The 55,957-nt window shown below is 67.2% G+C and carries 52 protein-coding genes (2 of these 52 only partly in view); 24 read left to right on the top strand and 28 right to left on the bottom strand.

Annotated features, from left to right (window positions below):
- The 3 genes from KHO41_RS02520 to KHO41_RS02510 form a co-directional block, all read right to left on the bottom strand.
- A protein-coding gene (locus tag KHO41_RS02520; protein ID WP_211951734.1) for a GAF domain-containing protein crosses the window boundary here: on the bottom strand, positions 1–436 show its 5' portion. It extends 68 nt beyond the left edge of the window; only the first 436 of its 504 coding nucleotides appear in the window; its start codon is at positions 434–436; the stop codon falls past the left edge of the window.
- Complete coding sequence (locus tag KHO41_RS02515) at positions 433–1,404, bottom strand: Bug family tripartite tricarboxylate transporter substrate binding protein (RefSeq protein WP_211951733.1); 972 nt, start codon at positions 1,402–1,404, stop codon at positions 433–435. Before KHO41_RS02515 ends, KHO41_RS02520 begins: the two co-directional genes overlap by 4 nt.
- 75 nt (positions 1,405–1,479) lie before the next feature.
- Positions 1,480–3,309: a gamma-glutamyltransferase family protein gene (locus KHO41_RS02510; RefSeq protein ID WP_211951732.1), complete on the bottom strand. Its 1,830-nt coding sequence runs from the start codon at positions 3,307–3,309 to the stop codon at positions 1,480–1,482.
- A gap of 113 nt (positions 3,310–3,422) precedes the next feature.
- On the opposite strand from KHO41_RS02510, the gene KHO41_RS02505 reads away from it, so the two are divergent.
- Complete coding sequence (locus KHO41_RS02505; protein ID WP_211951731.1) at positions 3,423–4,370, top strand: LysR substrate-binding domain-containing protein; 948 nt, start codon at positions 3,423–3,425, stop codon at positions 4,368–4,370.
- A gap of 75 nt (positions 4,371–4,445) precedes the next feature.
- Here KHO41_RS02505 and KHO41_RS02500 read toward each other — a convergent pair whose 3' ends face one another.
- From KHO41_RS02500 to KHO41_RS02490, 3 genes are all read right to left on the bottom strand, one after another.
- Entirely contained in the window at positions 4,446–4,853 is a 408-nt protein-coding gene (locus KHO41_RS02500; protein WP_211951730.1) for a VOC family protein, read from the bottom strand.
- A gap of 107 nt (positions 4,854–4,960) precedes the next feature.
- Positions 4,961–6,406: a heavy metal sensor histidine kinase gene (locus KHO41_RS02495; protein WP_211951729.1), complete on the bottom strand. Its 1,446-nt coding sequence runs from the start codon at positions 6,404–6,406 to the stop codon at positions 4,961–4,963.
- Positions 6,403–7,092, bottom strand: a complete 690-nt coding sequence (locus tag KHO41_RS02490) for a heavy metal response regulator transcription factor (protein ID WP_211951728.1) — start codon at positions 7,090–7,092, stop codon at positions 6,403–6,405. Before KHO41_RS02490 ends, KHO41_RS02495 begins: the two co-directional genes overlap by 4 nt.
- Before the next feature lie 172 nt (positions 7,093–7,264).
- Between KHO41_RS02490 and KHO41_RS02485 the strand changes: the two genes are divergently transcribed.
- A complete protein-coding gene (locus tag KHO41_RS02485; RefSeq protein ID WP_211951727.1) occupies positions 7,265–7,669 on the top strand; it encodes a hypothetical protein in 405 nt (134 codons plus the stop codon).
- Positions 7,670–8,502: 833 nt separating this feature from the next.
- Here the strand turns inward: KHO41_RS02485 and KHO41_RS02480 are convergent.
- A complete protein-coding gene (locus tag KHO41_RS02480) occupies positions 8,503–8,829 on the bottom strand; it encodes an H-NS family nucleoid-associated regulatory protein (RefSeq protein WP_211951726.1) in 327 nt (108 codons plus the stop codon).
- A 258-nt stretch (positions 8,830–9,087) separates the two neighbouring features.
- On the opposite strand from KHO41_RS02480, the gene KHO41_RS02475 reads away from it, so the two are divergent.
- Entirely contained in the window at positions 9,088–9,327 is a 240-nt protein-coding gene (locus KHO41_RS02475; protein ID WP_211951725.1) for a hypothetical protein, read from the top strand.
- An 11-nt stretch (positions 9,328–9,338) separates the two neighbouring features.
- Here the strand turns inward: KHO41_RS02475 and KHO41_RS02470 are convergent, their stop codons facing one another.
- Complete coding sequence (locus KHO41_RS02470) at positions 9,339–10,199, bottom strand: BKACE family enzyme (RefSeq protein ID WP_211951724.1); 861 nt, start codon at positions 10,197–10,199, stop codon at positions 9,339–9,341.
- The gene (locus KHO41_RS02465; RefSeq protein WP_211951723.1) at positions 10,196–11,164 is read right to left on the bottom strand and encodes a 3-hydroxyacyl-CoA dehydrogenase family protein; all 969 of its coding nucleotides are present in this window, start codon (positions 11,162–11,164) and stop codon (positions 10,196–10,198) included. The genes KHO41_RS02470 and KHO41_RS02465 overlap by 4 nt, the downstream gene beginning before the upstream one ends.
- Positions 11,165–11,332: 168 nt before the next feature.
- Between KHO41_RS02465 and KHO41_RS02460 the strand changes: the two genes are divergently transcribed.
- Together KHO41_RS02460 and KHO41_RS02455 are read left to right on the top strand one after the other, a co-directional pair.
- Positions 11,333–12,274 carry a LysR family transcriptional regulator gene (locus KHO41_RS02460; protein ID WP_211951722.1) on the top strand — a complete coding sequence of 314 codons (942 nt, stop codon included), beginning with the start codon at positions 11,333–11,335 and terminating at the stop codon, positions 12,272–12,274.
- The gene (locus KHO41_RS02455) at positions 12,271–14,448 is read left to right on the top strand and encodes a cation:proton antiporter (RefSeq protein WP_211951721.1); all 2,178 of its coding nucleotides are present in this window, start codon (positions 12,271–12,273) and stop codon (positions 14,446–14,448) included. The genes KHO41_RS02460 and KHO41_RS02455 overlap by 4 nt, the downstream gene beginning before the upstream one ends.
- Positions 14,449–14,457: 9 nt before the next feature.
- Here KHO41_RS02455 and KHO41_RS02450 read toward each other — a convergent pair whose 3' ends face one another.
- Both KHO41_RS02450 and KHO41_RS02445 read right to left on the bottom strand, forming a co-directional pair.
- Positions 14,458–14,673 carry a hypothetical protein gene (locus tag KHO41_RS02450; RefSeq protein ID WP_211951720.1) on the bottom strand — a complete coding sequence of 72 codons (216 nt, stop codon included), beginning with the start codon at positions 14,671–14,673 and terminating at the stop codon, positions 14,458–14,460.
- A gap of 14 nt (positions 14,674–14,687) precedes the next feature.
- Complete coding sequence (locus KHO41_RS02445) at positions 14,688–15,920, bottom strand: MFS transporter (RefSeq protein ID WP_211951719.1); 1,233 nt, start codon at positions 15,918–15,920, stop codon at positions 14,688–14,690.
- A 205-nt stretch (positions 15,921–16,125) separates the two neighbouring features.
- On the opposite strand from KHO41_RS02445, the gene KHO41_RS02440 reads away from it, so the two are divergent.
- Positions 16,126–17,106, top strand: coding sequence for a GlxA family transcriptional regulator (locus KHO41_RS02440; protein WP_211951718.1), 981 nt, complete (start codon positions 16,126–16,128; stop codon positions 17,104–17,106).
- Positions 17,107–17,122: 16 nt separating this feature from the next.
- Here the strand turns inward: KHO41_RS02440 and KHO41_RS02435 are convergent, their stop codons facing one another.
- Both KHO41_RS02435 and KHO41_RS02430 read right to left on the bottom strand, forming a co-directional pair.
- Positions 17,123–17,803: a GntR family transcriptional regulator gene (locus KHO41_RS02435; protein ID WP_211951717.1), complete on the bottom strand. Its 681-nt coding sequence runs from the start codon at positions 17,801–17,803 to the stop codon at positions 17,123–17,125.
- Between the two features lie 3 nt (positions 17,804–17,806).
- Positions 17,807–19,570: an IlvD/Edd family dehydratase gene (locus KHO41_RS02430; protein ID WP_211951716.1), complete on the bottom strand. Its 1,764-nt coding sequence runs from the start codon at positions 19,568–19,570 to the stop codon at positions 17,807–17,809.
- A gap of 255 nt (positions 19,571–19,825) precedes the next feature.
- On the opposite strand from KHO41_RS02430, the gene KHO41_RS02425 reads away from it, so the two are divergent.
- The gene (locus tag KHO41_RS02425) at positions 19,826–20,845 is read left to right on the top strand and encodes a Bug family tripartite tricarboxylate transporter substrate binding protein (RefSeq protein WP_211951715.1); all 1,020 of its coding nucleotides are present in this window, start codon (positions 19,826–19,828) and stop codon (positions 20,843–20,845) included.
- A 48-nt stretch (positions 20,846–20,893) separates the two neighbouring features.
- Here the strand turns inward: KHO41_RS02425 and KHO41_RS02420 are convergent, their stop codons facing one another.
- The 3 genes from KHO41_RS02420 to KHO41_RS02410 form a co-directional block, all read right to left on the bottom strand.
- Positions 20,894–22,969 (bottom strand): putative bifunctional diguanylate cyclase/phosphodiesterase, encoded by a 2,076-nt coding sequence (locus KHO41_RS02420; protein ID WP_211951714.1) that lies wholly within the window; start codon positions 22,967–22,969, stop codon positions 20,894–20,896.
- Between the two features lie 128 nt (positions 22,970–23,097).
- Complete coding sequence (locus tag KHO41_RS02415) at positions 23,098–24,438, bottom strand: type II toxin-antitoxin system HipA family toxin (RefSeq protein ID WP_211951713.1); 1,341 nt, start codon at positions 24,436–24,438, stop codon at positions 23,098–23,100.
- 2 nt (positions 24,439–24,440) lie between these two features.
- Positions 24,441–24,686: a helix-turn-helix domain-containing protein gene (locus tag KHO41_RS02410; RefSeq protein ID WP_211951712.1), complete on the bottom strand. Its 246-nt coding sequence runs from the start codon at positions 24,684–24,686 to the stop codon at positions 24,441–24,443.
- Positions 24,687–24,953: 267 nt separating this feature from the next.
- Here KHO41_RS02410 and KHO41_RS02405 point away from each other — a divergent pair, with 267 nt between their 5' ends.
- Positions 24,954–26,042 (top strand): helix-turn-helix transcriptional regulator, encoded by a 1,089-nt coding sequence (locus KHO41_RS02405; RefSeq protein ID WP_211951711.1) that lies wholly within the window; start codon positions 24,954–24,956, stop codon positions 26,040–26,042.
- 11 nt (positions 26,043–26,053) lie between these two features.
- Here the strand turns inward: KHO41_RS02405 and KHO41_RS02400 are convergent, their stop codons facing one another.
- Positions 26,054–28,057 (bottom strand): S8 family peptidase, encoded by a 2,004-nt coding sequence (locus KHO41_RS02400; RefSeq protein ID WP_211951710.1) that lies wholly within the window; start codon positions 28,055–28,057, stop codon positions 26,054–26,056.
- Positions 28,058–28,220: 163 nt separating this feature from the next.
- Between KHO41_RS02400 and KHO41_RS02395 the strand changes: the two genes are divergently transcribed.
- The 6 genes from KHO41_RS02395 (at position 28,221) to KHO41_RS02370 (ending at position 34,314) form a co-directional block, all read left to right on the top strand.
- Positions 28,221–29,183 (top strand): NAD(P)-dependent oxidoreductase, encoded by a 963-nt coding sequence (locus KHO41_RS02395; RefSeq protein ID WP_376989606.1) that lies wholly within the window; start codon positions 28,221–28,223, stop codon positions 29,181–29,183.
- Between the two features lie 140 nt (positions 29,184–29,323).
- Entirely contained in the window at positions 29,324–29,500 is a 177-nt protein-coding gene (locus KHO41_RS02390) for a glycine zipper 2TM domain-containing protein (protein WP_211951708.1), read from the top strand.
- 225 nt (positions 29,501–29,725) lie between these two features.
- A complete protein-coding gene (locus KHO41_RS02385; protein WP_244873687.1) occupies positions 29,726–31,390 on the top strand; it encodes a L,D-transpeptidase family protein in 1,665 nt (554 codons plus the stop codon).
- Positions 31,387–31,950 carry a YcbK family protein gene (locus KHO41_RS02380; protein WP_211951707.1) on the top strand — a complete coding sequence of 188 codons (564 nt, stop codon included), beginning with the start codon at positions 31,387–31,389 and terminating at the stop codon, positions 31,948–31,950. Before KHO41_RS02385 ends, KHO41_RS02380 begins: the two co-directional genes overlap by 4 nt.
- Positions 31,951–32,081: 131 nt before the next feature.
- On the top strand, positions 32,082–33,788 hold the full coding sequence (locus KHO41_RS02375; protein WP_211951706.1) for a nitrite/sulfite reductase: 1,707 nt from the start codon (positions 32,082–32,084) through the stop codon (positions 33,786–33,788).
- Positions 33,781–34,314 (top strand): DUF934 domain-containing protein, encoded by a 534-nt coding sequence (locus KHO41_RS02370; RefSeq protein WP_211951705.1) that lies wholly within the window; start codon positions 33,781–33,783, stop codon positions 34,312–34,314. The genes KHO41_RS02375 and KHO41_RS02370 overlap by 8 nt, the downstream gene beginning before the upstream one ends.
- A 12-nt stretch (positions 34,315–34,326) precedes the next feature.
- Here the strand turns inward: KHO41_RS02370 and KHO41_RS02365 are convergent, their stop codons facing one another.
- Genes KHO41_RS02365 through KHO41_RS02345 form a run of 5 tightly spaced genes read right to left on the bottom strand, consistent with a single transcriptional unit; the run spans position 34,327 to position 38,366 of the window.
- Positions 34,327–34,905 (bottom strand): hypothetical protein, encoded by a 579-nt coding sequence (locus tag KHO41_RS02365; RefSeq protein WP_211951704.1) that lies wholly within the window; start codon positions 34,903–34,905, stop codon positions 34,327–34,329.
- Positions 34,892–35,518, bottom strand: a complete 627-nt coding sequence (locus KHO41_RS02360) for an SCO family protein (RefSeq protein ID WP_211951703.1) — start codon at positions 35,516–35,518, stop codon at positions 34,892–34,894. The genes KHO41_RS02365 and KHO41_RS02360 overlap by 14 nt, the downstream gene beginning before the upstream one ends.
- Positions 35,518–36,120 (bottom strand): c-type cytochrome, encoded by a 603-nt coding sequence (locus KHO41_RS02355; RefSeq protein WP_244873686.1) that lies wholly within the window; start codon positions 36,118–36,120, stop codon positions 35,518–35,520. The genes KHO41_RS02360 and KHO41_RS02355 overlap by 1 nt, the downstream gene beginning before the upstream one ends.
- Entirely contained in the window at positions 36,083–36,760 is a 678-nt protein-coding gene (locus tag KHO41_RS02350; protein ID WP_211951702.1) for a cbb3-type cytochrome c oxidase subunit II, read from the bottom strand. Before KHO41_RS02350 ends, KHO41_RS02355 begins: the two co-directional genes overlap by 38 nt.
- A gap of 13 nt (positions 36,761–36,773) precedes the next feature.
- Positions 36,774–38,366 carry a cbb3-type cytochrome c oxidase subunit I gene (locus KHO41_RS02345; protein WP_211951701.1) on the bottom strand — a complete coding sequence of 531 codons (1,593 nt, stop codon included), beginning with the start codon at positions 38,364–38,366 and terminating at the stop codon, positions 36,774–36,776.
- Positions 38,367–38,638: 272 nt separating this feature from the next.
- Here KHO41_RS02345 and KHO41_RS02340 point away from each other — a divergent pair, with 272 nt between their 5' ends.
- A complete protein-coding gene (locus tag KHO41_RS02340; protein WP_211951939.1) occupies positions 38,639–40,066 on the top strand; it encodes an aminotransferase-like domain-containing protein in 1,428 nt (475 codons plus the stop codon).
- 6 nt (positions 40,067–40,072) lie between these two features.
- Here KHO41_RS02340 and KHO41_RS02335 read toward each other — a convergent pair whose 3' ends face one another.
- The 4 genes from KHO41_RS02335 to KHO41_RS02320 form a co-directional block, all read right to left on the bottom strand.
- Positions 40,073–41,449 (bottom strand): MFS transporter, encoded by a 1,377-nt coding sequence (locus KHO41_RS02335; protein ID WP_211951700.1) that lies wholly within the window; start codon positions 41,447–41,449, stop codon positions 40,073–40,075.
- Between the two features lie 1,001 nt (positions 41,450–42,450).
- Positions 42,451–43,251, bottom strand: coding sequence for a glycosyltransferase family 2 protein (locus KHO41_RS02330; RefSeq protein ID WP_211951699.1), 801 nt, complete (start codon positions 43,249–43,251; stop codon positions 42,451–42,453).
- Between the two features lie 15 nt (positions 43,252–43,266).
- On the bottom strand, positions 43,267–44,016 hold the full coding sequence (gene fabG / locus KHO41_RS02325; protein ID WP_211951698.1) for a 3-oxoacyl-ACP reductase FabG: 750 nt from the start codon (positions 44,014–44,016) through the stop codon (positions 43,267–43,269).
- A gap of 52 nt (positions 44,017–44,068) precedes the next feature.
- Positions 44,069–44,344 carry a phosphopantetheine-binding protein gene (locus KHO41_RS02320; protein ID WP_211951697.1) on the bottom strand — a complete coding sequence of 92 codons (276 nt, stop codon included), beginning with the start codon at positions 44,342–44,344 and terminating at the stop codon, positions 44,069–44,071.
- A gap of 238 nt (positions 44,345–44,582) precedes the next feature.
- On the opposite strand from KHO41_RS02320, the gene KHO41_RS02315 reads away from it, so the two are divergent.
- From KHO41_RS02315 to KHO41_RS02275, 9 genes are all read left to right on the top strand, one after another.
- Positions 44,583–45,293, top strand: coding sequence for a COG4648 family protein (locus KHO41_RS02315; RefSeq protein ID WP_211951696.1), 711 nt, complete (start codon positions 44,583–44,585; stop codon positions 45,291–45,293).
- Between the two features lie 13 nt (positions 45,294–45,306).
- On the top strand, positions 45,307–47,025 hold the full coding sequence (locus tag KHO41_RS02310; RefSeq protein ID WP_211951695.1) for an AMP-binding protein: 1,719 nt from the start codon (positions 45,307–45,309) through the stop codon (positions 47,023–47,025).
- On the top strand, positions 47,019–47,990 hold the full coding sequence (locus KHO41_RS02305) for an LpxL/LpxP family acyltransferase (protein ID WP_211951694.1): 972 nt from the start codon (positions 47,019–47,021) through the stop codon (positions 47,988–47,990). Before KHO41_RS02310 ends, KHO41_RS02305 begins: the two co-directional genes overlap by 7 nt.
- Positions 47,991–47,993: 3 nt before the next feature.
- On the top strand, positions 47,994–48,602 hold the full coding sequence (locus tag KHO41_RS02300) for a LolA-related protein (RefSeq protein ID WP_211951693.1): 609 nt from the start codon (positions 47,994–47,996) through the stop codon (positions 48,600–48,602).
- On the top strand, positions 48,599–51,040 hold the full coding sequence (locus KHO41_RS02295; RefSeq protein WP_211951692.1) for an MMPL family transporter: 2,442 nt from the start codon (positions 48,599–48,601) through the stop codon (positions 51,038–51,040). Before KHO41_RS02300 ends, KHO41_RS02295 begins: the two co-directional genes overlap by 4 nt.
- A 1-nt stretch (position 51,041) precedes the next feature.
- Positions 51,042–51,896: a polysaccharide deacetylase family protein gene (locus KHO41_RS02290; RefSeq protein WP_211951691.1), complete on the top strand. Its 855-nt coding sequence runs from the start codon at positions 51,042–51,044 to the stop codon at positions 51,894–51,896.
- Positions 51,897–51,936: 40 nt separating this feature from the next.
- Positions 51,937–53,136 carry a beta-ketoacyl-[acyl-carrier-protein] synthase family protein gene (locus KHO41_RS02285; RefSeq protein WP_211951690.1) on the top strand — a complete coding sequence of 400 codons (1,200 nt, stop codon included), beginning with the start codon at positions 51,937–51,939 and terminating at the stop codon, positions 53,134–53,136.
- Entirely contained in the window at positions 53,133–53,960 is an 828-nt protein-coding gene (locus KHO41_RS02280; protein ID WP_211951689.1) for a beta-ketoacyl synthase chain length factor, read from the top strand. Before KHO41_RS02285 ends, KHO41_RS02280 begins: the two co-directional genes overlap by 4 nt.
- 67 nt (positions 53,961–54,027) lie before the next feature.
- Complete coding sequence (locus tag KHO41_RS02275) at positions 54,028–54,423, top strand: hotdog family protein (protein ID WP_244873696.1); 396 nt, start codon at positions 54,028–54,030, stop codon at positions 54,421–54,423.
- A 6-nt stretch (positions 54,424–54,429) separates the two neighbouring features.
- Here the strand turns inward: KHO41_RS02275 and fahA are convergent, their stop codons facing one another.
- Together fahA and hmgA are read right to left on the bottom strand one after the other, a co-directional pair.
- Entirely contained in the window at positions 54,430–55,698 is a 1,269-nt protein-coding gene (gene fahA, locus KHO41_RS02270; protein ID WP_211951687.1) for a fumarylacetoacetase, read from the bottom strand.
- A 78-nt stretch (positions 55,699–55,776) separates the two neighbouring features.
- On the bottom strand, positions 55,777–55,957 hold the end of the coding sequence (hmgA, locus tag KHO41_RS02265) for a homogentisate 1,2-dioxygenase (RefSeq protein WP_211951686.1). 1,139 nt of this gene lie beyond the right edge of the window; only the last 181 of its 1,320 coding nucleotides appear in the window; its start codon lies off the right edge, out of view; its stop codon occupies positions 55,777–55,779.

The following is a 55,957-nucleotide window of genomic DNA, read 5'->3' as shown; positions in this document are numbered from 1 at the left end:
AGGCGGCACGTTCGGACAGGTAATTGAACGTGCCGAAGACGCGCCCGGCCCTGCACAAGGGCACGTTGACGACAGCCGTGCAGCCGAGCGAGCGGATCAGCGCGACGTCATCGAAGACGGCGGCCAGCGCTGCATCGCCCTCACCTACGAACACTTCTCCGGCTTCGAGCAGTTGCCGCCGCCACGGGCTGTCCGGCTTGGACTTCTTTCCTCCCGGCGGATAGGCGGCGGGATTCGACGACCAGATCCGCTCGATCTCCGCCGTGCCCGCATGCCATGCATTGATCGTCAGCAGGCCCGGCCCCAGCAGCCGCAACGTCGCCTGGCCTACCGCATCCAGCGTTTCCAGCGGACTTGCCGCATGCTCCAAGGCATCGCACAGGCCATTGGCAGCGACAAGCACCGCCGCAGTGTGATCCAGCGCAGCGCTCATCATTCCGCCTGGATGCCGAGTTCGCGGATGAGCTTGCCGTAGCGGTCCGCATCCTTGCGCAGGATGGTGCCGAACTGCTGTGGCGTGGACGTGGCGGTTTCCACGCCGATCGCGTTCATCTTGCTCTTCACCTCGGGCAGCGACATCACCGCGTTGATTTCGCGGTTCAGGCGAGTAACCAGGTCGGCGGGCATGCCCTTGGGGCCGAACGCGCCATACCAGACAGCCAGTTCATAGCCCGGCACGGTCTCGGCGACCGTCGGGGTGTCGGGCAGCAGCGGCGAACGCTTCGCCTCCGTAACCGCCAGCAGCCGCAGCTTGCCGGCCTTCACGTGCGGCAGCGTCTGGGTGCCGGCGGAGAACAGCAGTTGCGTCTGCCCGGCGACGGTGTCGACCACGGCCGGGGCGCCGCCCTTGTACGGCACGTGGAGCATCTGCACGCCGGCCATGCGCTCGAACAGCACCGCGCTCAGGTGATTGGTCGAGCCTGGGCCCGCGCTTGCATACGCAAGCTTGCCGGGGTTGGCCTTGGCGTACGCAATCAGCTCCTTCACGTTTTTCGCGGGGACCGACGGGTGCACCACCATCGTGTTGGTCACGTAGGCAAGCAAGCCGAGCGGCGTGAAATCCTCGACGCCGCGGAACGGCATATTGGCCATCAGCGCCGGATTCATGGCGTGCGTGCTCATCGACCCGACCAACAGCGTGTAGCCATCCGGCTTCGCGCGCGCCACCATTGCGGAGCCGATATTGCCCGACGCGCCCGGCTTGTTGTCAACGATGACGGGCTGCCCCAGCGAGCGCGTCAGGTGCTCGGACAGCACCCGCGCCAGGATATCGGTCGAGCCGCCCGCGGCCCATGGCACGATCAGCGTCACCGGCTTCTGGGGGTACGGGTCTGCGGCATGCGCGGTGGCGCATAGCGCCAGCGCGGCAACACCGCACAGCAGTCGTTTCACAATGGATGTCATGGTCTTGCTCTCCTCGATCTCACGCGAACCAGCGTGCCGCTGCCCGCGCCCTCTTCTGTTGACGGATGGCCGGATTCAGCGCCCGACGGCATAGCCCTGCATGCCGCGTGCATTGGCACCGGCCCGCAGCACCAGGCGCCCGTGCGCGTCGCGCTCGCGGGTACACGCAGACATGCGCCCTTCGGACCATGGATCGCCCACGCGGACGTCATGGCCGCGGTCGCGCAATGCGGCAAGGGTGGCCTCGGGGAAGCGGGATTCCAGGGTGATCCGGTTGAGCACGGTCTGGCGCGGCCAGAACGAGCCCGGGAAATGGTCGATATGCCAGGCGGGCGCATCGATGGCCTCCTGCAGGTTCATGCCATGCACCGCATGGCGCAGGAAAAACGCGAGCGACCACTGGTCCTGCTGGTCGCCGCCAGGCGTGCCGAACACCATGTACGGTTCGCCATCGCGCAGCGCGAGCGAAGGCGACAGCGTCGTGCACGGACGCTTGCCCGGTTCGAGCGAATTCGGCAGGCCGGGCTCGAGCCACGTCATTTGCAGGCGCGTGTTGAGCGCGAAGCCCAGCGCGGGAATGGTCGGGCTCGACGATAGCCAGCCGCCAGACGGCGTGGCGGCCACCATATTGCCGTGCCGGTCGATCACATCGACATGGCAGGTATCGCCGACGAACAGTTCGCGCTCGGCCCACTCGGACACCGGCGGCAGCTCGGCAAAGGTCGGCTCGCCGACGCCGAAGCGCACATCGGCGCGCTGCAGCGTGCGCACCGCCGCTTCCAGGTCGGGCAGCCGCGGCGTCGCGCCGCCAGGCATGCCGGGGTCGATCGAGCGCGAGGCGCGCTCGCCGATGCGCTGCGCGCGGCCGGCCAGGTAATCGCCATCGAGCAGCGTGGCAAGCGGGCTGGCCGCGAAACGAGGGTCGCCGTACCACGCGAGCCGGTCCGCCATGGCCAGCTTGCAGGCCTCGGCAATCCGGTGCACGAACTCCGCCGAGTCCGGCGCGTGCTGTTCGAGTTCCGCTTGCCGCAGCATGCCGAGCTGCTGCAGGAACACCGGGCCCTGGCTCCAGATATCGCACTTGGCAACGGTGTAGCGGCCGAAGTCCAGCGTGACGGGCGCTTCCACGTCAGGCTGCCATGCGGCCATGTCCTCGTAGCGAAGCAGGCCCGTATGCTTGTCGCCGGTGGTGTCGCGCACGGGCGTGTTGCGGCAATAGCTGTCAATCTCGCGGGCCACGAAACCGCGGTACCAGCAGTCCATGGCCGCGTCGATCTGTCCTTCACGCGTCTGGCTGCGCTGCTGCGCTTCCTCGACGATGCGCGTGTACGTTGCCGCCAGCACCGGCAGCGTGTGCAGACTGCCCGGGCGCGGCACCTTGCCGCCCGGCAGCCAGGTCTCTGCGGAGCTATGCCATTCATCGCGGAATAGCGCCTGCACGGCCAGGATCGCGCGCGAGATGCGAGGCACCAGCGGAAATCCGTCACGCGCGTAGCCGATGGCCGGCGCCAGCACGTCGGCGAGCGACCACGTGCCGTGATCGCGCAGCATGGTCAGCCAGGCGCCGAACGCGCCCGGCACCGTGGCCGGCATCAGGCCGATGCCGGGCATCATCTCGAGCCCCATGGCGCGCAGTTGCGCCGGATCCGCCAGCGCCGGCGCGGCGCCCTGACCGCAGACCGAACGCACGCGGCGCTCGCGCTCGCTCCAGTACAAAATCGGCACTTCGCCGCCGGGTCCGTTCAGGTGCGGCTCCACTACTTGCAGCACAAAACCGGCCGCAGCAGCGGCGTCGAAGGCATTGCCGCCCCGCTCCAGCACGCCCATCGCTGTCTGGGTGGCCAGCCAGTGGGTCGAGGCCGCCACGCCAAAAGTGCCGACGATTTCCGGGCGCGTAGTGAACATGAATAGAGCTCCAAGGGTTCAGGCCAGTATAGGACCATGAAATAACCGCAATGACGTCTTTGGTTATCATTGCATTACCGATTGGTTATACGACTTCCTCCGGCCCGCCCCCCATGTCCATTACTTCCGACAAGCTGGTCCATCGCGTCATATCGCGGCTGCGCCTCAGGCACATGCCGCTGCTGCTGGCGCTGGAACGGCAACGCTCGGTGTCGCGCGTCGCCGCCGAGATGAACCTGTCGCAGCCCGCTGTCACCAAGATGCTGCGCGAAATCGAGGACATCTTCACGGTGCCGCTGTTCACGCGTACGCGGCAAGGGCTTGAGCCGACCCCGACCGGCCTGAGCGTGCTCGCGCACGCGCGCCTGGCGCTGGCCGACGCGGACGCGCTTGGCCGCGAACTTGCCGTGATCGAGGCCGGATTGTCCGGGCGGCTGCGCCTTGGGGTGATCCCGTACATCGCTCGGCCGGTGCTCGACGCCGCCTGCACGTTCGGGCTGGCCCGCACGCCTCGCATCTCGGTCCTGGTACGCGAGGGAACCACAGACGAACTGGTGGCCGCGCTGCGTGCCCACGAACTCGACTGCGTGATTGCGCGAACGTTCTACGTACCCGGCGAGGACATCGCGCAACGGCCGCTCTACCGCGAAGAGCCGGTGCTGGTCGTGCCGAGCAAGGTGGCGACGCGCCTGTCGCGCAGCGCGCTGGACTGGGCCCGGCTGGCCGAGCGCGACTGGATCCTGCCGCCGCCCAATACGCCCATTCGCCGCACCATCAACACCATGTTCGCGGTGGCGGGCGTGGCCCAGCCCACGCCGATCGTTGAAACCTACTCGATCAAGACCATGGCCACGGTAATGCGCAGCCATCTGGGCGCCATCACCATCGTGCCAAGAGGCGTTGCGGCCGAACTGGTGGAAGCCGAAGGCGCGACGATGCTGCCGCACCCGCTGAGCTGGGACTTGCCGCCCGTGGGCGTGATGTGGCGAAGGGAATCCGGCGAGGATGAGAAGATCGCGGCGCTGGTGGCCAGCGTGGCCGCGGTGGGCGGACGGGTTTAGTGCGGGCGCTTCTCCGCTCGCCCTCAAGCGAGAGAGCGGAGACGGCCATCAATGATCCGGCGTTGTCGGCAAGGCTCAATGCTCGCAGTTGATCATCCAGCTCATGCCGAATCGATCCACGAGCAGGCCGAAACCGGCAGCCCAGAAGGTCTTCTGGTAAGGCATCACCACTTGCCCGCCTTCGGACAGCGCCTCGAAGATTCGCGCGCCTTCGGCCTCACTGACGGCACCGACCGACAGGCTGAATCCCGAAAACGCCGGGGCCGGAATGTCCGCTCTGCCGTCGGACGCCATGATCTGGGTCTCGCCGATCTGGATGTTGGCGTGCATGACCTTTTCCCGCCATGCCGGATCCACCGGCTGGTCGGGGGGAGCATCCTTGTACCGCATGACGAAGGTCACGGTGGCGCCGACCGCCTTGCCGTAGAACGCCACCGCTTCGTCGAAACGACCGCCAAAGTCCAGATAAGGTTGCACCTGCATGTCCTGCTCCTTGTAAGAGATGGAACGACCAAGCTGGCCCCGGCCGCAACGGACCGGGATGCCCGCAAGATAGGCTTCGTACGACGACTTGGCAAGCCGCCGCGGGTTCAGGCGGCCACGTGCGGACGCGCGTCGCCACCAGCGGGGAACAGCAGCGAAAACACGGTCTCGCCGTCGCTGCTGCTGACCAGCGCCCGCCCGCCGTGCAGGCGCATGATGGAATCGACGATGGCCAGGCCCAGCCCGGTGGATGCCGCGGAATTGCGCCGCGACGGATCGGCGCGGTAGAAGCGGCCGAAGATGTGCGGCAATACCTCGGGGGCGATGGCCGGGCCCGCATTGACCACGCGGATGCACGTGACATCGCCCGCTTCGCCAACTTCGCCCGAGCGCCGCGCGACGTCAACGCGTACCGTGCTGCCTGCCGGCGCGTGGCGCAAGGCATTGTCGAGCAGGTTCGTGACCGCGCGGCGCAGCAGCGTCTGGTCCGCGTGGATGCTTGCATCGCCCGCCACTGACAAGCGCACGTTGCGGTCAGCGGCTACGGCCTCGAAGTATTCGGCCACCTTGTCGAGTTCCGCACGCGCATCGAGTGCGCGCACGCCCATGGCGACCTGGGCGTGGTCGGCCCGCGCGAGGAACAGCATGTTCTCGATCATGCGCGACAGGCGCTCGTATTCCTCGAGATTCGATTCGAGCAAGGCCTCGTACTCGGCCACGCTGCGGCTCTGCGCGAGCGTGACTTCGGTCTGGCCGACAAGATTGCTGATGGGCGTGCGGAAGTCGTGTGCAAGGTCCGCCGAGAACGCGGACAACCGCGAGAAGCTGTCCTGCAGGCGCGCGAGCATGCCGTTGAGTTCGCGTGCCAGTTCGCGCAGTTCGGCCGGCGCGCTGCCGGCATCGAGACGCGTGGCAAGGCGGCTCGTGGTCACCGCCGCCGCGTCGGCCGCCATGCGCCGCAGCGGCCGCAGCCCGCGCCGTGCGAGCACAAAGCCGAGTGCCGCCGCCACTGCCGCGCCGCACAGCGTGGCCGCGAGCAAGCGGTGGCGGTACTCGCGCATCAGTGCCACGCGGTAACCGGCGTCGCGCAGCACCACGATCTCCACCGAGCGGCCGCTATCGCCAAGCTGGCCGAGCGCCGCGATGGCCGGCGACTGCGCCCCGCTCTTCGGCCGCCATGCTTCCAGCATCGACTTCTGCGGCTGCGTGGTAACCGGTAGCACGTGCAGCGGTGGAATCGCTTCATTGCGCGGATTGAGCGTGACCAAGGGATCGCCCTGCGGCGTGCGCACGACCAGGATCAGGCCTTCATGGCCCATGGCGATGTCCGCAAAGCGATGCGTGTCGGCGCGGACCTCGTCTTCGTTGCGCACCTCGCGCAGCAGGTGGCGCACAAGCAGCACCTCGCTGACCAGCTCGCTTTCGTCACGGCCCTGCAACTGCGCCGACAGCGCGCTCGACAGATAAGCGGCGACGCCCGCCAGGATCGCGGCGGTCGCCAGTCCATATGCGAGCGTCAGGCGCGCGGTGAGCGACGATGGCAACCGCATCATGCGTCGCCCAGCGCGGGCTCGCCGTCGTCGAGCACGTAGCCCATGCCGCGCCTTGTGTGGATCAGCTTGTGGTCGAACGGGTCATCGACCTTCGCGCGCAGCCGGCGAATGGAGACATCGACCACATTGGTGTTGCTGTCGAAGTTCACGTCCCATACCTGCGAGGCAATCAGCGAGCGCGACAGCACCTCGCCGCGGCGCCGCGCGAGCAGGTAGAGCAACGCGAATTCCTTCGATGTGAGGTCGATCTTCTGGCCCGAGCGCGACACGCGCCGGCGGATCGCGTCGATCTGCAAGTCGGCAATTTCGATGAACTCGCTCTCGCGCAGCGGCCCGCGGCGCAGAATGGTGCGAATGCGCATGACCAGCTCGGCAAACGCGAATGGCTTGACCATGTAGTCGTCGGCGCCGAGCTCCAGGCCCTTCAGCCGATCCTGCAGTTCGTCGCGCGCAGTCAGGAACAGCACCGGCGTATCGCGTTCGCGTCGCAGCTCGCGCAGCACGCTCCAGCCGTCCATGCCGGGCAGCATCACGTCGAGCACGATGAGGTCGTAGGGCTGTTCGCGCGCGTGAGCCAGACCGTCGACGCCGTCGCGCGCGAGGTCGACCACAAAGCCGGATTCGGTCAGCCCCTTGAGCAGGTAATCGCCCGCCTTGGGCTCGTCTTCGACAATCAGGATGCGCATGCAGGACCTTTCAGGCGGGCACCATTGCACCGCCAGGGCATAACGCTAGCGGAGTCTGGCGACGTGTGGCGAAAGATGTCAAAAATGTCATCTGCAGGTGACGCATCCGCGTCGGGTAGGCCGGTAAAATGCGCGGTGACACCGAACTCGCCTATTGGTTCCGAGCCATCCGATGAAACGCCTGCCGATCCGATTTTTCCTGCTATGCCTTCCGTTGCTGGCCCTGTCGGGCCCGACCCAGGCCGCGTCCCGCGCGCCGGCGTGCGCCGCCGTGCAGGCAGCAGGCCTGTCGCTGGCCGAACGGCATGCGGCGGCCAAGGCGAGCGCCGAGGCGGCGCTTGATCCGGCACAGCAATGTGCTGATGGTGCCGTGCGGGTCATGGCTGGCCCGGATAGCGATGGCCGGCCGCTGCAGTTACACGAGCGCCGTGACGAGGCCGATGACAAGCCCGTGCAAAGCAGCGGCTTGCCCGAGCTGCCCGTGTCAGCGCTGGCGCACTATGCGCGTGCTGCGGCGATGGTTTCGCCGGCTACTACGTTTGCTGGGCCGTTTAGTGGGTTTCCGTTTTTGCCGTGAGTGGAGTTTGTGGTTTGGAATGGGTTATCGCTCTTGGCCAGCGCCGCGGTTTCGCCGGCGTAGCCGGCGGGGGTTTTGTGGTCGGGAATGGGGTGTCGTCCTTGGCAGGCGCCGCCGTTTCGCCGGCGTAGCCGGCGAGTCACTTTTTGTCCGAGCGACAAAAACCAAAAAGCGCGTCGTTGCCGCTGGCCATCAATTCCACGGCGGCAGCGGTTCAAATGGCTTTGGACGCCTGCGATGGTGGCCAGCCGTTCCAGCCTGCTAACGCTATGTGAGTCAGAACCTGTGCCTTGCGCGGCACGGCTTTTGGACGATCCCCAAGACGGACTCGGGTACAGCGTTTCAATTGCCTCAGTGGTGGGACGCCTTCGGCTGCGCTGCGCGCGCGTCGTCGTCTGGGAGCAAGCTCATCAGCATCGCCGGCGCCCGAGTCCAGATTTCCTTTCTCTGCGCGCATGCAAGCGCGGGCATCTTCACCCGGGCCTGGTTTGCCCTGGGCCTTCGCGCTCAGGCTAGGGCTCTGCGCGTAGCGCAGCCGAAGGCGATTGCACGATGCCGTTGGCAGCAGGGGCCACGAACGCTTGCAGGGCTCGTTCAATCAGCGCCGTATTCCCGGCCACGGTCGTGCCCCACGCGGCAGGCAGTGTGACGGACTCTGAAGCCCATACCCGTACAACACCCCTGGCACACTACGATAAAAATTCGCCCCTTTGGGGCAACCAAAACGCGTTTTTGGTTACTTTTGTCGCTCGGACAAAAGTGACTCGCCGGCTACGCCGGCGAAACAGCAGCGCATGCCAAGAACGACACCCCCCGCATTTCAACCAAAAACCCTAGTCGACCCGATAAAAATCAATCGACTGCCCCGCATTCACCGCCCGCTGCAGCCAATCCGGATATTCCCCGATCCCATCCCAACTCTGCCCCAAGGCATTCCGGTAAACCGGCCCCTTCTTCGGTGGCTGGGGCGCTACGGTGGCGGCCATAACGGCCGGTACGTCGGGGGCGCCCGGTATTTCCGCACCTTCGGCGTCCCCATGGGGCAATTCCCCGTCAAAACATCCAGCGGCAATCAAATCGTCAAGCGTCAGGGCGTAGTTGTCCATTTGCTCGCGAATCCAGGCGATCGCGGCCAACTTGGCTGAATCAGACTCAGGCATGAGTATCGTGAGAAGCCCGCCGTGATGTCTCCGATCCCGGCGGTGCAATAGAAGACCGGCGCCCAGGCAGCGGCGCCGGTGTGATTTCCACGATTTTACCGTGTTTGGCAGACCCGTCGGTGAAACACGCCTGTCATGGCCTCTGCGACGGTCCATGACGGCATTGTCATGGGGCAGTCATGCTGCTGTGCGGCACCGCCCCCTAGACTGGCCGCATGGTTGGTCAAGCCCTGACCGGCCGACTACCGGAGAAGAACCATGCAACTGCTCAGACATACTCTGATGGCCACGGCAATAGCCGCCACGCTCGCCGGCATGGCGACCGCGGCGAGTGCAGCCGGCACACGTGACCCTTACCTGGACGGCGCACGCAGCATCCACAGCCCGCGCGATGTCTTCACCGATGGCGCCCGCAGTGGCCCGCGTACGCCGGACCCGTACACGGACGGCTCGCGCAGCGGTCCGCGCACGCCCGACGCCTACACGGACGGCGCCTGAGCGCGCTGGGCTCAGCGCACCTCGCAGTAAATACGGCGAGCGTCCGCTGCCGTGGCGAGCGGCCGGCCCAGCGTCAGCGCGCCGTGCGCGGCCTGTTCCACCAGCGAGGCATTGCCGGGTGCCAGGCTGCCATCGCGCAGGTACAGATTGTTCTCGAAGCCCACGCGGACATGGCCGCCAAACGCCGCCGCAGCGGTCACGCAGGCATTCTCTTCACGGCCGAACGCGCAGATGGACCACGGCAAGGTGCCGTCCGCCACCTGCAGGAACGGCAGCAGGTCGCGCGGCGACGATACCTGTCCCGCCGAGTAACGCCCCAGCACATACAACACGGACCACGCACCCGGCGGGACCATGCCGCGTTCACGCATGGCCTGCCAGCGCTGCACATCGGCCGCGTCATACAGGATCACCTGCGTCATGATGCGCTCGCGCGCGAGCCAGCCGAGGAAGTCCCCCAGTTCGGTCTCGCTGACTTCCGGCACGGCAATTTCGCGCAGGCCCACGGATACGGCTTCCGGCCGCAGTTCGCGCACCATCGCCATCTGCTGCGGGGCCTTGTACACGCCGGCTGCCTCGCTCGTGACCTGCACCAGCAGCGCATCGCCGACCGCCTGCTTCACCGTGGCCAGCGCGTCGCGGTAGGTTTCCACGTCGAGTGAGTGGCGCCCTTCGGCGTCGCGTACATGCATATGCATCATGGCCGCGCCTGCGTCCAGGCAAGCCTTGGCGTCCGCCGCCAGCGCAGCAGCGGTCAGCGGCACTGCAGCGTGGTCGCTCGCGCGCTTGTAGGCGCCATTCGGCGCCACAGTGATGATCAGTGGCGAACTGGCCAGCGGTTGCTGGGCGGGAACTTGGGTGGCTTGCGTCATGGCTGGATCTCGGGCAGTTCGGGGGCAATCAGGTCGAGGCCGGCGCGCAGCAGCCTGTCGTAACGCGCGCGTTCGGCGGCAATGGTTTCAGGCGTCCACGCGTAGAAGCCTTCACCGCGCTTCATGCCGTGGCGGCCGTCGGCGGCGCGCTCGGACAGGCAGCGCGCAGGATGGTCGTCATTGCAGAATGTTGGGTACATGGTAGCGCCAGCGGCCGCATGCACGTCGATGCCGGCATGGTCACGCTGCAGCACCGGCCCCGCCGCCAGAAAGCGGAAGCCGAAGCCGAAGCGCACGGCGGCATCCACATCTTCCGCAGAGGCGATGCCGCGATCAATCAGGCTGAATGCCTCGCGCGACAGCGCGTGCTGCAGGCGGTTGGCCAGGAAACCGGGCAAGTCCTGCTTCACCTTGACCGGCACCATGCCGCAGCGGCGCATGAAGGCGATCAGCGCATCGGCACAGGCTTCATCGCTGCCCGTCCCCATGACCACTTCCACCAGCGGCACCAGATGCGCCGGCATGAAGAAGTGCAGGCCAAGCATGCGGCCGCGCCCCGACAAACCATCGCCGATGGCGCTGATCGGAAAGCTGGAACTATTGCTGGCGAGCACGGCATCGGGCCGGGCGCGCGCCGCCAGATCCGCGAACAGCGCCTGCTTCAGATCCAGCCGCTCGGGAATGCATTCGATCACGAGATCCACGGTCGACCAGTCCACGGCATCGAGATCCGGCACCACGGCCAGCCGGTCGGTGCCTTCAGCGCGACCGATAGCCTCCAGATTCGCGGCCACGCGTCCCGGCAACGCGGCGGCCCGGCCGGCATCAGGTTCGATCACGGTGGTGCGGCACAGCGCCCGCGTCAGGACCACGGCGACATCGGCGCCCATGGTGCCGCCGCCGACCACGACGGCATGGGCGCTGCCGGGACGGTCGAGGGGCACAGGCGTAGCGGAATTCTGCATAGCGTCTCTTCAGATGGCGAAGGCGGCCGGCGCGCTTTGGCCACCGCCCGAATGGGAATGGCAGCAGTGTAGAGAAGGCGCTTTGATTGATGAAGTCGATTCTATGGATAAAATGATCTGAATTCGAGATCAATCAGACAGCCCCGAGCCACCGGGGTGCGAGCGCCCATGAAGATCAACCTGTCGATGCGTGACATCGAGACCACGCTGGTCCTCGGCCGCACGCTGAACTTCCGGCAGGCGGCCAGCCAGCTGCACCTGTCGCAATCCGCCTTGTCTACCCAGATCCTGCGCATCGAGGAATCGCTTGGCGTGCGGCTGTTCGACCGCACCACGCGCACGGTACGGCTCACCGCGGCCGGCGCGGTCTTCATGCAGCAGGCGGCGCTGCTGCAGGCGGCGTTTCGTGGCGCGATCGACGCCGTCACCGGCATAGCAAGCGCCGAGCGCGGGCAGGTGGCCGTGGCGGCACTGCCGTCGCTGGCCGCGCGCATGCTGCCGCGCGTGCTGATGGCCTACCACCGCGCGCGTCCCGAAGTGGCGCTGAAGGTGTTCGATACGCTGTCCGGCCCCGCGTTCGACATGGTCCGCTCCGGCGATGTCGATTTCGCGCTCACAGCCGCCGATCCGCAGCAGGCGGACCTGCACTACGAACCATTGCTGTCCGACCGCTTCGTGCTGCTGATCCCGGCCGCGCACCCGATGGCGCGCGGCACGGGTCCGCTGCGCTGGGCCGACACCGCGAGCGCGCCGCATGTGTCGATGACGAACCCGAGCAGCGTGCGCCAGTACACGGAATGGGCCTTCCTGCAGAACCGCATCCGCTTCCAGCCCGTGTTCGAGGCCGAGCACCTGGCCACCATCGCGGCGATGGTCGAATGCGGCTTCGGCGTCGCGGCGCTGCCCGAAATCGCCGCCGGCACGGTGCGCCAGCCCGGCATCGTGGAGCGGCTGCTGACGGCGCCGGTGACCGAGCGGTCGATCGGCCTGGTCACGGCGCGCAACCGCAGCCTGTCGCCGGCGGCGGCGGAACTGGCCGATGCCGTGCGTGTGCACCTGACCCAGTTCCGTGAACAGCCGGAGGCCGCGGGCACCGAGGTGGGCGCATGAGCATCATCGTCGATGTCCTCGTGCTGGCCGGCGTGCTGCTAGCCATCGTCGCCATCGTGCAGGTCGCCGCCGCGCGGCTGGTGCTGCCGGAATCGACGCTGCTGTCGGCGATCGGTATCGCCATCGGCGCGGGCTATGTGGCCATTGATGCCGCGCATCCGGCCTTCGCGCAGCACTTCCTGCATCCGCTGATCGATCCGGAACTGCCGCCGGAAGCGTACCTGTGGATCTTCCTGCCGCCGCTGCTGTTCCACGCGGCGCTGACCGCCGACGTGCGCAGCATGCTGCCCGACGCGGCGCCGATCCTGTTGCTGGCCGTAGTCGCGGTCATCGTGGCCACCGGCGTGATCGGCCTGGCCACGTCGGCCGCCAGCGGCATGCCGCTCGCGGCCTGCCTGCTCCTTGGGGCCGTGGTCGCCACCACCGATCCCGCCGCCGTCATTGCGATCTTCCGCGACGTGGGCGCGCCCGCACGCCTGATCCGGCTTGTCGAAGGCGAAAGCCTGCTCAACGACGCCGCGGCCATTGCCATCGTCGGCGTGCTGGTGGCGATGCTCACGGGCCACGGCGCGCAGGCCACGCTTGGCGCCGGCGTGCGCGAACTGGCCTGGTCGTTCATTGGCGGCGTGCTGTGCGGCACGCTGGCGGGCCGGCTCGTGGCCGAAGTGCTGCCGCGCCTGTCGGGCCTGGCCATGGCCGAAAGCGCGCTGACGCTGGCGCTGCCCTACCCGCTTTACCTGCTGGCCGACCAGTTGCTCGATGTGTCCGGCGTGGTCGCCGTGGTGTGCGCGGGCCTGATGGTCAGCGCACTGGGCCCCACGCGCCTGACGCCCGCCAACTGGCGGCACCTGCGCATGATCTGGGAACAGTTCGCGGGCATCGCGGGGGCCGTGGTCTTCCTGCTGGCCGCGGTGCGCGTGCCATCGCTGCTGGCTGGCGTGACGCCCCATCATGGCTGGCTGTTGCTGGTGCTGGTGGCCGCCGCCCTCGGCGCGCGGCTGCTGACGCTGTTCGGCCTGCTGCCCGTGCTGTCATGGCTGCGGCTGAGCGCCCCGATCAGCGGCGCGTTCAAGCTGGCCATCGCATGGGGCGGGCTGCGCGGCGCGGTCACGCTGGTGCTTGCGCTCGGCATTGCCGAAAACACCGCGCTGCCTCTCCCGGTGCGCCACTTCGTCGCGATCCTCGCGACTGGCTTCGTGCTGGTCAGCCTGCTGCTCAACGGCACCACGCTGCGCGCGCTGATCCACCGGCTCGGCCTCAACCAGCTGTCGCCGCAGGAACGCGCGCTGCAGCAGCAGGCTATCCGGCTCTCCACCGAAGAAGTCGAGGCGATGCTGGGCCGCGTCGCCGAAACGTTCGACCTGCCCCCGGCGGCCGCTCGCGAAGTTGCACAGCACTACCGACGCGGCATCGAGCTGGGTTCGGTGGAGTTTGATTTCGACAGTGCGCTGTCCGAACGCGACCGGTTGACTATCGGGCTGGTCACGCTGGCCACGCGCGAGCGCGAACTGATTCCTGAGTACGGTGACGGCGTGATCTCGGTGGCGAATCTCGACGCGATGATGCGCAACACGTCGCACATGATCGATGCCGCGCGCGAGCAGGGCCGCATCGGCTACAACCGCGCGGCACGTGCGATCCTGCAGTACCACCTGGGCTACCGCATCGCGTTCTTCCTGCACAAGTGGCTGGGCCTCGATCGTCCCCTGGCGCGCGCGCTGGCGGACCGTTTCGAACTGCTGATCTGCCGCCAGACCGTACTGGACCGCCTGCGCCGCTACAACCGGTCGCTGCTGACGCCCGTGTTCGGCGCGCGCATGACTACGGTACTGGACGGCGTGCTCGAAGAACGCTTCCACTCCGCCGGTGAAAGCCTGGGCCAGATGCGCGAGCAGTTCGGCGACTACACCGTGGCGCTGGAACGGCGGCTGCTGATGCTGTTCGCGCTGCGCAAGGGCCAGCTATCGCTGGCCACCATGCGCGAGGAAGCGGTGATCTCGAAGGAAGCTTTCAACCAGATCGACCAGATCATGCAGCACGCGTGGCAAGCCAATCTGGCACGGCCGCCTCTGCGCGCGGCCCCGGACCGCTGGACGCGCTGGCGCAAGCCACCGCAGACGGAAACGCGCGCTGCGGAGGAGACAATGCCGGAGCCGCCCCGGCAGCAGCGGTAACCGCAGCGCTTACCCGCCGCATCCTGCACGGAACAGCACGCCATCGACCCGTGCCTGCACATAGGCAGACACGTCCACCAGGCTCAGCAGCACGGCCAGCAGCGCGATGCCTGACCACGCTGCCGCCTGCTTCGCGCGGCCACCTGACTTCAGCGCAACGAGCATCAGCGGAAGCAGGCAGGCGGCGATGAACAGGCATCGAACCAGGGACGGGAGTGCTGACATGGGCATGGGCTCCCTCAGCCCTGCGCACCAGCGCCGGCAGGTACGGTCGGCGGCGCTGTGACGCCCCGACGCAAGCCGAACCACGAGCAGATGGCCGCGAAGCCGGTCGCCACACCGAGCGCGACGATGGTCTGCACATAGCTGCTGCTCGATTCGAACGACCGCGCCCCAAGTTGCACACTCAGGAACGCGCCGACCTGGTGGACCAGGAACAGCAGCCCGAACACCCTGCCCTTGACCTGGCTGCCATAGCGCTCGAAGCAGAACATCGACGTCAGGATCACGGTGCCGAGATAGCTGCTGCCGAACACCAGCGCGAACGGCAGCACACCCGCCTCTGGCACCAGCAGCAACAGCATCGCGATGCAGCGCATGGCGTAGAACGCCGCCAGCAGCCGGTGCTTGTCGAAGCGCAGCGCCAGCGCCCCCGATGCAATGCCGCTGACGAGTTCCAGCACGCCGAGCGCGCTCAGCGCGTAGCCCATTTCCATGCGGGCCACGCCGCGGTCCTGCCAGTGCGCCAGCAAGTGCACATCGATAAAGGCCATGGTCGCACCGCAGCCGAAGAATCCTGCTGCCAGCACGTAGAACACCGGATCGCGCCGCACGATCGACCATGCCGAGCCGCGTGCCTGAGTGGTCGCTGCCGCCGGGGCTGGCGGCTCCCAGCGCGACAGCAGCCAGAGCACGGCGGCTACCGGCACGGCGAAGACCATGCCGACCGCACCGAACACCGTCGTCCACGCAGCCTGCGGCTGCAGCCAGATCCAGAACGGCGACAGCACGATAAAGCCGATTGCCGTGCCGTTCGTGACGATGGCATAGGCGAGCCCCTTTCGGCGCGCCTCGAACAGGCGGTCCACGAGCACGCCCATCGGTACGAAGGTCATGGCCGCCAGCCCGAACGCACCGGCCATGCCGAACGCGAGGCTGAACCAGACCAGCGACTGGCTCCACAAGGCGGCACTGGCGTAGGCCAGGCCTGCCGCCAGTGCGCCGACGGCCGATGTGCGCAACGGCCCCACCCGGTCGCTAAGCGCACCAACGACGGGCGACATGAGGCCCGTCGCCAGCATGAACAGCGCGCTGGACCATGCGAACTGCGCGCGGCCTTGCCCGAAGTGCGACGCAAGCTGCACGAAATACACCTGGTAGACCCCTTTGACGGCGGTCGACGCGAACATCACCGCAAAGCCGGTAGCGACCAGCAGCAGCGTGACGGAACGGGAAATCGGGGGGCTTTTCATGTCGGCGGATCCTGGCGCAAGGTGGAGGGGGTGACTGTCATGCTATGGGTCGCAACGACCGCCCACCAGCAAAGGACCCGACACCTATGGCAAATTTTTAGCCATGACACCTTTAACCGATCAACCGCAAAATCTAGCCACCAAAGTACACAAGTGGCAAACTTCTGGTTAATTTCCGCCCCGGGAAGAATCAGGTTCTCCGCCCATGCCCACCGCCTACTTCCTCATGCTGCCCGGCATCCACATGCTCGACCTGGCCGGGCCGCTGCAGATCCTGTCGACCGTTGCCGAACTCGACATCGGTCCGCTCGCCGTGCGTTGTGTGGGCCCGCATTCGAGCGTGCAGGCATTCCAGGGCATCGAACTCGGCCGGGTCGGGCCCTTGCCGGCACGGCTGCTTCCGGGCGACATTGTGCTCGCCATTGGCAGCAAGATGACGGACACGCTGACCCGCTCGTCCGCCTGGCGCGATACGGCGGACTGGCTGCGCGGCGTGGCGTCTGAGGCGAAGGAACGGCCCACCATCGCCGCCGTGTGCACGGGCGCCTACCTGCTCGGCGAGGCCGGTTTGCTCGATGGGCGGGTGTGCACCACGCACTACGCCCATGTCGGCAGGCTGCGTGCGAGGCATCCGGGTGCGACCGTGGTCGACAACCGCATTTTCGTCAGCGACAGCCAAATCTGGACGTCGGCGGGCGTCGCCTCGGGCATCGACCTGGCCTTGCAGCTTGTAGCCGATGCCTTTGGCGATGACGCCGCCATTCGCGTGGCGCGCGAGAACGTGGTGCCATTCCGGCGCTTCAGCAGCGACCCGGAACTCGCGTCGAAATTCCGCTCGCGCTCGCATGGCAATGCGCTGGTCCATGCGGTGCAGGACGCCATTTCGGCCGACCTGTCGGTGGGCGTGTCCGATCCGTCATTCGCGGAAGCCTTCGCGACCAGCGTCAGGCACCTGTCACGCGTGTTCGCAAGGGAAACCGGGCTCACGCCCAAGCAATACCAGCTTGCGCTGCGCATGGACAAGGCACGCCGGCTGCTGGAGGCATCGTCACTGCCGATCGAGGAAATCGCCGAACAATGCGGCTTTGCGAGCGTGCAGGCCTTCCGTGCCTGCTGGAACAAGGCACAGCCGATGACGCCGGGAGAATTCCGGCAGGCGCATCCGGGCGAACGCATCGCCCACTGAGCACGCGCCGGACAGATCAGTGGCCGCGTGCCTTTTCGGCGGCCAGGTAAGCGTCTCGCGACGGCAGCAGGTGCCTGCGGCACAGCGCCACCAAATCGTCGCGCCGCCCTTCGCGCAGCGCCTCGATCATGGCCCAGTGCTCCTGCCGCGCGCGTTCGCGGTACGCGGCCGCGGCAAGCGTGCCGAAGCGGATCGGATGGGTGCGCCGTGCGTATTCGCCAATGGCCTGCTGCAGCACGGCGTTGTCGGTCAGCGCGAACAGTTCGCGGTGGAACGCCTGGTTGATACGGAAGACGGCGCGCGCATCCCCGGCGGCAACGGCGGCATCGTGGCGTTGCTGGATGTCGATCAGCGCCTGCAGGCGCTCGGACGGCACCGGCAAGGCGATGAGCGCTGCAGCGTGGCACTCCAGCACCTCGCGCAATCCGTAAAGCTCCACCACCTCATGCGCATCGAAGGCGCGCACGACGGCGCCGACATTGCGCTTGCGCTCCACCACGCCCATTTGTTCCAACTCTGCCAGCACCTGCCGGACCACGTGGCGCTTGAGGCCGAAGCGCGCCATCAACGCATCTTCGGTCAGCCGCTCGCGCGGGTGCAGGCGGCCGAAGACGATGTCTTCTTCGAGCGTGTCGAGCGCCTGCTCCATGGCGTCGCCGCCGTCGATGGCGGTGACCGTCGCTGCGGTAGCGGTCATGGCTCAGCCCTGCTTCGGCACGGTATCGACGGTCTGCGTGGCGCGCAAAAAGTCGAAATCCACGCCCTGGTCGGCCTGCGTCACGGTGTCGAGGAACAGCTTGCGATAGCCACGTTCCGCGCGCGGGCGTTCAACCGGCTGCGCGGCAGCGCGACGGGCAAGCTCTGCATCGTCGACCAGCAGCGCAATTTCCCGATTCGTCACTGACAGCCGGATACGGTCGCCGTTCTGCACCAGCGCCAGCGGCCCGCCGATGGCCGCTTCAGGCGTCACGTGCAGCACGATGGTGCCGGCCGCGGTGCCGCTCATGCGCCCGTCCGACACGCGCACCATGTCCTTCACGCCGGCGCGCGCGAGCTTCTTGGGGATCGGCATATAGCCGGCTTCGGGCATGCCCGGCGCGCCGGTCGGCCCGATGCGCTTGAGCACGAGGATGTCGTCGGCCTTGACGTCGAGCGACTCGTCGTCGATGCGCTGCGCCATGTCTTCGGCATTCTCGAACACCACCGCGCGCCCTTCGTGCTCCATCAGCGCCGGGTTGGCGGCCGATTGCTTGATGATGGCACCGCCCGGTGCCATGTTGCCGCGCAGCACTGCCAGGCCGCCGGCCGGATAGATCGGATTGCCGGCGCCGCGGATCACGTCCTGCGGGAACAGCGGCGGGGCTGCGTCGAGTTCTTCGCCAAGCGTGCGGCCCGAGACGGTCAGCGTGTCGAGATGCAGCAGCGGACGCAGTTCGCGCAGCAGCGTCAGCATGCCGCCCGCCTTGTGGAAGTCCTCCATGTAGTGCTGGCCCGAAGGCTTCAGGTCGACCAGCACCGGCGTTTCACGGCTCATGCGGTCGAGCCCCGCCAGATCGATGTCGATGCCCAGGCGCCCGGCGATCGCCGTCAGGTGGACGATGCCGTTGGTGGATCCGCCGATGGCCAGCAGCACGCGCAGCGCGTTCTCGAAGGCCTTGCCGGTCAGGATGCGGTCGGGCGTCAGCCGTGCGGCGGCCATGGCGACCGCGGTGGTGCCGGTGCGCTCGGCGATGCGCACGCGGTCGGCCGTGACTGCCGGGGCCGACGCGCCGCCGCTGACCATCATGCCAAGCGCTTCGGCGACGCAGGCCATGGTGCTGGCCGTGCCCATCACCGAACACGTGCCCACGCTGGCCACGAGCTGGTTGTTGACGTCGGCGATCTCCGCGCTGTCGATCTCCTCGGCCCGGTAGCGGCCCCAGTAGCGCCGGCAGTCTGTGCACGCCCCGACCCGCTCACTGCGATGCGACCCGGTCAGCATCGACCCGGTCACGAGCTGGATCGCTGGCACGCCTGCCGAAGCCGCACCCATCAACTGCGCCGGCACCGTCTTGTCGCAGCCACCGATCAGCACCACGGCGTCCATCGGCTGCGAGCGGATCATTTCCTCGGTGTCCATCGACATCAGGTTGCGCAGGTACATGCTGGTCGGCGCGGAGAAGCTCTCGTGCACCGAGATCGTCGGAAAATCCACCGGCAAGCCGCCCGCGAGCATTACGCCGCGCTTGACCGCCTCCACGAGCTGCGGCGCATTGCCGTGGCACGGGTTGTAGCTGCTGCCCGTGTTGACGATGCCGATCACCGGACGCGACAGCGCGTCGTCAGTGAAGCCCGCTCCCTTGATGAAAGCCTTGCGCAGGAACAGCGAGAAGCCCGTATCGCCGTAGTTGGTCAGGCCCTTGGCAAGGCCCTCGGTGGGGGCGGCACCGTCCTGCGGCAGCTTGGGGTCGTGGGCGGAAGGCATCCGGCATCTCCGATAAGATTATTGATAATCGAGAGGCGAAGCTTAGCCGGCCTCGGCCGCAGGCCGCAAGTGCTATGGAATTTCCGGCAAATTAATCTGTATTTGAGATCAGTCGATAGAAAAATTCTGATTCATCAATCAAGAGGCCCACCCTACACTTGGCCTCGATGACGAGCCGGGCGTCATCGGCAAGCGGCGTGGAACCGCCGCGCGCTTCCCCCCGATTCCCACAAGATCCCGGCACAGGAGACTTTCATGTCCGGCATTTCCCGCATGCCCGGCCGGGGCATTCGTGCGCCGCGCCGCGCCCTGCTGCTGTCGTCGCTGGCCTGCGCCAGCCTGCTGCTGGCCCCGTCGCTGGCCGCTGCCAACGACTACCCCAACAAGCCGATTCGCCTTGTGGTGCCCTACCCGCCGGGCGGTGCCACCGACGTCATCGGCCGCACGCTGGCCCAACACCTGTCGGCCACGCTCGGCCAGCAGGTCGTGGTCGACAACCGCGCCGGCGCTGCCGGCAATATCGGTGCGGATTTGGTCGCCAAGGCGGCACCGGACGGCTACACGCTGCTGATGGGCGCGCTGACGAGCCACGCGATCAATGCCGCGCTGTACAAGGGCCGCGTGCCGTACGACATCGAGAAGAGCTTCGCGCCGGTGGCCATCGTCGGCACCGTGCCGCTGGTCTTCGTGGTCAATCCGTCCGTCAATGCCAGCACGCTGCCGCAACTGGTGTCGCTGGCCAAATCGAAGCCGGGCACGATCACTTACGGCTCCGCGGGCAACGGCTCGCCGCAACACCTGGCCGGCGAGATGTTCAAGCGCATGGCTGGCGTGGACATGCTTCATGTGCCGTACAAGGGCAGCGGCCCGGCCATGACCGACCTGATCGGCGGCCAGGTGCTAAGCATGGTGGAAACCGTGCCCGCCGCGCAGGCCTATGTGAAGGGCGGGAAGATCCGCGCGCTGGCGGTGACGTCTTCGCAGCGCGTCAGCGCGCTGCCCGACGTGCCGACGGCGGCCGAAGCGGGCCTGAAGGACTTCGAGGTCAGCTCCATGTTCGGCATCGTCGCGCCGGCGGGCACGCCGGCACCGGTGATCGACCGGCTGAGTGCCGACCTGAAAAAGATCCTGGCCGAACCGGACGTCAAGGAAGCGCTGCTCAAGCAAGGCGCCATTGCCACGTGGACCACGCCGGCGCAGACCGGCGCGAGGATCAAGTCCGAGCTCGCGAGATGGAATACGGTGATCCGCGATGCAGGCGTGAAGCCTGAATAAGCGGCAGGCAAGCGGTCCGGGCGGGCAGCCGGCGGCTGCCGCGCCCGCTCAGGCTGCCGCCTCCTCCAGCACCCGCTCCCGCCCCGGGAATGCCGAGGCCGGAATCGGCTCGCCGAGCAGATAGCCCTGCAGCGCGTCGCAGCCGGCCTCGGTCAGGAACTTCCGCTGCGCGTGCGTTTCGACGCCCTCTGCGACGACATTGAGGCTCAGCGTCCGGCCGAGCGCAACGATTGCGGAAACGATGGCGGCGTCTTCGGTGTCATGCGCCAGGTCGCGCACGAAGCCGCGGTCGATCTTCAGTTCGCTCGCGGGAATGCGCTTCAGGTGCAGCAGGCTCGAGTAGCCCGTGCCGAAGTCGTCGATGGCGATGCGCACGCCCAGCGCGTCGAGGCTGCCGAGTATCCGCAGACTCTCGTCGACGTCATGCATGGCGGTGGATTCGGTAATCTCGAGCGTCAGGCAGTGTGGCGGTATCGCATGACGCTCGAGCACCTTCGCTACGGTGTGCAGCAGGTTCTCCTGGCAGAACTGCAGCGCCGACAGGTTGACGGCAATGGTCCATTCAGGATGGCCCGCCGCATGCCACACGGCCAGTTGCCGGCAGGCTTCGTTGAGCACCCACTCGCCGATGGCCACGATCAGCCCGCTCTTTTCCGCCAGGCCGATAAAACCATCGGGCGAGATCATGCCGTGCACAGGATGGTTCCAGCGCAGCAGCGCCTCCGCGCCGAGCAGCGGGCCGTCCGGCGCGCGATATTTGGGCTGGTAGTGCAGCACGAACTGGCTCGCGGCCAGCGCGGCACGCATGTCCTGGATCAGCACCTGACGCGCACCGGCCTGGAAATTCATCGAACTCTCGAAGAAGTAGCAGGCATTGCGGCCCGCCGCCTTGGCGTGATACATCGCCGCGTCCGCATTGGTCAGCAACGCGTGCTGGCTGTCGCCATCGTCCGGATACACCGCGATGCCGATGCTGGCCGACACATGCAGCGCCTGCCCTCCGGCCTGCACCGGCTCGCAAATGGCAGTCAGAAGGCACTGGGCCAGCACGCCGGCAGCGTCCGGCGTATCGACTTCCACCAGGACTACGAACTCATCGCCGCCGACACGCGCTACCGTGTCGATGCCATGTTCGGGCAAACCGAGCCGCCGCGCGATCTCCAGCAACAGCGTGTCGCCGGCCTGGTGACCATAGGAATCGTTGATGCCCTTGAAGCCGTCCAGGTCGATGAACAGCACGGCAAAACGCTTGCCGCCACGACTGCTGGCCTGCACGATGCGCAGGAACCGGTCATCGAGCAGCGCGCGGTTCGGCAGCCGGGTCAGCTTGTCGTGCATGGCCAGGAACGAAAGCTCTTCATTGGCTTCGGTGAGCGCCTGCACCAACAGGCCGGTACGCATCTCCAGCCGCATGTCGAGCACCGACGTGATCAGCGCCACGGCCAGCACGCACAGCGTGATGACGACGATCGGCAGCGTCAGCATGCCACTGTCCAGACCGGTCCGCGCCGCGCCGCAGACACTGCCCGGCGCAATGCTGGCCGCAGCCATGCCGGTGTAGTGCATGGCCGCAATGGCGCTGCCCATCACCAGCGCGGCGCCCATGCGCAACTGGCGCACGCGCGGCATCTGCCGGCGCAGGCGGAATGCGATCCACAGTGCAGCCCCCGATGCCGCCACCGCGATCACGATCGACAGCGCAAAGAGCAACGGGTCGTAGTCGATGCCGGGCCGCATCCGCAGGGCCGCCATGCCCATGTAGTGCATGGAACTCACCGCCGCGCCCATTCCGAGCGCGCCCAGGCACAGGCGCCGCCAGGGCAGGTGCTCCAGCGACACCAGCTTCAGCGCAAACGCCGAAGCCAGCACGGCGATCACGAGCGACAGCAGCGTCACCACCGGGTCGTAGCCCAGCCGGATCGGCAACTGGTAGGCCTGCATGCCAACGAAATGCATGGCCCAGATGCCGAGCCCCATGGCCATCGCCCCGCCGGCCAGCCACAGGTGAGCAGCCCGCCCGCGGGCAGACACGATGCGCCCGGACAGGTCCAGCGCGGTATAGGACGCCAGGACGGCGATCAGGAGCGAGAAAAGGACAAGCAGCAGGTCGTAGCTGGGAGCCATGGCAGATACGGGGGCGGCGCAGGCGGGAATCCTGCTGGTTCGGGGCTTTAACGGCGCAAGCGGGTGCGGATTGAGGGAATTATCCGTCAGGCGGCGTTCGATACGGGCCCCAACGACAGACGGAGAAGCTATGGCTGCATGCCGGCCAGCCTTTCGACCGAGGTCCGCAAGCCGTTCAGGATCGTGTCGGCCACGCGCTGCGGGAATCCTGGCGGAAGCATGGCTCCCACGGTATCGATTACCGCGGGCGTCCGGGCTATCAACCGCTCGATCACCGGCTCCGCATCGGTGCCCAGGAAACATTGCGACGCCATGGCATTGAAGTGCCGGCGCTGGATGTTGCGCAGCGCATAGTGCCGGCTCTTGCCAGCGACGGCCATGGCCAGCTTGGTGCGATGCCACGAGAACTGGTTCGGACCATCTCCAATGACCGGCCAGACCGACATGACGTCATAGAGCGGCGTCATCCGGTAGCGCCCGCCGGCCAGCAGGCGGATGCTGAAGTTCTTCGCATGTCCGTCTGGCGCGGCAAGCAGCCAGAACAGCAGTTGGGCGCTGAACAGCGTTTCCAGGTCCTGCATCGGGGTTTCGGAATTGCGCAGCACGGTCGCGATCCGCTCCATGCCCGGACCGCCATCGGCTTCGTACTTCTGCAGCGAACTCAGCCCGAAGACCTGGCAGAAATCCTCCTGCGGGAGGCGCAGCAACCAGTTTCCCGAAGCATGCATCTGGCGGTCGAAGCGGCTCACGCTCAGCACCTTCTGCTCGCCGAACGTCAGCATTTCGCTATGCGCGACCGGCAGCCCGTAGGCGCCAAGGATATTCAGGCATAGCCATTCGTTCTCGACCGATGCGCTCAGGTCGGCGCGCCGGTTGCCAACCAGCCCGAGGGGCAGCTTCAGGATATGCGTGGTCGGCGTGGCACCGTGCGGGCGCAGCCATTGCCCCGCATGCCGCAGCAGCGCCGTCTTTTCCTGCGCGCCGGCAATCGAGATGCGAAAGTCGTCGTCCCGATCATGTCCCGGTGCCGGCGTCGACACGGTGTCGCGCAGCCATTGCTCGATCTGCCTGTCGGACAGCGGTTCGCCCTCGATGCGGTCATGGCCTGCGGGGATCTCGTCCTCCCCGAGCAGCTGTACCGCGCCGACGCAATCGCGGCCAATCGCCGACAGCAGCGCAAAAGCATCGGTCGAGCCGGTCCCGAACCGCATGGCCAGTCGCCGCCGGATCGGTTCGCTGTCGGGCAACAGGTTGTCGAAGTAGTGATGCACCGGTTCGCCACGGATGACCTTCCGGGTACCCAATGCATAGTCGAGAGACAGCGACAGCGGTCGGCCCGTGTCCGAGTGCATCCATGCCGTGTCGTACTCGAACTCCGTCGCCGCACTGCCCGGATTGCGCCATGTTCCCACGCGCTGGCCATTGGCCCAGACCGACAGCGCCGGTGTCCGCGTCTTGCGTACGGTCATGGTCACCACCCCGCCTCGGCATCCACGCCGCCATGCTTTTCCTGCACCACCAGTTCGAGTCCGAGCACCCCCATCAAGGCCAGCAACTGGTCTACGCTGATGCTGCCGGGGTTCAGCTCCATGTGGGACATACGACTCTGGCTGATATTGAGCCTGGCCGCCGTTTCGCTCTGGTTCAGGCCTGCGGCCTTGCGGGCGCCCTGAAGCACCTGGCTGACCTGCAAGGGGGTGGAAAGGACTTGTTTCATGTGGTTCACCTTGCGCCCGCTTTTTACCCATGTGGTTGCTAAATCTAATTTACCAATGTCATAGGTATTTCGCAAATACCCATGACATCGTTATTCCAAAAATAGCGATGTCATGGGTATTTAATATGCCTCATAGCGCATATTTTTCCGGCCGGTGTTGCACCAAGGCGTCTCATCCCCCGTTTGGGGCATTGGCATTGGCCAGATTTCGCCCACCATGACAGGAATAGCCAGGCACGCGCCTGGAGCGGTCAAAGGAATCCCGAGTTGAGCGACCAAGCCTTGCTGCGCCGCGCCATCGAGGCGGCGCATCACCTGGAAGATCCGGCGCCGCCGTGGACGGACATCCTGACCGCGGCGCGCGACGTGGTCGGCGCGGACAGCGGCTCGCTGTTGATATTCGACGGCAGCGGCGCCCTGCTCCACCTGTCGCAGGTCGGCGTGGACGCCGACGGCGAACGCGACTACCGCGAGCATTTCCACACGCTGGACCGCTTCGCGCACGACGCCATGCGCCAGCCCGCAGGCCAGTGGATGGACACCAGCCGCATGTACGCGCTCGCGCAGTTTCGCAATACCGAGTACTACGCCGATTTCATGGTGAAGTACCGCATGGCGCAGGTCCAGGCCTACATCCTTGCCGATGCGCCGACCCTGCGTGCCGCAATCAGCTTCCAGCGCGGCACCGTCGACATGGGCGCGTCCGACCGTCTCGAACGCGGCCCCGCGGCAGCTTTCTTCCACACATTGCGCGACGGGATCGCGCGCAGGCAGCATGCCGTGTACAGCCACCTTGCCAACCTCGAAGAAGCATTCTCCTCGTTCGACGAGGCCATTTGCCTGGTCGGCCCGACCGGAGCCGTGATGCGGGTTTCGCCGCTGGCCCGGGAAATCTTCGCCGGACCGATGTTCGCCGAGCGCCATGGCACCATCTGGCATGCCGACCCGCGCATGCGCGCGATGCTGCTGCAGTCCGTGGCCATGACTTGCCAGACCGGCGTCCGCCAAAGCATGACGATTCCCGCCGGCACCGGCGTCACGGTCACCATCGACATGGTGGTGGCCGGGCCCTCGCTGCGCGTGGCCGGCGAACGCTGCGTGCTGATGCGCATGCAACGCCGCGGCAGCGAAGACAAGCAACCGGACCCGGACCACCTTGCCGCGGTGTTCCGCATCACGCCGGCGGAGGCCCGCGTGCTCGCCGCGCTTGTGGCGGGCCAGACGGCCGCAGCCTATGCCGCCTCGGCGGGCGTATCGGTCAATACCGTGCGCAAGCAGATCGCCATGCTGATGACGAAGATGCAGTGCAACCGGCAGTCGGAACTGGTCAGGAAGGCGATCCTGGGACAGGGATAGCGCCTGCCCGCTCAGACTCGCTGCAGCACGCGCAACGCATCGACCAGCCCGGCGCCCTGGAACTCGCGGTCGCGTCCGAGATCCGTCGCGGTATCGCACAGCAGCGCCTTGACCTTCGCGGGCTGGCCCATCAGTTCGCCATTGCGCGACAGCAGCAGCGCCGCCACGCCCGACACATGCGGTGCCGCCATGCTGGTGCCGTCCATCGACGCGAGCGTGCCGCCCGGCACGGTCGAGGTGACCTTCTCCCCTGGCGCGACCAGGTCGGGCTTGATGCGGCCGTCACCAGTCGGGCCATGGCTGGAGAAGTAGGAGATGCCATAGCGCATCGGATCGGTGCGGTGCGTGGCGCCCACGGTGATGACCGACTGCGCATTGCCCGGGTCGGTGATGGTCTGGCCGCGGAAGCCCGCGCCCATGTGGGCCGCGGCATACGCTTCGTCATAGCCGTAGTTGCCGGCCGCCGCGACCACGATCACGCCATTGCCGACAAGCCGGTCGCATTCGACGCATACCGGCGTGCTGCCGCAGGCGTAGTTGCGCACGTCGTGGTGCAGCGCCAGGCTCAGATTGACGCCATGCACGTACTGCCCGTCGCGGCTCTGGTTCAGCCAGCGCACGTACTGCAACGCGCCGAGAATGCCGAATTCATCGCCCCGCCCCTGTGCGTCGAAGATGCGCAGGTCCAGCAGTTCGACGCGCGGGCAGATGCCCGTCACGTTGACGGGCCCGGCCAGCTCATCTGGCACGCGCAGCGGCTCGGGCCGATCAAGGTACATCGACGACAGCCAGTTGGCACCAATGATGCCGGCCACGTGCGTACCGTGGCTGCCCACGGGCGCCACGTACTGCGCGGCGTCCGCGTGCGGGATCTCCAGCAGTGGCTCGATCACCGACCAGTCGATCATGCGGCCCGCGGCCAGGTCGCGCGCCACGGCTTCGATACGCTTGCGGACTTCCGCATCGTCCGCGCCGCCCTTGCTCTTGGGCAAAGACGGCAGGCGTCCGCTCGTGATCGCCGATAACCGCGTGAAATCCAGCGTCCGCACCACGCGCGACAGGCGCGGTTCGATCAGGCCGTCGCGCAAAGGCAATGGCCCCGGAAAACGATCGAGGTCCGCGAACGCGGGATGGCGTGCATCGATTCCCGAATCGATCACGGCCCAGCGCACGCCCTGCCCGCCCGTGTCGAACACGCGAATCGCCGCATCAGCCTTGACGGTGCGGCGCGACGCGAACACCGCATGCTCGACGTCGCGGTTGACCGAAACGCGCCAAAGCGGCGTGCCGGCGCCGGCACCTGCACCGCAGTCGCCCTCCACGCATTGCCACAGCGCCTGCAGCACCTGCTGGCTGTCCTGCATGACACGCTGGCGCAGTACCGCGGGCGGGTAGCTGTCATCCGACAAACCTAGCAGCGTCATACCGACATAGAGCGCCGCAACATTGACGAGCCGTCCGAGCGCCTCGCTGCATTCGCCACCGAGCCCCCCAAAGCGCGTGCGCGCCGCCGTATGGCCGATGTCCTTGAACCGCGCCACCGCCGTTTCGCTGGCGACATGCGCCAGCACCGCTTCGCCAAGCCAGCGCGCAAACGCTTCGCCGGCCAGGCTGTGCGCCAGCGCCTTGCGCGCCGCCGCCGACATGCCCGCGGCGCCGACCGGGCGGCGCACCTGGGTGTCCCACCAGGGCGTCAACGGCAGCAGCCGCAGCAGTTCGAAGAAATCGATATTTGCCAGAAGGTGCGATTCGTTGGCGGCCAGGAACCGGCCTGCCGGCGCGTCCGGCTCCGCCAGTGCCGGCAGGCGCTGCAGCACGGCGGTGCGCAGCGCGGCCACGCCAGCGGCGTTGTGGGGCGTGAGCAGCAGCCCGTGCGGCGCGCCGAACGACTTGTCCTGCGCGTACATCAGCCACACTTCGGCGCTGACCGGCAGGTCGCTCGTGAAATGGTCCGGCTCTGGCGCGCAGCCGGCATAGATCAGCAGATACGCCGCACGGCGTTCCGTCGGGTTCATTGGGGGTCCCCTCGTGTCGCTGTGACGTCCACACAGCTTAGGATGGCATGCCGGACTTCACCAGTTACTGTCGTTTCGCACAGGCTCAGGCACGGCGCACGATGCCGGCCGCAGGCCGTATACTCTGCGGCTGAGGCCACGACCTCCCCCGCGCAGCGCGCCAATGCGGCGACCGCAACAGGTACCGCTACAAGAGCCGCCGCGCGCCACCGAATATCCAACAACATCGAATCAGTTACGGAGTCGCAGCATGCGTGTCGCATTCCTCGGGCTTGGCGTCATGGGCTTCCACATGGCCGGCCACCTGGCCGCCAAGGGCCATGAAGTCGTTGTCTACAACCGCACCGCGGCCAAGGCGCAGGCCTGGGTCGAGAAGTTTGGCGGCAAGGCGGCCGACACCCCGGCACAGGCCGTCAGGCAGGCCGACGTGGTCTGTTCGTGCGTGGGTAACGACGACGACCTGCGCTCGGTGCTGACCGGCCCGGATGGCGCGTTCTTCGCCGCGCCCACAGGCTGCATCTTCGTCGACCACACCACCGCCAGCGCCAACGTGGCGCGTGAACTCTACGCAGCGGCGCGCGAACGCGGCCTGCATTTCATCGACGGCCCCGTGTCCGGCGGCGAAGTCGGCGCGGAGAAAGGCATCCTGACCATCATGTGCGGCGGCGATGCCGACGTCTACACGCGCGCCGAGCCGGTGATCGCCGCGTATGCGCGCGCCGTGACGCGCATTGGCGAAGCGGGCGCCGGGCAGCTCGCGAAGATGGTCAACCAGATCAGCATCGCCGGCCTGATCCAGGGCCTGTCCGAAGCCATCGCGTTCGGCGAACGCGCCGGCCTGGACATGAAGCTGGTGCTCGACGTCATCAGCAAGGGCGCGGCCGGTTCCTGGCAGCTCGAGAACCGCGGCCCGACCATGATCGAAAACAAGTTCGACTTCGGCTTCGCCGTGGACTGGATGCGCAAGGACCTGGGCCTGTGCCTGGACGAGGCGCGCCGCAACGGCGCGAGCCTGCCGGTCACCGCGACGGTCGACCAGTTCTATGCCGACCTGCAGCAGATGGGCTGCGGCCGCTCGGACACCTCGTCGCTGATCAAGCGCCTGCGCCGCTTTTCGCAGAACTGAGCGATCCGGACGGCACCTGGCCGTCCGACAATTCCTACATGGCAATCGGCCTGCGCCGGAAAGGCCCGGCGTACCCCTGTGCCTAAGCTGGAAAGCATGAGCACGGATGGCGGCATCCGTGCGCGGCTCAGGAGACGACCATGTGGAAAATCGCAATTGCGCTGCTGGTTAGCGCTGGCATGGGCCTCGCCGGCTGTACCGCGGCCGGTGCAGTGGCCGGTGGCGTAGCAGGTCACGAACTGACGCACGGCAGCACCGCTGGCACCGTGGGCGGCGCGGTGGTCGGTGGCGTGGTCGGCCACGAACTCGGCAAGTAGAACTCGGCAATAGCCCTGAATCTGAACCGAGCGCCCATCCCATTCAACGCCCGCTGTTCGCGCAGCGGGCGTTTCCATGTGTGCGCAAGTCTTGTGCAAACCGCCTTCAACGGTTTCGCATGCGTCCTGAATATATTTGCCAGGGCCGATCTAGCTGCGCGCACGCAACTGGCGATACGCATTATTCGGCTAGGATAGGCAGCAAGCCACCCCAATCCCGTCCCCATGACACCCGCCACCACGCCTGATACGCGCCTGTCGGCCACACCCGCCTCCCATGCCCGTCACTGGATCGGCGGCACGCTCGCTGCCTGGCTGCTTGCCTGCGCCGCAAGCGCCGCCGCGCAGCCGCTATGGTTCGCCAGCGGACGCCCCACGCCCGACGCCCAGCAGGCGGTGTCCGCACTGGCCGGTGCGCAGGCGGATGGCCTGGTGCCGCAGGACTACGATGCCGAGGGCCTGAAACGCGCGCTTGCGGAAGCCGCCACCGGCCCGCAGCCTGCTCCCGAGGCCATCGACAAGCTCGACAACTCGCTCAGCGACGCCATGCGGCGCTACCTGTCTGACCTGCACAGCGGCCGGGTCGATCCGCGCAAGGTGCACGCCAATTTCACGGCGCCGCCATCGGCGGCGTTCGAGCCCGACAGTTACCTGCGCGCCGCCGTGGCCGGCCACCGGGTGCCCGAAGCCATCCGCGAGGCCGCGCCGTCATTCCCGCTCTATGGCACGCTGCGCGATGCGCTCGCGCACTACCGGACGCTGGCCGCGCAACCGGGCTGGGACCGCTCGTTGCCGGCCCTGCCCGGCGGCAAGCTGGCGAGCGGCCAGACGTATAGCGGGCTTGCGGACCTGGCGCGGCGCCTGCAGGTGCTTGGCGACATGGCCGCCGATGCGCCGACGCCCAAGCGCTATAGCGGCGCGGTCGTGGACGGCGTCAAGGCCTTCCAGGCACGCCACGGGCTCGAAGCGGATGGCGTGATCGGCGCCGGCACGCTGGCGCAGCTCAATACCACGCCGACCGCGCGCGTGCGGCAGATCGAGCTGACCATGGAGCGCCTGCGCTGGACCCCGCTCGCCGACAGCCCGCGCATGATCGTGGTGAACATCCCCGAGTTCATGCTGCGCGCGTATGACTACAGCGGCGGCAAGCTCGATATCAAGCTCGAGATGAAAGTCATCGTCGGCAAGGCGCTCGACACGCGTACGCCGCTGTTCAAGGAGGACATGCGCTATATCGAGTTCAGCCCGTACTGGAACGTGCCGCCGTCGATCGCGCGCTCGGAGACCATCCCGAAATTGCGGCGTGATCCGGCCTATTTCACGCGGCAGGGCTTCGAGTTCGTCTCCAATGGCAAGGCTGTCACCACGCTGTCCGACGCCAACCTGGACGCCGTGCTGAACGGGCGCATGCGCATCCGCCAACGCCCCGGCCCGATGAACGCGCTCGGCGACATCAAGTTCGTCTTCCCCAACAACCAGAACATCTACCTGCACCACACGCCCACGCCGCAACTGTTCAAGCGCGACCGGCGCGACTTCAGCCACGGCTGCATCCGGGTCGAGGAACCCGTGGCGCTGGCGAAGTTCGTGCTGCAGGACATGCCCGGCTGGACCGAGGAGCGTATTCGCCAGGCGATGACCAAGGGCCAGTCCAATACCGTGGCGCTGCAGCAGCCGCTGCCGGTGGTGCTTGCCTATGGCACCGCGATTGCCCGCGCCGATGGCCGGGTATACTTCCTGCCTGACATTTACGGTCAGGACAAGTTGCTGGACCAGGCGCTGCGCGAGAAGACCGCGCGCCGGCCCGCCAGCGTGCCGGCCTCGGCACCGGCCACCCCAGATGCCCCGGATGCCTCTCGCCGCCCGGCGCCAACGCAGAACCCGATATGAAGCACACCCGCACCCCCTCCCGCCGCCGTTTCCTGCAACACACCGGCGGCCTGGCGATCGGCGCCGGCCTGGCCGCGCTGTCGCCGCAACTGGCGCTGGCCAATGTATCCGGCGCGCGCAGTCTGTCGTTCGACCACACGCATACCGGCGAACACTTGTCGCTGGTGTTTGCGCTTGGCGACCAGGTGCTGCCGCAGGCACAGACCACGCTGAACAATTTCCTGCGCGATCACTACTCCGGCCAGGTCGGCGTGATCGATCCGCAGCTTTTCGGGCTGCTATTCGAACTGCGCCGCACGCTCGGCAGCGAATCCCCGTTTCAGGTGATCTCGGGATATCGCAGCCCCGTCACCAACGCGCGCCTGCGGCGCACGGGCGGCGGCGGCGTGGCAAAACACAGCCTGCATATGGACGGCAAGGCGATCGACATCCGCCTGCCCGGTGTTGCGCTGACCGACCTGCGCGATGCGGCCATGTCGCTGGGCGTGGGCGGCGTCGGCTTCTACGCGCGCGAGGACTTCGTGCACATTGATACCGGGCGCGTGCGCCACTGGGGCTGACCGCGCCGCACTGCTACGGCAGAAATCGCGCGCAACTGCTGCTGTCCGCGCGCCGGGGCCATCGCTAGCCTTGAGTCTGTGCCACGCCGAGCAGGCGTGGCTGGCCCAAGAGCGATGCGAGACCAGCCCCCATGTACCTCTATGACTCCACCGACCAGCAACTGGTCGACGAGCGCGTTACCCAGTTCTCCGACCAGACCGCACGCTTCCTGAGCGGCAAGCTCACGGAAGACGAATTCCGTGTCCTGCGCCTGCAGAACGGGCTGTACATCCAGCGCCATGCGCCGATGCTGCGCGTGGCCATTCCCTACGGCATGCTGGTCTCGCGCCAGCTGCGCAAGCTTGCCGAAATCTCGCGGCGCTGGGACCGCGGCTACGGCCACTTCAGCACGCGCCAGAACATGCAGTTCAACTGGCCGCGTTTGGAAGATGCGCCCGCCATCCTGGCCGAACTCGCCACGGTGCAGATGCATGCGATCCAGACCAGCGGCAACTGCATCCGCAATACCACCACGGACCACTTCGCCGGCATCGCGCCCGATGAAGTCGTGAACCCGCTGGTGTGGTGCGAGATCATCCGCCAGTGGTCGATGCTGCATCCCGAATTCGCGTTCCTGCCGCGCAAGTTCAAGATCGCTGTCAGTGGCGCCAGCACCGACCGCGCCGCGGTGGGCGTACACGACATCGGGCTGCAGGCGGTCGAACGCGACGGCGAAACCGGCTTCCGCGTCTGGGTGGGGGGCGGCATGGGCCGCACGCCGATGGTCGGCAAGGAAATCGGCGAATTCGTGCACTGGTCCGACCTGCTCACCTACCTGCAGGCAATTCTGCGCGTCTACAACCTGCATGGCCGGCGCGACAACAAGTACAAGGCGCGCATCAAGATCCTCGTGAAGGACCTCACGCCGGAAGTCTTCGCGCAGCAGGTCGATGAACACTGGCAGCGCATCCGCGGCGGCCCCGATACCGTCGATGCGGACTTTGTGCGCGCCATCGCCACGCGCTTCACCACGCCGGATTACGACGCTGCCGCCGCTCACGACGACGATCCGAACACCGCGCTGGCCGCCGCCAACCCGCGCTTCGCGCGCTGGCTGCGCAGCAACGTGCATGCGCACCGTGTGCCGGGCTACGCGGCCGTCACCGTGTCGCTGAAGGCGACCGGCACGCCGCCCGGCGATATCACCGCCGACCAGATGGAAGCCGTAGCCGACCTTGCGGACCAGTACGGCTGCGGCGAGCTGCGCGTCTCGCACGAACAGAACCTGATCATCGCCGACGTGCGCCGCGCGCGCCTGCATGAACTGTGGCAGCAACTGCAGACGTGGAACCTGGCCACGCCGAATATCGGGCTGCTGACCAACATCATCGCCTGCCCGGGCGGCGATTTCTGCTCGCTGGCCAATGCGGTATCGATTCCGCTGGCCGAGGCCATCCAGCAGCGCTTCGACGATCTCGACTACCTTTACGAGATCGGTGAACTCGACCTGAACATCTCGGGCTGCATCAATTCTTGCGGGCACCACCACGTCGGCCATATCGGCATTCTCGGCGTCGACAAGGCCGGCGAGGAGTGGTACCAGGTCACCCTCGGCGGACGCCAGGGCGGACCGTCGGGAGCCGCGATCGGCCGCATCATCGGGCCATCGTTCGCGCGCGATGAAATTCCCGACGTGGTCGAGCAACTGATCAACAGCTACATCGCCATGCGCGACAGCGAAGCCGAGCGATTCATCGACGTGGTCGAGCGTGCCGGTATCGAACCGTTCAAGGCTGCGGTCTACCAGAACCCGGTGATTGCAACGCGCCGTCAGCAAGCGGAGGCAGCCCGTGTCTGACGCACTGCAACTCAACGTCATTCGCAACGGCACGCTGGAATCCGACGCGTGGCAGGCGCACGTCGCGGAGGATGGCACCGCAGCGCCGCTGCCGCCCGACAGCGCGGGCTGGCTGGTCACGCTGCAGACCTGGCAAGCGCATCGTCACCAGCTGCGCACGCGGCAGCATGCCGTGGCGGTCTATCTGCCGTCCGATGCGGATCCCGAGGCGCTGCTCGAACCTGGCGCGCACACGATCGACCCGGCCGGCATCGCGCATATCGCCATCGACTTCCCGGTCTACACCGACGGGCGCGGCTATTCGCTCGCGCAACTGCTGCGCACGCAATACGGCTGGCATGGCGAGCTGCGCGCGGTTGGCGACGTGATGATCGACACCGTGCACTACCTCGCGCGCTGCGGCTTCGACAGTTTCGCGGTCAAGCCCGGCCATGATCCCGAGGCCGCGCTCGCGGCGCTGAAGTCGTTCACCGTGCATTACCAGCGCGCTTACCGAAAGCCGCTGGCACCCGTTTCGCGCGCATAGCCCGCATAGCCTTCAGATCCGCAGACCCGCTTCATCGCGGGCCAGTCTGCGTATCAACGACACCATCCAGGCGGCCAGCCCCGCGACGGCAAAGACGACCAGCGCGCGGCCCGCCGCGCCCTGCTGGTCCGCCAGATACACGCTGCAAAGCTGTTGCGGCGCGTCCTGGTAGAGCAGCCCCGCGACCAGCGTCATGGCGCTCCAGTTGATCACGAAGAACGCCTGCAGTACGACGCCCGCACGCGGCCACGACACACGCCACGCGAAGCCAGCCACGATCATGCTTGCGACCTTGGCGACGGACCAGCGCGGATCGAGCACGGCAAGGTCCAGCGCGACAGGAAGCATCCAGTAGCTGGTGATAGCCGTTGCGGCCACCAGGCCGGGCAAGCCGCGCTGGTTCCAGCGTGCAAAAGCATGCGCGTTCCCGCCCGAATACATCGCAGCGACGATACCCAGCGCGAGCAGCAGCGGCAGCTCGATCGCCATATGCCGCACCATGGATGCTTCCAGCCATCCACGCAGCAGCGCGAGCGCGGCCAGCCCCATGCCGGGCAGCAAGACCCATGCCGACCGCTCAACGCTGCGCATGGACGATGTCGGCCAGCACCGCGTCGGGCCGGTCGATGTCGTAGGCGCGGGCCAGCCTGCCCTGCCCGTCGATCAGGAAATGCGCGGCGTTGTGGACATAGTCGCCGCGGCCATCGGGCAGCACGACGACGCCGAACGCCTTCAGCAGCGCCGGCATGTCCGCAGCGTCAGCCACGGTGGCCATGCGCCAGACGGCAGGATCGGCGCCCTGCTTGCGGCCATAGGCGCGGAGCACATCGGGTGTGTCGCGACTCGGGTCAAAGCTGATGGCCAGCAACTGGTAGTGATCCGCAAGGCCGCGCGCGACGAGTTGCGCCTGCAGGTACGCCTGCCCGGACGCACTGCTGCGGCAGACAGTCAGGCAGTGCGTATAGATGAACGTGACGAGTGTCTGCCGGTGCGCGTTGCCAGGCTCCCGCAAGCGGACACGATGCCCGGAGGCATCAGCCAATATCACGTCGGGCAATGCGACCGGCGCACGCGCCAGGTCAAATTGCCTCGCGCCGTCCGACGTCACCACACGGAAGCCGCGTGTCGCATGGCCGAACGCGATCACTGACAGCGCACTGACGAAGGCGGCCGCAACGATAGTGCCTCGCCAGCCGCCGGTCATCACTGCGCCCCGGCCAGCGTGTGCAACTCGTCGCTATGCCACGGGTCCTTGCGCGATGCACTCCACTTGCGGGCCGCGGCAACGGCCACTGCATCGATCGCAGGCGCCTGGTTGCCCCACTCGCTGCGGATATGCGTGAGCACCGCGGCCAGCTCGGCATCGCTCAGTTGCTCGCCGAAGGCGGGCATCGCGCCGTTGTAGGTCGCCCCGAGGATATCGATGGGCCCGGTCAGGCCGTGCAGCACGATCTGCGACAGCACGACCGGATCCCCCGTCACCAGCGACGATCCCGCCAGCGGCGGGAATACGCCGGGCAGGCCTTGCCCAGTGGCCTGGTGGCAGGCCTGGCAGTTCGCGGCGAACAGCTGCTTGCCATCGGCCACGCGGGCGCCCCCGGCCGCACCCTGGGCTGCGAGTGCCCGCGTGTCGCGGCGATCGCCAAGCTGCGCAAGGCCGTCCGCGCGTTCGGTCCAGATATAGCTGGCGGCCCAGACCACGAGCCCGGCCACGAGGCCGAGCACGATCTTCGGCACCGGGTTGTGCTGCTCGTGCGGGTCGGCGTGTTCAGTCTTGTGGCTGGGCTCGGGCTTCATCTGGGGCATGGCTCTTCTTGGTGCTGGCGGCAAGTGCGAGGCCGTTGGCCACGCTCGCCTCGGTCGGGGTCAGAACGGGATAGGTATGGCGCAAGCCGGTCAGGTACGCCACCAGGTCCAGCGCCTGCGGCGTGGCCACGATGGTCTTGCCGGCCGGCGCGGTGCCCGGCGGCAGCGACACCACGCGGTCGTCCTTGCCGACGGCGTCGCTATCCTTCGTCTCGAACAGGAAGGGATAGGCCGGCATGATGCTGCCCGGCACATACGCGCGCGGCTGGTAGAGGTGGCCCAGGTGCCAGTCCGCACTCGGCTGGCGCACGCCGATATTGAAGAGATCGGGGCCAGTGCGCATGGTGCCGAGCAGCGGCGGATCGTCGTAGTGATAGTCCGCTGCGACCGACGGCCGGCCCCAGCCGCGCTGCGCATCGGCAATGCCGGCGCCCGTGGAACTCGGCTGCTGCGTATGGCAGGCAATGCAGCCGTTGGCCATGTAGATTTGCCGGCCGCGCAATTGCGCGCTGCTGTAAGGCGCGAGTTCCTTTGGCGCCGGCACATCCTTCAGTTGCAGGAACGGCACCACGATCATGGCGCAGGTCGCCAGCGACAGCGTCACCATCGCGCCGCCTACGAGCTTGAGTTCGTTTTCCATCGTCGTCGGTCGTTCAGGCCAGGGATTCGGAAACCATGCGATCGCGCTGCGGCAGCGTGGCGGGACGGAACGCCATCAGCGCGAAGTGGAAGGCAAAGACAAGGTGGCCCAGCGTCATCAGCGCGCCGCCGATCGAGCGCCCCTGCAGCCAGGGCAAGGTCACCGCAACCGATTCCATGAACGGCCGCGCGGGATTCAGCAGCGCCAGGCCCTGCAGCACGCCGCCGATCGTCAGCGTCACGAGGTAGATCGCGAAGCCGGCCACGACGAGCCAGAAGTGTGCGGCGATCAGCGCGGGCTTCGGCCACGGCGCATCGACGATACGCGGCATGGCGAAATAGATGCCGCCGAAGATCACCATCGACACGAAGCCATACATGCCCAGGTGCGCGTGTGCGACGGTGAAATGCGTGAAGTGCGTGATGGCGTTGAGCGAGCGCAGTGCCTCGAACGAGCCCTGCACCGACGCCAGCGTGTACATGATCGCGCCGAGCACCACGAAGCGTAGCGTCGGCGAACGCCTGAGCACGCCGAAATGGCCCTTGAGCGTCAGGTGCTGGTTCACCGAGAACGCGACCACCGGGATGATCATCATCACGCTCTGCACGATCGACAGCGTGATCAGCCAGCCGGGAATCGGCCCGCCGATCAGGTGGTGCGCGCCGACCTGCCCATAGAAGAACGCCAGCGTCCAGAAGCCGAGCAGCGACAGGTTGTACGACTGCACCGGCTTGCCGATGACCTTGGGCAGGAAGTAATACACCGCGGCAATCGACAGCGGCGTGTAGAACAGCCCGAGCACGTTATGGCCGAACCACCAGTTCATGGTCGCCTGCTCCACGCCGAAATGCACGCCCGGCACCTTGGCGACGATGTAGAGCACCGGGAACCAGAACAGCGCCGCGCCCATGTACCACACCGACACGTAGAGGTGATGCACCTGGCGCCGCTGCAGCATCAGCACCAGCGGCACGCCGATCAGCATGCCGCCCACGGCGAACAGCAGGCCGATCTGCCATGGGATCTCCAGCCATTCCATGCCTGCGTTGATGCCGCTCGCAATGGCGCCGAGCCCGGCCACAAGCCCCGCGTTCCAGATCAGCGTGCCGATCAGCGCGAAGCGTCCGCCGCTCAACGGTGTGCGCAAGAGGCGCGGCATCATCCAGATCGCCAGGCCCAGCAGGCCCATCGGCGCCCAGCCGTAGGCCACCGCGTTCAGGTGCAGCACGCGCATGCGGCCAAACGTCTGCCACGCCTGGCTCGTCAGGAAGTCCGGCAGGTGCAGCTTGAGGGAGCTGACCAGCCCGGCGGCCGACGCCACGACCAGCCAGACCACGGCACAGCTAAGCAGCAACAGGGCCGGCAAGGCGCTGGATCGGTCGGCTTCGGCGCGCGCAGCGAGCTCCTCGGCCAGGTCGGCGTCAGCGGCCATCGTCGCGCTCACACCCGAGGGGTCTTCGGGCCGGCCGACCTCGCCGCTCGCGAAGATGGTCCGGGCGCCGCTCGACTCCAGGTCGAACAGGCCCTTCCTCAGCGACCAGATAAAGGCGAACAGGCCGCCGATCGAGAGCAGGAAGGTAAGCAGCAGCAGGCTTGTGGGGTCCATGGCATTCGGGGGCAAATCGGAAGCATGTGGGGGCTGCTTCCGGGGAATTATCCGGCCAATGCTAGAGGGGCCAACTCTGGTGCAACAGCAGCAAAACTGGCGGAAATTACCGGAGCAGTGCTTGCCGGCGTGCTACGTTTTGTCGCAGTGCCGCCTGAATTTCCCAATACAGGGCCCGAGCCTGTGGCCAGGTTTGTGGGGACTGCCTGCATCCATTACAGTTGATGAAACCTAGAAAAGGACAAGATCAGATGACAGGCGCCCCCCGGCAGATGACCCGCTATGAAGAACTGGCGGAGGACATCGCCCAGTCCATCCATGCCGGCGTGCTGCGCCTCGGCGATCGGCTGCCGTCGGTCCGCCAGGCCAGCACCGGCCGCGGCGTAAGCCAGTCGACCGTGTTCCAGGCCTACTACCTGCTCGAGGCGCGGGGCCTGATCCGCGCGCGCGAGCGGTCGGGCTACTACGTGGCCACGGGCTCGCGCCAGCTGGCGCCGGAGGCGGAAACGCCATCGGCGCCGGTGCAGGAATCCGGCCCGGTCGATGTCAGCGAACTGGTCTTCAAGGTGCTGGAATCCACCATGCGGCGCGACGTGGTCCCGTTCGGCTCGGCGTTCCCAAGCCCCCTGCTGTTCCCGATGCAGCGCCTGGCCAAGACCATGGCCACGACCGTGCAGAAGCTCGACCCGTGGGCCAGTGTCGACGACCTCACGCCCGGCAATGCAAACCTGCGCCGCCAGATCGCGCTGCGCTACCTGGCCGACGGGCTGACCGTGCAGGCCGACGAGATCGTCGTGACCAACGGCGCGCTGGAGGCATTGAACCTCTGCCTGATGGCCGTCACGCGGCCCGGCGATGCGGTGGTGATCGAAAGCCCGACGTTTTACGCGGCACTTCAGGCGCTGGAGCGTTGCGGCCTCTCTGCCATCGAAGTGCCCACGCATCCGCGCGAGGGCATCGAGCTGGGTGCGCTGGAGCAGGCGCTGCAGCGGCACCGCCCGAAGGCGTGCTGGCTCATGACCAACTTCCAGAACCCGCTTGGCTCGCTGATGCCCGATGCGAAGAAGCAGGCACTAGTCGAATTGTTGGCGCGGTATGAGGTACCGCTGATCGAAGATGACGTTTATGGCGAGCTCTACTTCGGCACGCGGCGGCCCACACCGGCCAAGGCCTTCGACAAGGCCGGGCTGGTCATGCACTGCGCATCGTTCTCGAAGTGTCTGGCGCCCGGCTATCGCGTGGGCTGGGCCGCGCCGGGCCGCTTCGCGCGCGAAGTCGCGCGGCTCAAGCTGACCACGACGCTGGCCGGCTCGGCGCCCGCGCAGGTGGCCATTGCGGCGTATCTGGAAAAAGGCGGTTATGACCGGCACCTGCGCCAGCTCAGGCACGCGCTGATGTTGCGGCAGGATGCCGTGGCGCAGGCAGTGGCGCGGCACTTCCCGCCCGGCACGCGCGCCACGCGCCCGGCGGGCGGGTATTTCCTGTGGATCGAACTGCCCGAAGGCACCGACACGCTGGCGCTGCAACAGCTGGCGCTGTCGCACGGCATCAGCATCGCGCCGGGGCCGATCTTCTCGGCGCGGCACAGCTTCCGCAATTGCCTGCGGCTCAACTACGGACACGAGTGGGACAAGCGTGCCGAAACCGCGCTGGCCACGCTGGGCCGGTTGGCCGGCGCGGTGGCCGGCACGCGGCCGTAACGGGGATCAGCCCTCGGCGCGGGAAGCGGCGTAGCCCTTCGGCGCCGGCACGGCCTGTGCAGACGGCGCAGCGCCCACCGATGCGGCACGCCGATGGTCGATGCCCCCGACCGCCAGCACGGCCACCACAGCGGGTACCGCAATGGCGAGGAAGTTCTGCTCGAGTGGCAACGCCATGCCGACCAGCACACCGATCACGATCGGCGCGAGAATGGCGCCCGCACGCCCCACGCCCGAGGCCCAGCCGATGCCCGTCGAACGCGCAGCCACCGGGTAGAACTGCCCCGCATAGGCATAGGTAACGATCTGCGTGCCGATCGTCGATGCACCGGCCAGGCCCACCAGCAGGAACAGCACCGGCGTGGGCACCTTGTAGCCGAGCAGCGCGATCGACACCGCGGCCAGCGCGTACATGGCCATCAGCACGTACTTGATGCTGAAGCGATCCGCCAGCCAGCCGCCGCCGATGGCACCCAACATGCCGCCGATGTTCAGCACCAGCACGAAGGTCAGCGCGGAGCCCAGGCTGTAGCCGGCCGACGCCATCAGCTTGGTCAGCCACGAACTGAGCGCGTAGACCATGAACAGGCACATGAAGAAGGCCAGCCAGAACATCAGCGTGCTGAAGCCGCGCCCTTCGCGGAACAGCTCGCCCACGGCGGCCTTGCCGCCTGCGCAGGCGTCCGGCAGGACGAGGCGGTCGTCGTCACGGCAGGGACGCGCCGGGTCGATCGCACGCAGGATCTTGCGCACGGCGTCGTGCTGTCCGGTGCGCAGCAGGAAAGGCATGGAGTCGGGCAGCTTGCTGAGGATCAGCGGCACCAGCAGCGCCGGCGCACCGGCCGCCAGAAACACCGACTGCCAGCCGTACTGCTCCAGCAGTTGCTTGCCGAGCAGCGCGGCCAGCATGCCGCCGACGGAATAGCCGCTGAACATCAGCGTCACCAGCGTGCCGCGGATGCGGCGCGGCGAGTACTCGGTCATCTGCGCCACCACATTGGGCATGACGCCGCCGATCCCGAGCCCGGCCAGGAAGCGGCTCGCGGCGAACACCATCGGATCATGGGTCAGGCCCGCCGCGGCGGTGAACACGCTGAACAGCAGGATGCAAATGGCAATGGCCTTGCGCCGGCCGATGCGGTCGGCAATCGTGCCGAGGAAGATGGCCCCGAACATCATGCCGAACAGCGCCGAGCTGACCATGAAGCCCGCGTGCGTCGCCGACACCCCCATGTCCTTCATGATGGCCGGCAGCGCAATGCCGGCCACTGCCAGGTCATAGCCGTCGAAAATGATGATCAGCGCGCACCAGAACAGCACGCCTGCATGGAAGCGGTTGAAGGTGGCGCCGTCCGCCACCGCATACACATCGATCTGTCTCACTACCTGTCTCCTGTCGTCCAAGGGTCCCGCTTCTGGCGTCGGGATCGCGACGTTGCCGGCGGCACGTCTTCTGGCGTGGAGAATAGGAGTGGTCTGGAAGGACAGTCCAACACTGAATGGGTATTTGATGAATACCTTGCAGGTATCGGTCGCAAAGGCGCGTCAGTGTTGGGGCGGGGTGAATGGTGGAGGGGTTGGGAGCCATTCAGTTAGGGTATACATGAGTGTGGCCGGTGGGGGGCATTCTGGTGGGGGAGGGGTTATCGCTCTTGGCGGGCGCTGCTGTTTCGCCGGCGTAGCCGGCGAGTCACTTTTGTCCGAGCGACAAAAGTAACCAAAAACGCGTTTTGGTTGCCCCAAAGGGGCGAATTTTTATCGTAGTGTGCTGAGGGTGTTGTACGGGTATGGGCTTCAGAGTGAGTTACGCTGCCTGCCGCGTGGGGCATGACCGTGGGTGGGATTACGGCGCTGATTGAACGAGCCCTGCAAGCGTCTGTGGCCCCTGCTGCGAGCGATATCGTGTGATCGCCTTCGGCTGCGCTGCGCGCAGAGCTCAAGTCTGAGCATACAGGCTCACGGCAAACCAAGCCTCGGTGACGATGCCCCCGCATGGCATGCGCGAAGTAGAGAAAGGACCTCGGACGAACCTGGGCGCCAGCGACGCTGACGAGCTTGCCCCCAGACAACGACGTGCGCGCAGCGCAGCCGAAGGCGTCCCACCGCTGACCTGGTTGAAACGCTGTACCCGAGTCCGTCTTGGGGATCGTCCAAAAGCCGTGCCGCGCGAGGCACAGGTTCTGACTCACATAGCGTTAGCAGGTTGGAACGGCCGACCACCATCGCTGGCGTCCAAAGCCGTTTGAATGACTGCCGCCGTGGAATTGATGGCCAGCGGCAACGACGCGCTTTTTGGTTACTTTTTGTCGCTCGGACAAAAAGTGACTCGCCGGCTACGCCGGCGAAACAGCAGCGCCCGCCAAGAACGACTCCCCCACCACCCCTTATGTCACCCGATTCGGCGGATGCGAATTGCCGTTCGCGGACGCATGCAACCGCCGCCAGACCAGCCAAGGCAACCGTACCAGCCAGCCACCCACGAGCCGCAGGTGCATCCACCCCAGCAGCAGGTTGTCACGCAAATAGCGGAAGTGGGAAACCCCGCCTGCACGCGGATCGAAGTAGCGTACCGGCGCATCGAGGTTGACCGGCCGCACGCCACGCCAGCAAAGCCGCACGACGACCTCGGGATCGAAGTCGAAGCGGCGCATCCAGCGGCTTTCGCGCATGACGGCCCGCAGCGGTTCGATCGGGTAGACACGGAAACCGTACAGCGAATCGCCAATGCCGGCCCATAGCGTTTCGACGTTGGTCCAGAAGTTGGACATACGGCGCCAGTACACACGCTCGATCGGCGCGCTCGCATCGAATACGGGGCGCCCGAGCACCATCGCGTCCGGCTGGCGCATCGACGCCGCCATGAACTGCGCGATCAGCTGGGCCGGGTGCTGGCCGTCGGAGTCCATCACCAGCACATGCGTGAAGCCCTCCGCGGCGGCAGCCTCGATGCCGTGCAGCACCGCGGCGCCCTTGCCCTGGTTTTCGGGCAGGACCAGGACGCGCAGGCTGGAATCGTCGCGCGCCTGTTGCTGCAGCCATTGCGTGCTGTCATCGGTGCTGCCATCTACTACCACCCAGACCGGACACCAGGCCTCGCGCGCGGCACGCAGCGTTTCCCGCAGCTTCGCGCCAGGGTTGTAGCTGGGGATCAGCAGCAAGTGGGTCGGGGACGGCTGCAGGGCCATGGCGGCAAGACAGGTTCAGGCCATGCCGCCATTGACCGACAGCACCTGGCCGGTCACATAGGCTGCGGCATCGGAAGCCAGGTAGGCCACCATGCCGGCCACGTCGTCGGGGGTGCCCGCGCGGCCGGCCGGCACGATCTGGCGGATGCGCTCCGCGGGGAACGCCAGTTCGGTCATGGAAGATTCGATCACACCGGGCGCCACGGCGTTGACCGTCACACCGCGCGAAGCCATCTCGATCGCCAGCGAGCGCGTAGCGCCGATCAGGCCCGCCTTGGCCGCCGCATAGTTGGCCTGGCCGCGGTTGCCCATCACGCCGGCCACCGAGGCCATGTTGATGATGCGGCCCCAGCGCGTGCGCATCATGGGCATCAGCAAGGGCTGGGTCACATGGAAAAAGCCGTGCAGGGAGACGTCGATCACACGGCGCCACTGCTCGCGGCTCATGCCTAGCAGCGGCGCGTCGTCGTGGATGCCGGCATTGTTGACGAGGATCTGCACCGTGCCGTGTTCAAGCACACGTTGCAGTGCAGCTTCCGTGGCGTCGGCGTCGGTGACGTCGAAGGCGATGGCGGTCGAGGCACCGCCCGCGGCGCGGATGGTGGCAGCGACGGCTTCCGCCTGCGCCAGGTTGCGGTTCGCGTGGACCCACACCTCATTTCCGGCTGCGGCGAGGGCGTGACTGATGGCGCTGCCGATGGCACCGCTCGCGCCAGTGACGAGCGCCAGCCTGCGCGTAGCCTGCGGCCTGCCCTGCTGCGCCATAAATGCTCCCCTGTCCTGCTCCTGTTCGCCGGATGCGCCGTGGCCGCCGCGCTCAGCGCGTGCGGTTGGCCGCGACGTAGGCGGCCAGGCTGCCCAGCGAGGCAAAGATGGTCTTGTTGTCGGGATTGTCCGAGCGCAGTTCGACCCCGTACTTGCGCGACACCAGCAGCGCAATTTCCAGGATATCGATGGAATCGAGCCCGAAACCGTCGCCATAAAGCGGCGTATCGGCGCTCACGTCTTCCAGTTTCAGGTCGGCGATGTCGAGTTCGCCAATGATCAGGCTGGCGAGTTCCGTGTCGAGTTCGTTCATTGTCGTGAATGTCATCTTCCGCTCATAAGTGACGCCGGAAGAGGGCGAGGCGATGCTACCAAAGCCCGGCACATCGCACTATCTAAGAGAAGTTTAGTAACAACATTGGAACGACTTTGCGGAAACATCGCTGCGTCGGCCGGGTCTTTTAAGGTATAAAGCGTTCGCCTTGCCGCCGTTCCGTGCGCGAAATGTCCCCATGTGCGCGATGCGTCGGCAGAAGAAGAGTACCTTGCATCACAATAATTCCGGAATGCCCTCGAGCCAACCTCCCCGTCCAGTTGCCACGTCTTCCGCCGCAACGCCGCTGCTGCAGCGTGCCGGCTGGGTGGCTGTGCCCTTGGGCTTCCTGGCGTACGAATCGGCACTTCACCATGCGGCGCATACGCCGGGCGGCGAAGTTGCCGCATTGATCCTCGGCCTGGCGCCTTTCCTGCTGATAGCACTGGCCGCGGCATGGCGCGCCACATCCCGCCTCCCCTGGCTGCTCCTGCTGGTCGCGTGCTGCGTGGCGCTGTGGGTGGCGCGGATTCCGTTGGCGGCACATTTTGGCTGGACTTATTTCCTCCAGCACTTCGGCGCAAACGCCGCACTCGCCGCCATGTTCGGCCGGACGCTGCGCCCGGGCGCCACACCGCTCTGCAGCGAGTTTGCAGCGGCGATCCACGGCCCGCTGACGCCTGACATGCAACGCTATACCCGGCGCGTGACCCAGGCCTGGACCCTGTTCTTCGGCGCGACGGCCCTGGCGTCGCTCGTGCTCTTTGCGTTCGCGCCCATGCCGACGTGGTCGACCTTTGCCAATCTCGGCACGCCCATCCTGATCGCGCTGATGTTCGTCGCCGAAGCGGCCTGCCGCCGCGCGGTGCTGCCGGAGGCAAAGGACACCGGCGTGCTCGATGCCGTGCGCGGCTATCGCACCGTGATGACCGAGCGCGCGAGCCGCGCCGGCGCATCGCGCTGAACGCGGATTGCTTATGACGAGCACGTTCGCCCTTCTCTCTCATCCCGACCCGGGCAGCGTTATCGCCTGGCGCGGCGGCCAGCCGGTCACGGCCAGTCAGTTCCTGACAGATGTCCACGCGCTTGCGGCACGCCTGCCAGTCGGGGACCACGTCTTCAACGCGTGTGCGGATCGCTACCGCTTCGCGGTCGGGCTCTGCGCGGCGCTGCTGTGCGGCAAGGTGAGCCTGCTGCCGTCGGCGCAGACGCCGGAAACGGTGCGGCAACTCGCCGCGTTTGCGCCGGATGTCTTCTGCCTGCACGACGACGCGGAATGCAGTGTGGCGCTGCCCCGCTTCTTTTACGATGCGTCGGAACCCAAGCCCTCCGCACCGCGACCCGTACCGGACATTCCGGCAGAGCGGCTGATGGCCTATGTGTTCACGTCGGGCACCACCGGCCAGCCTGTCGCCCATGCCAAGACGTGGGGCGCGATGGTGCGCGGCGCGCGCGCCACGGCGCAACGCCTTGGCATGGCGGACAGCCGCGCATGGACGCTGGTCGGCACGCTGCCCCCGCAGCATATGTTCGGACTGGAAGCCACGGTGATGCTGGCCCTGCAAGGCAGCGCAGCGCTGGCCTCGGCCCGCGCGTTCTATCCGGCCGACATCCGCGCTGCACTGCGCGACGTCCCGCAGCCGCGCGCGCTGGTGACTTCCCCGGTTCATCTGCGCGCGCTGCTGCAATCAGACAGCGACCTGCCCGCGGCAGACCTCGTGCTATCCGCCACAGCCCCGATGAGCCGAGCCATGGCCCGGCAGGCGCAGGCTAGCCTGGCCGCACCTTTGCTCGAGATCTACGGCAGCACCGAGACCGGTGCGATGGCTACGCGCAGGACCGCCGAAACAGACGAATGGACGCTGTTGCCCGGCATCACGCTGGAACGCGGCGGCGATCCCGACGGCGAGAGCGAGTCCGCGCCCGCGATACAGGTCCATGGCGGGCACATCGAACATCCGATCGCGCTCGGCGATGCCATCGCGCCGATCGACGCCGAGCGCTTCGTGCTCCATGGCCGCAAGGCCGACATGATCAAGATTGCCGGCAAGCGCACGTCGCTCGCCTATCTCAATCAACAGCTCACAGCCATCGACGGCGTGCAGGACGGCACCTTCTACGTGCCCGATGACGTGCATGAAGACGAGGCAGCCGGCCGCGTGGTGCGGCTTGTGGCACTGGCGGTGGCGCCCGGCGTGCCGGCCGCGCGCATCCTGCAAGCGCTGCGCGAGCGCGTCGACGCCGCGTTCCTGCCGCGGCCGCTTTGCCTTGTGGACAGCCTGCCGCGCAATGCCGCGGGCAAGCTCCCGCGTGAAGCGCTGGCGCCGCTGGTGGCCGCGCAACTGGCACGGCGCCACGCACCGGGCTTTGTGATCGATGCGGGGCACCCGGCGATAGCGGGCCATTTTCCCGGCAATCCCGTGGTCCCGGGCGTGGTACTGCTGGACCATGCGATCCTGCAGATTGGCGCGGCGCTCGGTCAACCGCTCGCCGTCACGCAGGTCGGCACGGTCAAGTTCCTGAGCCCGGTCCATCCCGGCGAGCGGGTCGAAGTCGCACACCAGTTGCATGGCGACGACGCGGCTGCCGGCACGGCATCCATCCGCTTCACGCTGAGCGCGGGCGGACGTGACGTGGCCAGCGGCACGCTGAGCACGCGGGCCACGCCGGCGAGTGGGGAGGCCTTGCCATGCTGACCTGGCTCCGCAAGCCCCAGCCGCTGGACACCGACTGGTCCAGCCGGGAAGAACGCAGCAACGTCACGCTGATGCGCGTGATGACGTGGATTTCGCTTGCGCTCGGGCGCCCTGCGGGACGCGTGGTATTGCGCCTGATCGCGGCGTACTTCACGCTGTTCTCGCCGACGGCACGCCATGCCTCGCGCGCGTACATGGACCGCGCGCTCGGCCGCGAGGCCGGCTGGATCGACGGCTTCCGCCATGTCTTTACGTTTGCCTCGACCATCCACGACCGCATCTACCTGCTCAACGGCCGCTTCGACCTGTTCGACATCCGCCTGCACGGCGAAAAGCAGCTCGAACAGACGATCGCGCGAGGGCAAGGCGCGTTCCTGATGGGCGCGCACCTGGGCAGCTTCGAGGTGATCCGCGCCATGGGCCGGAAGCATCCGGACATGCGTGTTGCCATCACCATGTACGAAGAGAACGCCCACAAGCTCAACGACGTGCTGCAGTCGATCAATCCGGCCATGCGCCGCGACATGATCACGCTGGGCAAGGTCGACGCCATGCTGCGCGTGCGCGACTACCTGGACCGCGGCTACATGATCGGCATGCTGGCTGACCGCACGCTGTCGCAGCGCGCGACCGACCCGGTCCAGCAGTGCGACTTCCTGGGCGCGCCGACGGGCTTTCCGACCGGCCCGCTGCGCATGGCGGCCATGCTGCGCCGGCCCGTGTTCTTCATCACCGGGCTGTACCGCGGCGGCAATCGCTATGATGTGCACTTCGTTCCGCTTGCCGATTTCTCGCAGGTGGCACGCGGACGCCGCGAGGCCGAGGTCCAGGCCGCGCTGCAGCGCTACGTGGCGCTGCTCGAGCAGTTCTGCCGCAGCGCGCCGTACAACTGGTTCAATTTCTACGACTTCTGGCACGCCGGCCCGCCGCTGTCCGAACAGCCGCCGCCCGGCAACGAGCCCTGACCGATGCGCCGAATCCGACTGATTTTGCCGGCCCTGCTGCTGGCCGCTGCAATGCTGCCCGGCATGGCCGTGCAGGCGCTCGCCGCTGACAGTGGCTCGGCCGCCTGGGGCGTCGACCAGCTCATGTCCGCACTCGCGCAGCGCAAGTCCGGCCGCGTGCAGTTCACCGAGACCAAGTATCTGGCGATCCTCGAGCGCCCGGTGGAATCGAGCGGCGAACTCGTCTTCACCGCGCCCGACCACCTCGAAAAACGCACCCTCACGCCCAAGCCTGAGAACCTGGTGCTCGACGGCGACATGATGACGGTCGAACGCGGCGGCAAGCGCTTCACCATGCCGCTGCAGAACTACCCGGAAATCGCCGCGTTCATCGAGAGCATCCGCGGCACGCTGGCGGGCAACCGCACCACGCTCGAACGCTACTACAAGCTCGGCCTCCAGGGCCGCGCGAGCCGCTGGACGCTGACGCTCACGCCGGCCGATTCGCGCATGGCGGCCATGGTCACCCAGGTGCGTATCGAGGGCGCTCATGATGCGCTCGACAGCGTGGAAATCCGCCAGGCCGACGGCGACCGTTCGGTCATGAAGATCCGCCCCGCCGGCAAGCCATGATGCCGGCGCCGCGCGGCGGGTCGCGCATCACTGCCCTGCCCTCGGCCCGGCTGGCCGTGGCGCTCTGGCTGGCATGGCTTCTGGCCTGCGCGGCCGTCGTTGCGCGCACCGGCTTCACCGCCGACCTGTCGGCCTTCCTCCCGCGCATGCCGAGCGCAGAACAGCAGTTGCTGGTGGACCAGTTGCGTGAAGGGCTGGTGTCGCGCCTGATCCTGGTCGGCGTGGAAGGCGGCGACGCGGACGGCCGCGCGGCCGTATCGCGTACGATGGCAGCCAGGCTGCGCCAGGACGCGCAGTTCTCCGCGATCACCAATGGCGAGCCGGTCAACCAGGCCGCCGACCAGCGCTATGTCTACAACCACCGCTACCTGCTGAGCCCGACGGTCACGCCCGAACGGTTTTCTCAGCAGGGGCTATCCGCGGCTGTCGCCGAAACGTTCGACCTGCTGGCGTCCCCGGCAGGACTATTCACCAAGTCGCTGCTGCCGCGCGACCCCACCGGCGAAGTGATGTCGATGATGGGTCAGCTCGACGCCCAGCAGCGCGTGCCGATGCACGCCGGCGCGTGGGTCTCGCGTGACGGGAAGCGCGCCGTGTTGCTCGCGCAGACGGCAAGCGCCGGCTCCGACACCGACGGTCAGGCCAGCGCGATCGACGCCATCCACAGGGCGTTTGCCGACGCGGCCAAGGCCGGTCCGTACCGGCTCCTGATGACGGGGCCCGGCGTGTTCTCGGTCAAGGCACGCGACACCATCCGCCATGACGTGGAACGGCTGTCGGCAATCGGCATTGCGATCATCATCACGCTGCTGCTGGTGGTGTATCGCTCGGTGCCGCTGCTGGTGCTTGGGCTCGTGCCGGTGCTGTCCGGCGCGCTGGCCGGCATCGCGGCCGTAAGCCTCGGCTTCGGCGGGACCGTGCACGGGCTGACGCTCGGCTTCGGCACCACGCTGATCGGCGAAGCCGTCGACTATTCGATCTACCTGTTCGTCCAGTCGGCGCAGTACACGCGCAACGGGCAGCGTGACAACCGCGCATGGATCGCCGGCTTCTGGCCGACCGTGCGGCTCGGCGTGCTGACTTCGGTGTGCGGGTTCGCCTCGTTGCTGCTGTCGGGCTTTCCGGGGCTGGCCCAGCTTGGGCTGTACTCGATCGCCGGACTGGCCACCGCTGCGCTGGTCACGCGCTTTGTGCTGCCGCACCTGGTCCCTGCCAATCTGCACCTGCGCGATGTCACGCCGCTGGGCACGCGCCTTGCGGCGCTGCTGGCGCGCGCCAGCCGTCTGCGATGGCTGGTGCCCGTGGTGGCGATTGCAGCCTGCGCTGTGCTGTGGGCTCGCCACGATTCGCTGTGGGGGCGCGAGCTGTCGGCGCTGAGCCCTGTGCCGGCCTCGGAGCAGGCGCTCGACGCCTCGCTGCGCGCCGATCTCGGTGCGCCCGACGTGCGCTACCTGGTGGTGCTGTCGGGCCCGGACCAGGAATCGGTACTTCAGGACGCCGAGCGCGTGGCGCGCGAACTGGATCCGCTCGTAGCATCGGGCGTTATCGGCGGCTACGAGAATCCCGCACGCTATCTGCCGAGCGCCGCGACCCAGCGCGCGCGCCAGTCCAGCCTGCCACCGCCCGAGGAACTGGCGCAGCGCCTGCGCACGGCCGTCGCGCAGCAGCCCGTGCGACCGCAGCTGTTCGCGCCGTTCCTGGCAGAGGCCGGCCAGGCACGCTCGGCGCCCTTGCTGCAGCGCCAGGACCTCAAGGGCACGTCGATGGCGCTTGCGATCGATGCCCTGCTGACGCAGCGCGGCGATCACTGGAACGCCACCCTGCCCCTGCGCGCGCCGGCCACCGCAAAGTCCACCGATGTGCTCGACAGCCAGCCCATACGCGCGGCACTGGCGCGTGCCGGTGCCAGCCATGCCCTCTTCGTTGACCTCAAGCGCGAGTCGGACCAGCTCTATGGCGGTTATATGCGCGAGGCGCTGCACCTCTCCCTGGGTGGCGTGATCGCCATTCTCGCGCTGCTTTCGGTAGCGCTGCGTTCGCCACGCCGCGTGCTGGCCACGGTACTGCCGCTGGCCGCGGCGGCGCTGGCCGTCATGGGCGGGCTGGCGGCGCTGGGCCAGCCGCTCACCCTGCTGCATCTGGTAGGCCTGCTGCTGCTCGTGGCGGTGGGATCGAACTACGCGCTGTTTTTCAATGGCGCGGCCGGTAGCGGGCCGGCGACAGTCATTTCGGCGCATACACTGGTATCGCTACTGCTGGCCAACATGACCACGGTGGCGGCGTTCGGGCTACTGGCCTTGTCGGATTTGCCGCTGCTGAAGGCATTCGGCCTGACGGTTGGTCCGGGCGCGGTGCTGGCGTTGTGCTTCTCGGCCATCCTGGCGCCCACGCCGGCCAACGTTAGCCGCGGCAGTGGCAGGAACCATGAAGACGTCTGACATGAATCCCATCGCGGAGCACGGGCCGGTGCTGCCAACGGCGCGCCGCTGGCAGCCCGGCAGGTTGCTGTACGGCGCGGGCGTGGTGCACGCAGGCGCCGCCGCGGCCGTGCTGGCCAATCCGGCCACGCTCGCCCTGGCTGCGGCGGGTGTCGGCGTCACGCATGCGGCGCTCGCTACGGTCGGACTGTGGCCGCGCAGCACATGGCTCGGGCCGAACGTGCTGCAGCTGCCAGCAAAGGCTGGCAACAGCGTGGCGCTGACTTTCGATGACGGCCCGCATCCGGACATGACGCCGCGCGTGCTCGACATGCTCGACCGCCATGGCGCGCGCGCCACCTTTTTCTGCATCGGCGAGCGTGCCGCGCGACACCCCGACCTCGTACGGGAGATCGCACGCCGTGGGCATGCCGTGGAGAACCACAGCATGCATCACCGGCTCGATTTTTCGCTGTTCGGCCCGTGGCGCATGCGTCGCGAGATCCGCGCGGCCCAGCAGTTGCTGACCGAGATCACGGGACAGCCACCGCGCTATTTCCGCGCGCCGGCGGGACTGCGCAATCCGTTCCTCGAACCCGTGCTGTGTGCGGAAGGGCTGCAGCTTGCCGCATGGACCCGGCGTGGCTACGACACGCGTAACGGCGACCATGCCGCGCGCATCGCGCAGCGCCTCACGCGCAACCTGGCCGCTGGCGACATCCTGCTGCTGCACGATGGCAATAGCGGTGTCGATGCGGCCGGCAAGCCGCACTGCACGACAGTGCTGCCCGAACTGCTTGCAACAATTACCAACGCGGGCCTGCGCTGCGTGACGCTGCGGGCCGGCATGGCGGCATGGGACTTGCATACGGCTTGATACAATGGCCGCACCCCGCGCCCCCCACTCCACACATTCCGTGTCGCCGCTCCATCTCTCGCATTTCACTGCCACCAGTTGCATCGGCACCGGGCTAGACGACACGGTGAGCGCACTGCGGGAGCAGCGCGGCGGCCTGGCGCCATGCCAGTTCGGTGATATCAGGCTCGATACCTGGGTCGGCGAAGTGCCGGGCGTCGACGATGTCACCCTGCCGCCGGCATTGGCCGATTTTGACTGCCGCAACAATCGCCTGGCGTTGCTCGCGCTGGAACAGGATGGCTTCGCGGACCGTGTACGCGAGGCGGTGGCACGCTACGGCGCGGACCGCATCGGTGTATTCCTCGGCACCAGCACAGCAGGCGTGCTGCAGACCGAACTTGCCTACCGCCAGCGCGATCCGCAAACGGGCGCGTTGCCTGCAGGCCTGAGCTATGCCGGTACCCACAGCCCGTATTCGCTGCCCGGCTTCGTACGCGCGTATTTTGGCTTGAAAGGCCCCGCAAACGCGGTGTCGTCGGCGTGTTCGTCCGGCGCAAAGGTATTCACATCGGCGCGCCGCCTGATCGACGCTGGCCTGATCGACGCTGCTGTCGTTGGCGGCGTGGACTCGTTGTGCCACACCACGCTGTATGGCTTCGGCTCGCTCGAATTGCTCTCGGACCAGCCGTGCCAGCCATTCGATGCCGATCGCAACGGTATCTCGATCGGCGAGGCCGCCGCCTTCGTGCTGGTCGAGCGTGCGCCCGATCCCGCACCGGACGGTGCGATCCTGCTGCTTGGCATCGGCGAGTCGAGCGACGCGCACCATATGTCGGCACCGCACCCGGAAGGCCTGGGAGCGCGCATGGCCATGGAGCAGGCACTGGCCCGCGGTGGCGTCTCGCCGGAACAGGTCGACTACGTGAACCTGCACGGTACCGCCACGCGCGCCAATGACGCCACCGAAGCGCGCGCGATCTCGGCACTGCTGCCCGGTACGCCATGCAGTTCCACCAAGGGCGCCACGGGGCATACGCTCGGCGCCGCAGGCGCACTGGAAGCGGTGATCTGCGCACTAGCCCTGCGCCACGGACTGCTGCCGGCTGGCATCAACACCACGCAGATCGATCCCACGCTTGCGGTCGACTATTGCCTGGCCACTCGGGAACGGCCGCTGCGCCATGTGCTCAGCAATGCGTTCGGCTTCGGCGGTTCCAACTGCAGCCTGCTGCTCGGCCGCGCAATGGGCGGGCAATGACCATGGGTACGCGGCTTATCGCTTTTATCGATGGCATCGGCGTGCTGGGCCCGGGGCTTGGCAGCTGGGCGCAGGCCAATGAGGTGCTTGCCGGCCGGCAGCCCTACGAATCTGCGGCGACCGAACTCGCGCCGCCGACCATCCTGCCGCCCGCCGAACGCCGCCGCAGCGGCACGGCTGTCCGGCTCGCGCTCGGGATCGGCCAGCAAGCGGTCGCTGCCAGCGGCATGGACGCCGCGGAGCTGCCTACGGTGTTCACCTCTTCGAGTTCCGACGGGCACAACTTCCACGCCATCTGCGAAGCGCTCGCGCAGCCAGAGCCGCTGATGTCGCCGACGCGCTTCCACAACTCGGTGCACAACGCGGCAGCCGGCTACTGGTCGATTGCCACACGTGCGATGCGTCCGGCCAATGTGCTGAGCGCGCTCGATGCAAGCTTCAGTGCCGGCCTGCTGGAAGCGGCCGCGCAGGTGTCGGCCGACCAGGAACCCTGCCTGCTGATCGCCTACGACTCCGACTATCCGGAACCGCTGCGCACGCTGCGGCCCATCGCCGCGCCGTTCGGCGTCGCGCTGCTGTTATCGCAGCATCGTTCTGAGCGATCGCTGGCACAGATTGAAGTGGAATTGGCACACGCGCCCGCGACGCCGATGGATGATGCTGCGCTGGAACACCTGCGCCGCTCGGTACCTACCGCGCGCGCACTGCCATTGCTGCATGCCGTCGCCATGCAGTCGGCCGGCACAGTCGTGCTCGATTACCTGGAAGACCTGCAACTGCAGGTGACGGTACAGCCGCCGGTGCAGCCCGGGACTGGCGGATAGCGTGCCGGCCCCGCACACGCCGCTGGACCACGCCTGGATTGCAGCCCGGATTCCCCATCAGGGCAGCATGTGCCTGCTCGACAGCGTGCTCGACTGGGACGCGGATTTCATTCGTTGCCAGGCCACGAGCCACCGCAGCGTCGACAACCCGCTGCGCGCACACGGGCGGCTGGCTGCCGTGTGTGGCGTGGAATACGCGGCGCAGGCCATGGCCGTGCACGGTGCGGTGCTGCAGCAAGGCGGGCAGCGCCCACGCATGGGCTACCTTGCCAGCGTGCGCAAGCTCGCGCTGGACGTCGAACGACTGGATGATATAGATGGCCCGCTGACCATCGAGGCGCACCGCGTCAGCGGCGAAGGCAGCAACGTGCTCTATGCGTTCGAAGTCAGCGGTGGCGGAAAGCAGCTGCTTTCCGGCCGGGCGGCGGTCATCCTTGACGTGGCGCCACCCGGCGCCGCCTGAACGCGCTTACGCCTTCGGTGCCGGCAGGATCTTGCCCGACACTTCGCCAAAGCCGACGACGTATCCATTACCGACCGCGAAACCGCTCATCACGACTTCATCGCCGTCTTCGAGGAATGCGCGGCTGCTGCCGTCGGCGAGCTTCAGCGGCTCGGCACCGTTGCGCGTGAGTTCGAGCAGGCTGCCGTAGGAATCCGGCGTGGTGCCGCTGATCGTGCCCGAGCCCATCAGGTCGCCCACGCGCACATTGCAGCCCGACACCGTGTGGTGCGCGAGTTGCTGCGCCATGGTCCAGTACATCGCCTTGAAGTTGGTGCGGCAGATCGTGGTGGCGGCAGCGGCGCCTTGCGGGCGCAGCGCGACTTCGAGCGCGATGTCGTAGGCGTTCTGGCTCTTCTGCTGCAGGTACGGCAGCGGCTGCGGCGACTGCTCGGGGTTGTCGCGGCGGAACGGCTCCAGCGCTTCCATGGTCACCACCCACGGCGAAATCGAAGTGCCGAAGCCTTTGGAATTGAACGGCCCGAGCGGCACATATTCCCACTGCTGGATATCGCGCGCGCTCCAGTCGTTGAGCAGCACCATGCCGAACATATGGGCCGGTGCATCAGCCGTGCTGACCGGTTCGCCCAGCGCCGATTCCTTGCCGACGATAAAGCCGACTTCGAGCTCGAAGTCCAGCTTGCGGCATGCGCTGAAGATCGGGCGCGCTTCGTTCGGCAGCTTGATCTGGCCGTTCGGGCGGCGCAGGTCGGTACCGCTCACCACTACCGAGCTCGCGCGGCCGTTGTAGCCGATCGGGATTTCCAGCCAGTTCGGCAGCAGCGCGTTGTCCGGGTCGCGGAACATGCGGCCGACGTTGGTGGCGTGTTCCTTCGACGAGTAGAAATCGGTGTAGCCGGGAATCTCGACGGGAAGATGCAGCGCCACCTGGTCCATCGGCACCAGTGCGCGGTCGCGCAGCGCGGCGTTGTCGCGCAGTGCGGCGTCGGCGCCCGACAGCAGCGCAGTCAGACGCTGGCGCGTTTCCGACCACACCGGCTTGCCCAGTGCGATGAAGCGGTTCAGGCTGGCGGCAGCAAACGTGCCCTTTGCTGCCACGGGCAGCAGGCCGGCTTCATCGAGCGCGGCCAGATCCAGCACCGCATTGCCGATCGCAACGCCGATGCGCGCGGCTTGGCCCTTCACGGAAAAGATGCCGTACGGCAGGTTCTGCAGGGGGAAATGGGTCTTGCCGTCGTTGGCGGATTCAATCCAGCTGGTGGTCGGGGCGGTCATGTGGGACTCCGGAAAATGTCTGTGGCACGCGGATCTTGCCGCGTGCCGTTTGCTTGTTTTATGTGGCGCCTGCCGTGCTCAGCGCACGTTCGGGTTGAAATGCTTCTTCAGCCCTTGCCAGCAGGTGTAGTAGTCCTGCTGCAGCGATGCCGAGCGCGCTGCGTACGGCGTGGGCCGGATCACGCCCGGCGTCTCGAACATGAACGCCATGGTGTCGGTGATGTGGTGCGGCGTGGACGTGTCGGCCGAGGTGGCCTTG

Source organism: Cupriavidus numazuensis (genome assembly GCF_905397435.1).
In the GTDB taxonomy this organism is placed as follows: Bacteria; Pseudomonadota; Gammaproteobacteria; order Burkholderiales; family Burkholderiaceae; genus Cupriavidus; species Cupriavidus numazuensis.
The sequence above is the reverse complement of the archived record's forward strand: the minus strand, read 5'-3'. Positions and strand labels throughout refer to the sequence as shown.

Bases quoted from the DNA above. Each gene is read 5' to 3' on its own strand.
- KHO41_RS02515 (WP_211951733.1), bottom strand. From the start codon at position 1,404: ATGACATCCATTGTGAAACGACTGCTGTGCGGTGTTGCCGCGCTGGCG.
- KHO41_RS02510 (WP_211951732.1), bottom strand. From the start codon at position 3,309: ATGTTCACTACGCGCCCGGAAATCGTCGGCACTTTTGGCGTGGCGGCC.
- KHO41_RS02505 (WP_211951731.1), top strand. From the start codon at position 3,423: ATGTCCATTACTTCCGACAAGCTGGTCCATCGCGTCATATCGCGGCTG.
- KHO41_RS02500 (WP_211951730.1), bottom strand. From the start codon at position 4,853: ATGCAGGTGCAACCTTATCTGGACTTTGGCGGTCGTTTCGACGAAGCG.
- KHO41_RS02495 (WP_211951729.1), bottom strand. From the start codon at position 6,406: ATGATGCGGTTGCCATCGTCGCTCACCGCGCGCCTGACGCTCGCATAT.
- KHO41_RS02490 (WP_211951728.1), bottom strand. From the start codon at position 7,092: ATGCGCATCCTGATTGTCGAAGACGAGCCCAAGGCGGGCGATTACCTG.
- KHO41_RS02485 (WP_211951727.1), top strand. From the start codon at position 7,265: ATGAAACGCCTGCCGATCCGATTTTTCCTGCTATGCCTTCCGTTGCTG.
- KHO41_RS02480 (WP_211951726.1), bottom strand. From the start codon at position 8,829: ATGCCTGAGTCTGATTCAGCCAAGTTGGCCGCGATCGCCTGGATTCGC.
- KHO41_RS02475 (WP_211951725.1), top strand. From the start codon at position 9,088: ATGCAACTGCTCAGACATACTCTGATGGCCACGGCAATAGCCGCCACG.
- KHO41_RS02470 (WP_211951724.1), bottom strand. From the start codon at position 10,199: ATGACGCAAGCCACCCAAGTTCCCGCCCAGCAACCGCTGGCCAGTTCG.
- KHO41_RS02465 (WP_211951723.1), bottom strand. From the start codon at position 11,164: ATGCAGAATTCCGCTACGCCTGTGCCCCTCGACCGTCCCGGCAGCGCC.
- KHO41_RS02460 (WP_211951722.1), top strand. From the start codon at position 11,333: ATGAAGATCAACCTGTCGATGCGTGACATCGAGACCACGCTGGTCCTC.
- KHO41_RS02455 (WP_211951721.1), top strand. From the start codon at position 12,271: ATGAGCATCATCGTCGATGTCCTCGTGCTGGCCGGCGTGCTGCTAGCC.
- KHO41_RS02450 (WP_211951720.1), bottom strand. From the start codon at position 14,673: ATGTCAGCACTCCCGTCCCTGGTTCGATGCCTGTTCATCGCCGCCTGC.
- KHO41_RS02445 (WP_211951719.1), bottom strand. From the start codon at position 15,920: ATGAAAAGCCCCCCGATTTCCCGTTCCGTCACGCTGCTGCTGGTCGCT.
- KHO41_RS02440 (WP_211951718.1), top strand. From the start codon at position 16,126: ATGCCCACCGCCTACTTCCTCATGCTGCCCGGCATCCACATGCTCGAC.
- KHO41_RS02435 (WP_211951717.1), bottom strand. From the start codon at position 17,803: ATGACCGCTACCGCAGCGACGGTCACCGCCATCGACGGCGGCGACGCC.
- KHO41_RS02430 (WP_211951716.1), bottom strand. From the start codon at position 19,570: ATGCCTTCCGCCCACGACCCCAAGCTGCCGCAGGACGGTGCCGCCCCC.
- KHO41_RS02425 (WP_211951715.1), top strand. From the start codon at position 19,826: ATGTCCGGCATTTCCCGCATGCCCGGCCGGGGCATTCGTGCGCCGCGC.
- KHO41_RS02420 (WP_211951714.1), bottom strand. From the start codon at position 22,969: ATGGCTCCCAGCTACGACCTGCTGCTTGTCCTTTTCTCGCTCCTGATC.
- KHO41_RS02415 (WP_211951713.1), bottom strand. From the start codon at position 24,438: ATGACCGTACGCAAGACGCGGACACCGGCGCTGTCGGTCTGGGCCAAT.
- KHO41_RS02410 (WP_211951712.1), bottom strand. From the start codon at position 24,686: ATGAAACAAGTCCTTTCCACCCCCTTGCAGGTCAGCCAGGTGCTTCAG.
- KHO41_RS02400 (WP_211951710.1), bottom strand. From the start codon at position 28,057: ATGAACCCGACGGAACGCCGTGCGGCGTATCTGCTGATCTATGCCGGC.
- KHO41_RS02395 (WP_376989606.1), top strand. From the start codon at position 28,221: ATGCGGCGACCGCAACAGGTACCGCTACAAGAGCCGCCGCGCGCCACC.
- KHO41_RS02390 (WP_211951708.1), top strand. From the start codon at position 29,324: ATGTGGAAAATCGCAATTGCGCTGCTGGTTAGCGCTGGCATGGGCCTC.
- KHO41_RS02385 (WP_244873687.1), top strand. From the start codon at position 29,726: ATGACACCCGCCACCACGCCTGATACGCGCCTGTCGGCCACACCCGCC.
- KHO41_RS02380 (WP_211951707.1), top strand. From the start codon at position 31,387: ATGAAGCACACCCGCACCCCCTCCCGCCGCCGTTTCCTGCAACACACC.
- KHO41_RS02375 (WP_211951706.1), top strand. From the start codon at position 32,082: ATGTACCTCTATGACTCCACCGACCAGCAACTGGTCGACGAGCGCGTT.
- KHO41_RS02365 (WP_211951704.1), bottom strand. From the start codon at position 34,905: ATGCGCAGCGTTGAGCGGTCGGCATGGGTCTTGCTGCCCGGCATGGGG.
- KHO41_RS02360 (WP_211951703.1), bottom strand. From the start codon at position 35,518: ATGACCGGCGGCTGGCGAGGCACTATCGTTGCGGCCGCCTTCGTCAGT.
- KHO41_RS02355 (WP_244873686.1), bottom strand. From the start codon at position 36,120: ATGCCCCAGATGAAGCCCGAGCCCAGCCACAAGACTGAACACGCCGAC.
- KHO41_RS02350 (WP_211951702.1), bottom strand. From the start codon at position 36,760: ATGGAAAACGAACTCAAGCTCGTAGGCGGCGCGATGGTGACGCTGTCG.
- KHO41_RS02345 (WP_211951701.1), bottom strand. From the start codon at position 38,366: ATGGACCCCACAAGCCTGCTGCTGCTTACCTTCCTGCTCTCGATCGGC.
- KHO41_RS02340 (WP_211951939.1), top strand. From the start codon at position 38,639: ATGACCCGCTATGAAGAACTGGCGGAGGACATCGCCCAGTCCATCCAT.
- KHO41_RS02330 (WP_211951699.1), bottom strand. From the start codon at position 43,251: ATGGCCCTGCAGCCGTCCCCGACCCACTTGCTGCTGATCCCCAGCTAC.
- fabG (WP_211951698.1), bottom strand. From the start codon at position 44,016: ATGGCGCAGCAGGGCAGGCCGCAGGCTACGCGCAGGCTGGCGCTCGTC.
- KHO41_RS02320 (WP_211951697.1), bottom strand. From the start codon at position 44,344: ATGACATTCACGACAATGAACGAACTCGACACGGAACTCGCCAGCCTG.
- KHO41_RS02315 (WP_211951696.1), top strand. From the start codon at position 44,583: ATGCCCTCGAGCCAACCTCCCCGTCCAGTTGCCACGTCTTCCGCCGCA.
- KHO41_RS02310 (WP_211951695.1), top strand. From the start codon at position 45,307: ATGACGAGCACGTTCGCCCTTCTCTCTCATCCCGACCCGGGCAGCGTT.
- KHO41_RS02305 (WP_211951694.1), top strand. From the start codon at position 47,019: ATGCTGACCTGGCTCCGCAAGCCCCAGCCGCTGGACACCGACTGGTCC.
- KHO41_RS02300 (WP_211951693.1), top strand. From the start codon at position 47,994: ATGCGCCGAATCCGACTGATTTTGCCGGCCCTGCTGCTGGCCGCTGCA.
- KHO41_RS02295 (WP_211951692.1), top strand. From the start codon at position 48,599: ATGATGCCGGCGCCGCGCGGCGGGTCGCGCATCACTGCCCTGCCCTCG.
- KHO41_RS02290 (WP_211951691.1), top strand. From the start codon at position 51,042: ATGAATCCCATCGCGGAGCACGGGCCGGTGCTGCCAACGGCGCGCCGC.
- KHO41_RS02280 (WP_211951689.1), top strand. From the start codon at position 53,133: ATGACCATGGGTACGCGGCTTATCGCTTTTATCGATGGCATCGGCGTG.
- KHO41_RS02275 (WP_244873696.1), top strand. From the start codon at position 54,028: ATGTGCCTGCTCGACAGCGTGCTCGACTGGGACGCGGATTTCATTCGT.
- fahA (WP_211951687.1), bottom strand. From the start codon at position 55,698: ATGACCGCCCCGACCACCAGCTGGATTGAATCCGCCAACGACGGCAAG.